Annotated in this window: 51 protein-coding genes and 1 other RNA gene (2 of these 52 only partly in view); 31 read left to right on the plus strand and 21 right to left on the minus strand. The window is 50.6% G+C overall.

The genetic code is table 11. The features are described from left to right. Positions 1-1,184 carry the 5' portion of an NADP-dependent oxaloacetate-decarboxylating malate dehydrogenase gene (maeB, locus tag QWJ20_RS06715; RefSeq protein WP_095701696.1) on the minus strand. The gene continues 1,096 nt to the left of window position 1, outside the view, so only the first 1,184 of its 2,280 coding nucleotides appear in the window; it begins with the start codon at positions 1,182-1,184; its stop codon lies beyond the left edge, outside the window. 504 nt (positions 1,185-1,688) lie between these two features. Between maeB and QWJ20_RS06720 the strand changes: the two genes are divergently transcribed. The 7 genes from QWJ20_RS06720 (at position 1,689) to QWJ20_RS06750 (ending at position 10,343) form a co-directional block, all read left to right on the plus strand. Beyond that, positions 1,689-3,593: a beta-glucoside-specific PTS transporter subunit IIABC gene (locus tag QWJ20_RS06720; RefSeq protein ID WP_433992139.1), complete on the plus strand. Its 1,905-nt coding sequence runs from the start codon at positions 1,689-1,691 to the stop codon at positions 3,591-3,593. 58 nt (positions 3,594-3,651) lie between these two features. Continuing rightward, entirely contained in the window at positions 3,652-5,079 is a 1,428-nt protein-coding gene (locus QWJ20_RS06725; RefSeq protein WP_433992140.1) for a glycoside hydrolase family 1 protein, read from the plus strand. A 150-nt stretch (positions 5,080-5,229) separates the two neighbouring features. Then, positions 5,230-6,078 carry a BglG family transcription antiterminator LicT gene (gene licT / locus QWJ20_RS06730; RefSeq protein ID WP_249683114.1) on the plus strand — a complete coding sequence of 283 codons (849 nt, stop codon included), beginning with the start codon at positions 5,230-5,232 and terminating at the stop codon, positions 6,076-6,078. Positions 6,079-6,482: 404 nt separating this feature from the next. After that, complete coding sequence (locus tag QWJ20_RS06735; protein ID WP_095701693.1) at positions 6,483-7,379, plus strand: ABC transporter substrate-binding protein; 897 nt, start codon at positions 6,483-6,485, stop codon at positions 7,377-7,379. Then, the gene (locus tag QWJ20_RS06740; RefSeq protein ID WP_433992141.1) at positions 7,376-8,320 is read left to right on the plus strand and encodes an amino acid ABC transporter permease; all 945 of its coding nucleotides are present in this window, start codon (positions 7,376-7,378) and stop codon (positions 8,318-8,320) included. The genes QWJ20_RS06735 and QWJ20_RS06740 overlap by 4 nt, the downstream gene beginning before the upstream one ends. 74 nt (positions 8,321-8,394) lie before the next feature. Then, complete coding sequence (locus QWJ20_RS06745; RefSeq protein ID WP_433992142.1) at positions 8,395-9,156, plus strand: amino acid ABC transporter ATP-binding protein; 762 nt, start codon at positions 8,395-8,397, stop codon at positions 9,154-9,156. Between the two features lie 149 nt (positions 9,157-9,305). Further along, positions 9,306-10,343 (plus strand): LacI family DNA-binding transcriptional regulator, encoded by a 1,038-nt coding sequence (locus QWJ20_RS06750; RefSeq protein ID WP_433992143.1) that lies wholly within the window; start codon positions 9,306-9,308, stop codon positions 10,341-10,343. A 195-nt stretch (positions 10,344-10,538) separates the two neighbouring features. Here QWJ20_RS06750 and QWJ20_RS06755 read toward each other — a convergent pair whose 3' ends face one another. The 6 genes from QWJ20_RS06755 to nudK form a co-directional block, all read right to left on the minus strand. Continuing rightward, on the minus strand, positions 10,539-12,062 hold the full coding sequence (locus tag QWJ20_RS06755; RefSeq protein ID WP_249715497.1) for a glycosyl hydrolase 53 family protein: 1,524 nt from the start codon (positions 12,060-12,062) through the stop codon (positions 10,539-10,541). Between the two features lie 196 nt (positions 12,063-12,258). Beyond that, a complete protein-coding gene (locus QWJ20_RS06760) occupies positions 12,259-13,344 on the minus strand; it encodes an ABC transporter ATP-binding protein (protein ID WP_277512993.1) in 1,086 nt (361 codons plus the stop codon). Between the two features lie 36 nt (positions 13,345-13,380). Next, positions 13,381-14,193 (minus strand): carbohydrate ABC transporter permease, encoded by an 813-nt coding sequence (locus tag QWJ20_RS06765; protein ID WP_039274968.1) that lies wholly within the window; start codon positions 14,191-14,193, stop codon positions 13,381-13,383. A gap of 1 nt (position 14,194) precedes the next feature. Further along, on the minus strand, positions 14,195-15,076 hold the full coding sequence (locus QWJ20_RS06770) for a carbohydrate ABC transporter permease (protein ID WP_039485057.1): 882 nt from the start codon (positions 15,074-15,076) through the stop codon (positions 14,195-14,197). Between the two features lie 63 nt (positions 15,077-15,139). Beyond that, complete coding sequence (locus tag QWJ20_RS06775; RefSeq protein ID WP_433992144.1) at positions 15,140-16,405, minus strand: ABC transporter substrate-binding protein; 1,266 nt, start codon at positions 16,403-16,405, stop codon at positions 15,140-15,142. Between the two features lie 381 nt (positions 16,406-16,786). After that, positions 16,787-17,368 (minus strand): GDP-mannose pyrophosphatase NudK, encoded by a 582-nt coding sequence (gene nudK / locus QWJ20_RS06780; protein WP_095701687.1) that lies wholly within the window; start codon positions 17,366-17,368, stop codon positions 16,787-16,789. 400 nt (positions 17,369-17,768) lie between these two features. Here nudK and QWJ20_RS06785 point away from each other — a divergent pair, with 400 nt between their 5' ends. The 3 genes from QWJ20_RS06785 to QWJ20_RS06795 all read left to right on the plus strand — a co-directional run bounded on the left by QWJ20_RS06785 (position 17,769) and on the right by QWJ20_RS06795 (position 20,452). Further along, entirely contained in the window at positions 17,769-18,866 is a 1,098-nt protein-coding gene (locus QWJ20_RS06785; RefSeq protein ID WP_109410808.1) for a glycerol dehydrogenase, read from the plus strand. 202 nt (positions 18,867-19,068) lie between these two features. Further along, positions 19,069-20,235 (plus strand): MFS transporter, encoded by a 1,167-nt coding sequence (locus QWJ20_RS06790; protein ID WP_433992145.1) that lies wholly within the window; start codon positions 19,069-19,071, stop codon positions 20,233-20,235. A gap of 13 nt (positions 20,236-20,248) precedes the next feature. Then, positions 20,249-20,452: a 2-hydroxymuconate tautomerase family protein gene (locus QWJ20_RS06795; protein WP_010282462.1), complete on the plus strand. Its 204-nt coding sequence runs from the start codon at positions 20,249-20,251 to the stop codon at positions 20,450-20,452. Positions 20,453-20,518: 66 nt separating this feature from the next. On the opposite strand, the gene QWJ20_RS06800 is transcribed toward QWJ20_RS06795, so the two are convergent. After that, entirely contained in the window at positions 20,519-21,757 is a 1,239-nt protein-coding gene (locus tag QWJ20_RS06800) for an Nramp family divalent metal transporter (RefSeq protein WP_433992146.1), read from the minus strand. 261 nt (positions 21,758-22,018) lie between these two features. Continuing rightward, the gene (grpE, locus tag QWJ20_RS06805; RefSeq protein ID WP_095993741.1) at positions 22,019-22,606 is read right to left on the minus strand and encodes a nucleotide exchange factor GrpE; all 588 of its coding nucleotides are present in this window, start codon (positions 22,604-22,606) and stop codon (positions 22,019-22,021) included. Between the two features lie 150 nt (positions 22,607-22,756). Here grpE and nadK point away from each other — a divergent pair, with 150 nt between their 5' ends. From nadK to bamE, 3 genes are all read left to right on the plus strand, one after another. Further along, a complete protein-coding gene (nadK, locus tag QWJ20_RS06810) occupies positions 22,757-23,635 on the plus strand; it encodes an NAD(+) kinase (RefSeq protein ID WP_010282445.1) in 879 nt (292 codons plus the stop codon). A gap of 80 nt (positions 23,636-23,715) precedes the next feature. Beyond that, complete coding sequence (gene recN / locus QWJ20_RS06815; RefSeq protein WP_433992147.1) at positions 23,716-25,377, plus strand: DNA repair protein RecN; 1,662 nt, start codon at positions 23,716-23,718, stop codon at positions 25,375-25,377. Positions 25,378-25,530: 153 nt separating this feature from the next. Beyond that, complete coding sequence (gene bamE / locus QWJ20_RS06820) at positions 25,531-25,866, plus strand: outer membrane protein assembly factor BamE (RefSeq protein ID WP_039355545.1); 336 nt, start codon at positions 25,531-25,533, stop codon at positions 25,864-25,866. A 238-nt stretch (positions 25,867-26,104) separates the two neighbouring features. Here the strand turns inward: bamE and QWJ20_RS06825 are convergent, their stop codons facing one another. Next, complete coding sequence (locus QWJ20_RS06825) at positions 26,105-26,386, minus strand: RnfH family protein (RefSeq protein ID WP_264084350.1); 282 nt, start codon at positions 26,384-26,386, stop codon at positions 26,105-26,107. Next, positions 26,376-26,822, minus strand: a complete 447-nt coding sequence (locus QWJ20_RS06830; protein WP_433992148.1) for a type II toxin-antitoxin system RatA family toxin — start codon at positions 26,820-26,822, stop codon at positions 26,376-26,378. The genes QWJ20_RS06825 and QWJ20_RS06830 overlap by 11 nt, the downstream gene beginning before the upstream one ends. Positions 26,823-26,977: 155 nt before the next feature. On the opposite strand from QWJ20_RS06830, the gene smpB reads away from it, so the two are divergent. The 4 genes from smpB to QWJ20_RS06850 all read left to right on the plus strand — a co-directional run bounded on the left by smpB (position 26,978) and on the right by QWJ20_RS06850 (position 28,867). Continuing rightward, positions 26,978-27,460 carry an SsrA-binding protein SmpB gene (smpB, locus tag QWJ20_RS06835; protein ID WP_095701677.1) on the plus strand — a complete coding sequence of 161 codons (483 nt, stop codon included), beginning with the start codon at positions 26,978-26,980 and terminating at the stop codon, positions 27,458-27,460. 50 nt (positions 27,461-27,510) lie between these two features. Then, positions 27,511-27,873: a transfer-messenger RNA gene (ssrA, locus tag QWJ20_RS06840) on the plus strand. A gap of 209 nt (positions 27,874-28,082) precedes the next feature. After that, a complete protein-coding gene (locus QWJ20_RS06845) occupies positions 28,083-28,349 on the plus strand; it encodes a DUF1778 domain-containing protein (protein WP_109410799.1) in 267 nt (88 codons plus the stop codon). A gap of 2 nt (positions 28,350-28,351) precedes the next feature. Continuing rightward, a complete protein-coding gene (locus QWJ20_RS06850; protein ID WP_433992149.1) occupies positions 28,352-28,867 on the plus strand; it encodes a GNAT family N-acetyltransferase in 516 nt (171 codons plus the stop codon). Positions 28,868-28,969: 102 nt separating this feature from the next. Here QWJ20_RS06850 and QWJ20_RS06855 read toward each other — a convergent pair whose 3' ends face one another. Then, entirely contained in the window at positions 28,970-29,416 is a 447-nt protein-coding gene (locus QWJ20_RS06855; protein WP_095701672.1) for a hypothetical protein, read from the minus strand. Between the two features lie 205 nt (positions 29,417-29,621). Between QWJ20_RS06855 and QWJ20_RS06860 the strand changes: the two genes are divergently transcribed. From QWJ20_RS06860 to QWJ20_RS06875, 4 genes are all read left to right on the plus strand, one after another. Next, complete coding sequence (locus tag QWJ20_RS06860; RefSeq protein ID WP_219680597.1) at positions 29,622-30,200, plus strand: hypothetical protein; 579 nt, start codon at positions 29,622-29,624, stop codon at positions 30,198-30,200. A gap of 368 nt (positions 30,201-30,568) precedes the next feature. Further along, a complete protein-coding gene (locus QWJ20_RS06865; RefSeq protein ID WP_120358268.1) occupies positions 30,569-31,351 on the plus strand; it encodes a transporter substrate-binding domain-containing protein in 783 nt (260 codons plus the stop codon). Between the two features lie 213 nt (positions 31,352-31,564). Then, entirely contained in the window at positions 31,565-32,053 is a 489-nt protein-coding gene (locus QWJ20_RS06870; RefSeq protein ID WP_226300528.1) for a hypothetical protein, read from the plus strand. 229 nt (positions 32,054-32,282) lie between these two features. After that, positions 32,283-32,909, plus strand: a complete 627-nt coding sequence (locus QWJ20_RS06875) for a LysE family translocator (RefSeq protein WP_219680603.1) — start codon at positions 32,283-32,285, stop codon at positions 32,907-32,909. Positions 32,910-32,952: 43 nt separating this feature from the next. Here the strand turns inward: QWJ20_RS06875 and QWJ20_RS06880 are convergent, their stop codons facing one another. Next, positions 32,953-33,435, minus strand: coding sequence for an N-acetyltransferase family protein (locus QWJ20_RS06880; protein ID WP_433992150.1), 483 nt, complete (start codon positions 33,433-33,435; stop codon positions 32,953-32,955). Positions 33,436-33,587: 152 nt separating this feature from the next. On the opposite strand from QWJ20_RS06880, the gene QWJ20_RS06885 reads away from it, so the two are divergent. Further along, positions 33,588-34,526 carry a LysR substrate-binding domain-containing protein gene (locus QWJ20_RS06885; RefSeq protein ID WP_433992397.1) on the plus strand — a complete coding sequence of 313 codons (939 nt, stop codon included), beginning with the start codon at positions 33,588-33,590 and terminating at the stop codon, positions 34,524-34,526. Positions 34,527-34,607: 81 nt separating this feature from the next. Here the strand turns inward: QWJ20_RS06885 and QWJ20_RS06890 are convergent, their stop codons facing one another. Continuing rightward, entirely contained in the window at positions 34,608-35,033 is a 426-nt protein-coding gene (locus tag QWJ20_RS06890; protein ID WP_233966170.1) for a hypothetical protein, read from the minus strand. Positions 35,034-35,570: 537 nt separating this feature from the next. Between QWJ20_RS06890 and nifJ the strand changes: the two genes are divergently transcribed. The 4 genes from nifJ (at position 35,571) to QWJ20_RS06910 (ending at position 41,956) form a co-directional block, all read left to right on the plus strand. Beyond that, on the plus strand, positions 35,571-39,104 hold the full coding sequence (gene nifJ / locus QWJ20_RS06895) for a pyruvate:ferredoxin (flavodoxin) oxidoreductase (RefSeq protein WP_433992151.1): 3,534 nt from the start codon (positions 35,571-35,573) through the stop codon (positions 39,102-39,104). Between the two features lie 244 nt (positions 39,105-39,348). Next, positions 39,349-39,885, plus strand: coding sequence for a cytochrome b561 (gene cybB / locus QWJ20_RS06900; protein WP_433992152.1), 537 nt, complete (start codon positions 39,349-39,351; stop codon positions 39,883-39,885). Positions 39,886-39,906: 21 nt separating this feature from the next. Next, on the plus strand, positions 39,907-40,704 hold the full coding sequence (locus QWJ20_RS06905; RefSeq protein WP_433992153.1) for a deaminated glutathione amidase: 798 nt from the start codon (positions 39,907-39,909) through the stop codon (positions 40,702-40,704). Between the two features lie 184 nt (positions 40,705-40,888). Then, on the plus strand, positions 40,889-41,956 hold the full coding sequence (locus QWJ20_RS06910; protein ID WP_095701665.1) for a L,D-transpeptidase family protein: 1,068 nt from the start codon (positions 40,889-40,891) through the stop codon (positions 41,954-41,956). 63 nt (positions 41,957-42,019) lie between these two features. Here QWJ20_RS06910 and QWJ20_RS06915 read toward each other — a convergent pair whose 3' ends face one another. After that, positions 42,020-43,300, minus strand: coding sequence for an O-acetylhomoserine aminocarboxypropyltransferase/cysteine synthase family protein (locus tag QWJ20_RS06915; protein WP_010295775.1), 1,281 nt, complete (start codon positions 43,298-43,300; stop codon positions 42,020-42,022). Positions 43,301-43,621: 321 nt separating this feature from the next. On the opposite strand from QWJ20_RS06915, the gene QWJ20_RS06920 reads away from it, so the two are divergent. Beyond that, positions 43,622-45,109 carry a mannitol dehydrogenase family protein gene (locus QWJ20_RS06920; RefSeq protein WP_174868628.1) on the plus strand — a complete coding sequence of 496 codons (1,488 nt, stop codon included), beginning with the start codon at positions 43,622-43,624 and terminating at the stop codon, positions 45,107-45,109. On the opposite strand, the gene QWJ20_RS06925 is transcribed toward QWJ20_RS06920, so the two are convergent. After that, positions 45,102-45,476, minus strand: coding sequence for a hypothetical protein (locus QWJ20_RS06925; protein ID WP_433992154.1), 375 nt, complete (start codon positions 45,474-45,476; stop codon positions 45,102-45,104). The two genes, QWJ20_RS06920 and QWJ20_RS06925, sit on opposite strands and share 8 nt — an antisense overlap. 383 nt (positions 45,477-45,859) lie before the next feature. Here QWJ20_RS06925 and QWJ20_RS06930 point away from each other — a divergent pair, with 383 nt between their 5' ends. Next, a complete protein-coding gene (locus tag QWJ20_RS06930) occupies positions 45,860-47,386 on the plus strand; it encodes an MFS transporter (RefSeq protein WP_095993720.1) in 1,527 nt (508 codons plus the stop codon). 168 nt (positions 47,387-47,554) lie between these two features. Here QWJ20_RS06930 and QWJ20_RS06935 read toward each other — a convergent pair whose 3' ends face one another. The 5 genes from QWJ20_RS06935 to QWJ20_RS06955 all read right to left on the minus strand — a co-directional run bounded on the left by QWJ20_RS06935 (position 47,555) and on the right by QWJ20_RS06955 (position 53,793). Beyond that, positions 47,555-48,565: an AI-2E family transporter gene (locus QWJ20_RS06935; RefSeq protein WP_127157784.1), complete on the minus strand. Its 1,011-nt coding sequence runs from the start codon at positions 48,563-48,565 to the stop codon at positions 47,555-47,557. 170 nt (positions 48,566-48,735) lie between these two features. After that, a complete protein-coding gene (locus QWJ20_RS06940) occupies positions 48,736-49,683 on the minus strand; it encodes a FecR domain-containing protein (protein WP_095701660.1) in 948 nt (315 codons plus the stop codon). Continuing rightward, the gene (locus tag QWJ20_RS06945; protein WP_249687319.1) at positions 49,680-50,204 is read right to left on the minus strand and encodes a sigma-70 family RNA polymerase sigma factor; all 525 of its coding nucleotides are present in this window, start codon (positions 50,202-50,204) and stop codon (positions 49,680-49,682) included. Before QWJ20_RS06945 ends, QWJ20_RS06940 begins: the two co-directional genes overlap by 4 nt. Before the next feature lie 172 nt (positions 50,205-50,376). Then, positions 50,377-52,770 carry a TonB-dependent siderophore receptor gene (locus QWJ20_RS06950; protein WP_433992155.1) on the minus strand — a complete coding sequence of 798 codons (2,394 nt, stop codon included), beginning with the start codon at positions 52,768-52,770 and terminating at the stop codon, positions 50,377-50,379. 630 nt (positions 52,771-53,400) lie between these two features. Continuing rightward, positions 53,401-53,793, minus strand: a complete 393-nt coding sequence (locus QWJ20_RS06955; protein WP_010282300.1) for a hypothetical protein — start codon at positions 53,791-53,793, stop codon at positions 53,401-53,403. Positions 53,794-54,694: 901 nt separating this feature from the next. Between QWJ20_RS06955 and acs the strand changes: the two genes are divergently transcribed. From acs to actP, 3 genes are all read left to right on the plus strand, one after another. Further along, complete coding sequence (gene acs / locus QWJ20_RS06960) at positions 54,695-56,656, plus strand: acetate--CoA ligase (protein WP_433992156.1); 1,962 nt, start codon at positions 54,695-54,697, stop codon at positions 56,654-56,656. A gap of 125 nt (positions 56,657-56,781) precedes the next feature. Beyond that, positions 56,782-57,093 (plus strand): DUF485 domain-containing protein, encoded by a 312-nt coding sequence (locus tag QWJ20_RS06965; protein ID WP_039487792.1) that lies wholly within the window; start codon positions 56,782-56,784, stop codon positions 57,091-57,093. Next, positions 57,090-57,671 carry the 5' end (the start) of a cation/acetate symporter ActP gene (gene actP / locus QWJ20_RS06970; RefSeq protein WP_095701656.1) on the plus strand. 1,077 nt of this gene lie beyond the right edge of the window, so the window shows 582 of its 1,659 coding nt (coding positions 1-582); it begins with the start codon at positions 57,090-57,092; its stop codon lies beyond the right edge, outside the window. Before QWJ20_RS06965 ends, actP begins: the two co-directional genes overlap by 4 nt.

The raw sequence follows: 57,671 nt of genomic DNA on the forward strand, positions 1-57,671 counted from the left end.
GCCGGTGCGATCTTGATGATCAGGCGCGGATCGAACGGTTTTGGAATCAGATAGTCGGGGCCGAATGACAGCTCCTGATCGCCGTAGGCAGATGCCACCACTTCACTCTGCTCCGCCAGCGCCAGATCGGCAATCGCGTGCACGCAAGCCAGCTTCATCTCTTCGTTAATCGTGGTCGCGCCCACATCCAGCGCACCACGGAAGATGAATGGGAAGCACAGTACGTTGTTCACCTGATTCGGGTAGTCAGAACGGCCGGTACAGATAATCGCATCCGGGCGCACTTCCTTCGCCAGCGGCGGCAGAATTTCTGGTTCCGGGTTTGCCAACGCCATGATCAGCGGACGCGGTGCCATGGTTTTCACCATTTCCGGCGTCAACACGCCAGGACCAGAACAGCCGAGGAAGATGTCCGCATCAGGAATGACGTCTGCCAGCTTGCGAGCGCCATTATCGTCAATGGCGTAAGCGGCTTTGGTCTCTTCCATATTTTCGTCACGGCCATGGAAAATCACGCCGCGCGAATCACACACCACGATGTTGTGCTTCTGGAGACCCAGCGCCACCAGCAGGTTCAGACAGGCGATAGACGCCGCGCCCGCACCGGACACCACCAGACGCACATCAGAGATATTTTTTTCTACTACGCGCAGGCCGTTCAGAACCGCAGCAGTACAGATAATCGCCGTGCCGTGCTGATCGTCATGGAAGACGGGAATCTTCATGCGCTCACGCAGTTTCTTCTCGATGTAGAAGCACTCCGGTGCCTTGATGTCTTCCAGATTGATACCGCCGAACGTCGGCTCCAGCGCGGCGATCACATCGATCAGCTTGTCTGGATCCAGCTCGTCGACTTCGATATCGAAAACATCAATGCCAGAGAATTTTTTGAACAGAACGCCTTTGCCTTCCATCACCGGTTTACCGGCCAGTGCGCCGATATTACCGAGGCCCAGAACGGCCGTTCCGTTAGAGATCACGGCGACCAGATTGCCGCGCGCGGTGTATTTGTAGGCAGCCAGCGGATCTGCCGCAATTTCCAGACAGGGGGCCGCAACGCCGGGAGAATACGCCAGCGCCAGATCGCGCTGCGTTGCCAGCGGCTTAGTCGGGGAAACCTGAATTTTGCCTGGAATCGGATACTGGTGGAAATCAAGGGCGCTTTGCTTTAGCTGTTCATCCATCTTATGTACCTTTTCGGTTTTGTTGTGTTGTGTCTGTAGGGTCAAGAGTACCCAGTATAGTGTTTGCGTATGGCTAAACTACCGAGGATGGCAAAAACTGAGGGGGAATGCTGGTTAATATAGTTATTTTATTTGACGGTTTTTCGTTCAGCAGCCGGATACGCTATAGCGGGAAATCGCGCGGTGCTGGCGCGGTTGAAGGCCTATTATCTGCGAGCGAAACAGCGATATCGTGCGTAAAAGGATCGCAAGCAGCCATATTGTTTGTGATCCAGATCAATTAATTCATCTGACCACATTGCATGACTCCAGCGCCGCATGCTGATATTGCGGCGCAACACCATAAGTTGCACCAGCCTATTTTTATCGCGGCGTGCTACTGCTACGGCAGGCAAGACCAAAGTAAAAATGCATTTCCTCTTTTTTAGAGGTGCATTTTTATTTTGGTCTTTTTTTTTGGCCTAATTGGCGTCAACACAGGGTAAAACTATGGATTATCAAAAAATGAATTATCAAAAACTTGGAGTCGACATCCTCGCGTTGAGCGGCGGCAAGCAGAACGTCAGCAAACTGACCCACTGCGCCACCCGCTTACGCTTTGAGTTTAACGACAGCGATGCTGTACAGGCAGAGGCGATTGCCAAACTCCCCGGCGTCATCAGCGTGGTGGATCGCGGCGGCCAGTTTCAGGTGGTCATCGGCAACGATGTCCAGATCGCCTATCGCGCGATTTTGAACGAGATTGGCGAGATGAACAGCCAGCGCACTACCAGCGGTAAGGAACAACAGAAAAAAGGCGGCATTTTCACGCAAATCATCAGCGTCATCTCCACCACTTTCACTCCCGTTATCCCAGCGATTACCGGCGCAGGGATGATTAAAGCCCTGCTGGCGATCCTCAAGCTGACAGGGCTAATTTCCGCTGACAGCACGACCTACCGCCTGCTGGACACCATCTCCGATGCGGCCTTCTTCTTCCTGCCCGTCCTGCTGGCTTACGGTGCCTCCATCAAGTTCGCCTGTAACCCGATTCTGGCAATGACCATTGCTGGCGCACTGCTGCACCCGAATCTGGCTCAGCTACTAGCCTCCGGCGGCCCCATCAGCTTTATCGGTATTCCGGTACGGCTGGCAGACTATGCCGGATCGGTATTGCCGATCATTCTCACCGTGTGGATCATGTCCTACATTGAGCGATTCGCTGAAAAAATCTCGCCATCGATGATCACCTTCTTCACCAAACCGATGATCGTGCTGCTGTTTACCGCACCGCTCGCGCTGGTAGTGATTGGGCCTTTCGGGATTTTCCTCAACGATCTGGTCGCCAGTGGGGCGGCTGTCATCGACGGAAAAGCGAGCTGGCTCATTCCGATGTTGATGGGCGGTCTGCAACCGTTTCTGGTGATCACCGGCACCGCCTGGGCGATGACGCCGATTGCCACCTCGCAGCTCACCCGCAACGGCTTCGAGATGATCAACGGGCCCGGCATGCTGGCCTCCAACATCGCGCAGGGTGCTGCCACGCTGTGCGTGGCGTTTAAAACCAAGAACAAGAATCTGAAACAGCTGGCTTCTTCGGCTGGCTTCACCGCTCTGCTGGGTATCACCGAGCCTTCCCTGTACGGGGTGACGCTGAAACTGAAGAAACCGCTGATTGCCGCCATGATCGGCGGGGGCTGTGCGGGGATCTATGCTGGGCTGGCCGGGCTGGTTCGCTACGCTTTCGTCTCACCGGGTCTGGCGGCGCTGCCTGCCTTCATTGGTGAAAACCCGATGAACATCGTCCATGCGCTAATCACCTGCGCCATCGCGATTGTCGTCACGTTTGCGCTCACTTGGATCATGGGATTCGACGATCCGGTGGATGAAACCGACGCAGTACCAACTACCAATAGCCAGTCGACACCGGAAAAAGAGACCGCCAAAAAGCCGCAGGCGGCGGAAGGCAACACTGAACAGCAAGCGATTCTGAGCCCCCTGTCCGGCAAGCTGGTCGCGCTGAATGACATCAACGATGACGTATTCTCACAGGGATTACTGGGACAAGGCGTGGCGATTATTCCTGACAAGGGCGAAGTGGTCGCGCCAGTGAGTGGCGAAATCATCACGTTCCTTGAGTCTAAACATGCTGTCGGTATCCGGACAGATAACGGTCTGGAATTACTGATTCATGTCGGCCTTGATACGGTGAATCTCAACGGCAAGCACTTTACCGGCCATATCAAACCGGGTGACCGGATTAGTGCGGGCGACAGGCTAATTAGCTTCGATCTGCATGAAATCACGCGTCTGGGTTACGACCCGATTACGCCAGTGGTGATCATCAACAGTGATGACTACGCCAGCGTCGTCTGTACCGCACCACAGCCGATCGCACCACTGGATACGATCATTAAAGTGAACGCCTAATCCCCATAAAGGCATTGGGTGCCCTGCCCGATGCCTCTTCCCGGATATGAGAGAAAATATGTATTACCAACAGCAAAAACACTTCCCTGCGGGCTTTCTGTGGGGAGCCTCGACCTCGGCTTATCAGGTTGAAGGGGGCTGGCAGGCCGATGGAAAAAGTCCGTCAATCATTGATAAGTATCTGCACCCAGAAAACACCGCCGACTTCACTGTCGCCAGCGACCACTACCACCGCTTTAAAGAAGACGTGCAGCTGTTTGCTGAACTGGGATTAAAGGCCTATCGCTTCTCTATCGCCTGGACACGCATTCTTCCCGACGGCACGGGTGCCATCAATCCGCTGGGCATCGCGTTTTACAACAGCCTGATTGATGAACTGAACGCGCACAATATCGAACCGGTCGTCACGCTCTACCATTTCGATTTGCCTTATTGTCTGGAAGCACAGGGCGGCTGGCAGAACCGCGCCACGATTGATGCCTTTGTTCACTACGCCCGCACGCTGTTTACCCATTTCGGCGACAAGGTGAAATACTGGCTGACGATTAATGAGCAGAACACTATGATTCTGCATCCCGGCGCGATTGGCCTGCCGGAAGGTGGCGTTTTGCCATCCAAAAAGGTGCTGTACCAGCAGAACCATCACATGATGCTAGCCCAGGCGCAGGTCATGGCGCTGTGCCACGAACTCGCCCCCAACGGCCTGATTGGCCCGGCGATCAATACCACCTCTATGTATCAGGCCACCAGCAAGCCGGAAGATGCCATCGCCGCGCACAACTGGGAAACGCTGCGCTGCTGGAGCTTTCTGGATGTTGCGGTGCACGGCCGCTACAACGCGCTGGCCTGGCGTTATCTGGAAGATCGCGGTCTCGCACCGGAGACATTGCCCGGCGATGACGACATCCTGCAATCAGGCAAACCCGACTACGTGGCGATTAACTACTACTCCACCGCGACCATTGCCGCCAGTAAAGGTGATGCATCGGATGTCAGCGCCCGCGCGGGCGATCAGCAAATCATGCTAGGCGAACCCGGCGTCTATCGCGCAGCAGAAAATCCGCACGTGGATAAAACGCCTTATGGCTGGGTGATCGATCCCATTGGTTTGCGCTTAACGCTGCGTAAAACCTACGAGCGCTATCATCTGCCAATCCTGATTACGGAAAACGGCATGGGTGCGCCGGATACGCTTGAGGCCGACGGTACGATCGACGATCAATATCGCATCGATTTTATTGCCCGCCACATTGAACAGATGCAGCTCGCTATCAGCGATGGCGTTGATCTTATTGGCTATTGTCCGTGGTCGGCGATCGATGTGGTCAGCACCCATCAAGGCTACGGTAAACGCTACGGATTTATCTATGTGAACCGCGATGAATTCGATCTGAAAGATCTGCGACGCATCAAAAAGAAAAGTTTTTACTGGTATCAAGGTGTCATAGAATCAAATGGAGCGCGCTTATTTCCCCGCGCCCCGTGATACTGCCGATACCCGGTACACCGTGTTAAAACGGGGATAAGCACGACGCCGGATGTGTCACGTTGCAGGAAGCGAATTTCCCGCAACGTGACAACTTATGGGCAGGCTTATCTCACTGACTTTCCTACCGAATCACTCAAGAAACGCATGATGGCTGAACCGATAAAAGCAATAAAAATACTGAACAATAGCCTGGTGTTATCTTCTGATGCAGATAACAACGAAATCATTGTTATGGGGAAAGGGATCGGCTTTAACAGCAAAACCGGCGATATTCTCGATCCGACTAAAATTGAGAAGACCTTTATTCTCAAGGATGGCACATCGCCACGCGAATTTGCTCGTCTGATTGAGCACGTCGGGGAGGAATATGTTCACATCGTGAATAAGATTATCGATGATGCGAACCGACAGCTTCATGGTCGCCTGAGCGAACAGGTCTTTTTTACGCTAATCGATCATATCAGCTTTGCGATTGAGCGCTATCGCAAAGGTATCAGCATACAAAACCGTCTGCTTTATGAAGTAAAACGGTTTTATCCGCAGGAGTTTGCGATTGCCTCGCGGGCGCTCAGCGACATTAACCAGCAAATGAATCTGGAATTACCCGAAGAGGAAGCCGGCAATATCGCGTTCCATTTGGTCAATGCCCAAACCGACGTCCAGAATATGGAGAACACGCTCCAGTCGGTTAAGATGCTGAAAGATATCTTTAATATTATTCAGTACAACTTTCATATCGTGATTGATAAAGAGTCGATTAACTACTCTCGTTTCCTGACGCATATGCAATTCTTTATTCAGCGTCTGTTGGAAAATAGCCTGATTCATTCAAATGATGACTTTATTTTTGAGCAGGTCACCAAAGAATATCCTGATGCGTATAAATGCAGCCGACTGATCAAAGACTATATTCACAACCTGCTCAACATCGACATTTCTAACGATGAAATGCTGTACCTGATTATTCATATCGTCCGTATCACTCCGGAACAATAAAGTACTCCTAATAGGCGTGCGCAATACCGCTATTGGGTTGGATTCCCGCTCAGCAGGATCATGGGTATATCGTCTAATTGCCTTTGCTTTGCAATATTTATCCTTTAGCCTTCTCGCGAGTAGCATGAATAACAAAATGGACGCTATCACATTGTTTATCATAATAAAAAACACATCACTTTGTTCCTGTCAGCAATAACTAAAGTAACAAAACAGCCCGCTTATAACTTATAACCTTTTTTTATTTGTCTTGTTTTACCCTGACGATTAAAAGAGAAAAGGTGTCAAAAAATGCCGTTTGGCAAATCACATACCGCACAAGCCCCTTTCTTTTAATAAGAAAAACGCATTTATTTTTCCATGTCTGATGAAGAAAGGCATGTTAGCTAACCTGGGTAAAGACAATGAAAAAACATCGGTTTGCCTTTCCATTACTTATGCTTGGCGTATTGCCGCCGGCCTTTTCTGCCGATCAAAATGTCCCGACCACTCGCACCTTTCAGGTTCAGTCCGATGCGGCCTTAAAAGCCAAAGTGCCAGAGGCTGTGCTGCAAAAAGGATTTATCGTGGCGGGAACCAACCCCAATACGCCACCAACCACCTTTTATCAGGAAGATAATAAAACGCTGGCGGGCCGAGAAATCGATGTCATGAATGCAATTGGTGACCGGCTGGGCGTACCGGTGAACTGGCACGATACCGGAGGGTTCGACAACATCATCCCTGGTCTCAAATCAGGCCGTTACGATGTTGCACTATCGAATATCAATGCAACGCCTAAGCGTCTTGAACAGATCGATTTCATCGGCTATTTCAACGCGTCAAAATTGGCCATCATTTCCCTTAAAGATGCTAACGTCGCTCCCTTTACTTCCCTCAGCGTGCTATGCGGTAAAGAAGTTGGCGCGGGAGCGGGTACCACTCAGCTACTGCGCTTGCAGGAAGCCGACAAGCAGTGTGTAGCAGAACAGAAAGACGCAATCAAAATCGCAATCTTCCCGGATCGCCCGTCTGGCGTACAGGCGGTAATCAGCGGACGCGTACCGCTATTCTTCGGCCCTTATGAAGGATTACGCTATCAGGTGAGTCAGGTGAAACGGCTAGCTATTAGTGGTGATATCGCCGTCAATGATGCGCCCGTCTCCATTGCGTTTCCTAAAGATTCCGCTCTGGAAGAAGCCGTTCAGGCCGCATTGAACTCACTGATTAAAGATGGCACATACCAGAAAATTTTAGATAAGTGGGATATCGGCTACGGCGCCGTCCCTGAGGCGAAACGTAACGCAGAGATCTTCGGATGAGTACGCCCTCGCCGCAGCAGGAACTACACATTGTTGCCAACCGACACTACGGGCGCTGGATCAGCGCCCTGCTGGTTCTGCTGCTGTTAGGCGCTATCGCCCATTCCGTACTGAACAACCCACGCTTTGAATGGCGGGTCGTTGTGGACAGTTTTACGGAAGACTCTATTCTTCAGGGCGTCATCATGACGCTGAAACTGACCGCCATTTCGGTAGTATTCGGCTTTGCAGGCGGCACAATACTGGCGCTGATGCGATTATCCAGCAACCCCGTGCTGGTCGCGGTCAGTTGGGGTTACACCTGGTTTTTCCGTGGCGTCCCGACGCTGGTGCAGCTGTTTCTCTGGTATAACATCGCAGCACTTTACCCGACGATTTCGCTCTCGCTGCCGTTTGTCGGCGAGCTTTTCAGCGTTTCTGGTAATACGCTCATCAGCCCGTTTAATGCTGCCGTACTGGCGCTGGTGATGCACCAGTCTGCTTATGCGGCGGAAATCGTTCGCGCAGGCATTCAAAGCGTCAATCCCGGTCAGTTAGAAGCAGCCCGAGCGCTGGGATATCGTAAACCGCAGATATTCTTCTACACCGTTCTGCCACAGGCGATGCGCGCCATCCTGCCTCCGGCGGGCAATGAGGTCATCGGTCAACTGAAAACCACAGCGGTGGTTTCCGTCATTTCGCTTCAGGATGTGCTGTATTCAGCACAGATTATTTATCAGCGAACCTATGAAGTCATCCCGCTGCTGCTGGTTGCCACCATCTGGTATCTGCTGCTGACTTCCGTGCTATCTGTCGGCCAATACTATGTTGAGCGCTATTTCAGCCGTTCCACGCTCAAACGCAACAAGCTAGGTAAAAGCCGTAAACCGCGCGCCGCAAGGTTTACCCAGCGTGCTCAGCCAGCGAACAGACCACAGCCCAGCGAATCGCCCAGCACCTGAATCGACAGATAATGACACATCGGCGGCTGACGAGCGGTGCAGCGATCTCAATGAATCATGAAGGAAATATCACTATGGGCGAAGCCATCACACTGCGGAACGTGCGTAAATCCCTGTCGGGAAACCTGATTTTAGATGATATCGATTTGCAGATGGATCCCGGATCGGTCACCGCGATTCTGGGGCCGTCCGGCGCGGGTAAATCAACGCTGCTGCGCTGTATTAACCATCTGGAAAAACTCGATGGCGGCACCATTTGTGTTGGCGACACGCTGGTCGGGTATCGGCAGAAAGGCCAGCGACTCTATGAATTAAGTGATAAACAAATCGCTGCCCAGCGCAGCAAAATGGGGATGGTATTTCAGCACTTTAACCTGTTCCCTCACCGCACTGTGCTGCAAAACGTGAGTGATGCCCCGCTGCGCGTCAAAAAACGCCCTCGGCAGGAGGTGCTCGATCAGGCATATTCGCTGCTGCGACAGGTTGGGCTGGTGGAAAAAGCCGAAGATTGGCCACATCAGCTTTCCGGCGGCCAACAGCAGCGCGTGGCAATTGCCCGCGCCCTCGCCATGAACCCGCAGGTGATGCTCTTTGATGAACCCACTTCCGCGCTAGACCCTGAGCTGGTGGGAGAAGTACTTCAGGTGATCAAAAAGTTGGCACATTCCGGTATCACGATGGTCATCGTCACACACGAAATCGGCTTCGCTCGTGAGATCGCCGATAACATCGTATTTATGGAAAACGGCAGAATTATCGAAACCGGCCCAGCCAGACAGGTTCTGGACGCGCCGCAAAACCGCCGCACGCAGGCCTTTTTCTCAACGGTGTTGTGATCGAGCGTAGGTGCCGTCAGTTATATCGCGTCTGGTTAGTGAACCCGTCGCATTTCTGAAGGCTTCATCGTATTTTTGAATAGTGTGTATTTTAAATGAATTAATCATTAGCTAATATCAGTCTCATAGAAAAGTTTTGGAAAATTTTTGTGGCAACGATTACAGATATCGCTCAAAAAGCTGGGGTGGCGGCCTCAACCGTTTCTCGCGTACTTAATAACGACCCCAGTCTGTCCATAACCAAAGAAAAGCGCCAACTCATCAAGAAAATTGCCCATGAGCTGGAATATTTATCGCCGACACAACGTAAGCAGCAGAAAAAAAGGTTAGAGAACTCGCTCGTTGTCCGCTCTCATTTCAAAATGGATAATGACAATTTATTAAATCTCGCCGTCGTCCACTTTCTTACGCCTTCAGAAGAACTCAACGACCCTTATTTCACCGCAATGCGTATTGGCATTGAAAACCGCTGCCACTATTTTAATATTTCGTTACGCAATCTATTCACCACAAATTTATCATCCAATAGCCATACGTTATCTCAGGCGCAGGCGATCATTTGCGTAGGTCACTTTAGCGATAACGATATCGCCTTAATTTATTCATTAAATAAAAACCTGATTTTTATCGACTCTGCCCCCCTCGATAAACAATGTGACGCCGTGCTTTTTGATCGGGAAGCGGCTGCACGCGAAGTATTACATTACATTGTGAATAGCGGCGCTCAGCGCCCCGCATTTATAGGGAACAATGAGAGTCGGCTGCATGTCTTTCAGGAGATAACGCAAAAACACGGTATCTACGACGAATCACGATGCAAGGTCAGTCAGTTATTCTGTATTGAGTCCGGCTATCAGGCGATGAATGAGTTGCTGCAACAAAAAGAGTGGCCTGATGTCGTGTTCGCGGCGACAGACATTATCGCTATTGGCGTGTACCGGGCGATTCAAGAGAAAGGTATTTCCATTCCTAGGCAAATAAAAGTGATTGGAATGAATGACATCCCCACAGCACAACACCTCAATCCCAGTTTGACCACAATGCGACTCTACCCCACTGAAATGGGCGAAGCCGCCGTCGATCTGTTTTTAGAGCTGGTGGCAGGACGCTATTATAAGAAACACGTACAGATTGGTTATGAGATGGTGTGGCGCGAAAGTTTCACACTCAACGATGCCCTTTTATAATACGTTCCCTTATCTTTCCTACCCTTACAAATATACCCTAAATAATTCGAGTTGCGTGAAGGCGGCAACCGAGCGAATCCCCAGGAGCTTACACAAGTAAGTGACTGGGGTGAGTAAGGGCAGCAAACGCACAAGCAGCTTGAAGTATGACGGGTATAAAGCGGCCACGTAAGCAAGCTACGCGGCCAGAGAGCATCAATTAGCGGTTATTTTCCACAGCTGATTCCATCCCCCATTATCATGCCATTGAATACCGGATGCCCCGTTCTCTGTTGAACGGCTGTTAACATCCAAAAGCTTCCCACTATTCCTATTCATGATTTTATAATAGCCATCGCCAGCATCCAAAATCAGCCATTGCTGGCTAAAATGGCCGGTGTTATACATTTGGAGAATTTGCGCACCATCCTCATTGGCACTGAAATTAACATCAATGTACTTTCCGCTATTCACATTCACCAGATTGAAGTAACCATTGCCAATCGCGTTAAAATAAAAACGCTGGCTGTCCCAGTTACTGTCACTGTATTGTTCAACCCATGCGCCATCTTCGCGCGAGCCGCTCACGACATTAAGCGATTTACCACTCTGTCGATTAGCGATCTTATAGCGGGTTCCGTTGATAAAATTGATTTGTGATTCGGCAAACGCGTCCAGTGCTCGGGTAAATTGCAATACATTGGTTGAAACTTGCGTCGTCGCGCCTAACGCGTAGCCATCCGGCAACACCTTTGCATTACCCGCAGGTTCCCAATAAAAAACCCCGATCCCTTTATTTCCCGGCACCGCTTTAACAAGATTAATCGTATCCCTAATCGTCCAGTAACTGTCTGTCGGGTTAGTTTCCAAGCCACCGACTTCAACGACCATGACTTCCTTACCATACCGGCTCGCCATATCGTTGAGGTTGCTCGCCAGTGCGCCAGTGAGCTCCCAATAATTTTTTCCTTCCCAGTAGGGATAGAATGAAAAGCCAATCACATCGGTTTTCCCACCGTGCGTGGTGAGGAAATTGTCAAAAAACCAGCGAGCGTTTGAATTATTATTCCCATGCGCCAGATGGCTGATCACCTTAGAAGAAGGGCTGACCGCTTTAACCGCATCATAGCCCGCATTCAGTAGCTGCGTTAAATTGGCAAACCGGCTTGTACTGCCTTCCGGGAGTAAAATTCCCGGGTTCATTTCGTTACCAACCTGCACCCATTCCGGCGTCACGCCTGCGGATATCAACGCAGTCATCACCTCATGAGTGTGATTATAAACGGCCGTCGTTAATTGACTCAGATTGTAGTTAGCCCACGCGGCTGGCTTTATTTGATGACCCGGATCTGCAAAGACATCACTGTAGTGGAAATCCACCATGACGCGCATTCCCATCGCTTTGGCGCGCTGCGCGGCATCCACCACGCGGGTTTTATCCGTATAGCCAAGCATCGTCCAGGTCGTATTATCTTTATGCCATAGCGCACTGGGGTCGGGATTAACGAAAATGCGTAACCGTACAGCGTTTATGCCGTGATCGCGCAATATCTGTAATACATCGCGCGGTGTTCCTGCATCATCACGCCAGGTTACCCCTCGATCTTCCAATTGCTTTACCCAGCCAATATCCGCGCCATAAGCAAACGGCTGCGCCGCTTTCGCCAGATTGGCTGACATGAACCCTATAAACAGCATTAACAATACAGAGATGATTCCTGAATAATTATTCTTTTTCATTCATTTCTCCTTGAGGCGATGCTCTTAAATGGTATTTATCACGTAACGATCTGGGACAGAATAAAAACACAAGGCTATATATTTATAAAAAAAAGGCACTATTTATAAAAGTGAATGTCATTTAATAGAATAAGCAGCCAACATGAATATGACAGGCTGCTCAATTAACTCGCTGACTTTTGCTATTTATTCGTGGTTAATTAATCCGTTTTCCATTTTCATCAAAAAAGTGTAGATGTTCACTACGGCACGTCAGCGGAATCGTTGAGTAAGGCACAATACTATTGTCCCCCGACAAATGGACCTTGAAATTATTAACGCCAGAATACGCACCAAAGATATAGGTCGCATTACCCAACCTTTCAGTGACCTCACTATTGATCGACAAGCTGACGTCCCCGCCATTCGGGTCAATACTCAGGTGTTCAGGGCGAATACCCACGGTAATTTTCTGATCGGCGCACAATCCGTGGTTAGCAAGATTAACGGAAAGTGTATTGAGCTTATTGATCAGGATACTCACGTTATTCCCTTCAACCTGTAGCACTTCGCCAGGTAGAAAGTTCATATTCGGCGAACCGATAAAACCAGCGACAAAAAGATTTTCTGGCTTATGGTAGAGCGCCATCGGTGTCCCAACCTGTTCAATATATCCCTTGTTTAACACCACAATTTTATCCGCCAGCGTCATCGCCTCCACTTGATCGTGCGTCACATAAACCATGGTGTTACGCATTTCCTGATGAAGCCGGGCGATCTGTAAACGCATTTCCACGCGTAATTCGGCGTCGAGGTTCGATAAGGGCTCATCGAATAAGAACACTTTAGGATCGCGCACAATTGCCCGCCCAATCGCAACGCGCTGACGCTGACCGCCAGACAGTTGTTTCGGTGTGCGGTCTAACAAGGCTTCTAGCTGGAGCGTCATCGCGGCCTTGCGCACCATTTTTTCGACTTCAGCTTTGGGGTGCCCGTTCATTCTCAGCCCAAATCCCATATTTTCAGCAACCGTCATATGTGGGTACAGCGCATAAGACTGGAACACCATCGCAATCCCCCGCTCTGCGGGATCGAAATGGTTAACTAAACGGTTATCAATATGAATTTCGCCATCCGTGATCTCTTCCAGTCCAGCGATCATTCTCAGCAATGTCGATTTACCACACCCCGACGGGCCGACGAATACCACAAATTCGCCTGAATTAATCTCAAGATTAATACGATGGATTGTTTCAGTCTTATCGTAACGCTTCACTATATTTTTTAGTAAAATATCAGCCATGTTGAACCTCAAACTTAATTTGCCATTGCACGCGCATTACTTCACTGCGCCCGTCATACTTGCGATAAATTGCTTTTGCATGGCGAAGAAGATAAGTAAGCTAGGAAGAGTAGAGATGACTGTTCCTACCATAATAAGCCCGAAGTCTGGAGAATAGGCAGAAGCAAAGCTGGATAACACCAGATTAATCGTCTTTAATTCATTAGACTGGAGGACAATAAGCGGCCAGAGAAAGGCATTCCATGACGTCATAAACACAATGATAAACGCAGCGGAATAACTGGCTCGCATAATCGGTACGTAGACATACAGAAAAATTTTCCACTCCGCGACGCTTTCCACGCGTGCAGCGTCGATCAACTCTCTCGGAAACGTTTTCGTACATTGCCTAAAGTAGAAAATAATAAATGCGCCTGCCACCGTCGGCATGACGACGGCAAAATGCGTATCCAGTAAGCCAGCCTTACCAAACATGGTGAAAAGCGGGATCATTAATGCCGCAAACGGGATCATCATCGTCGTTAATAGCGCAACATAGACACGCTCACGATTCTTACTGGAATAAATCTCAAAGGCATAACCCGCGATAGAGCACACCACCAGCGTCGATACCGTGCTGATCAACGCAATTTTTGAGGTATTCCAAAATACCAATGCCAGATCCACCTGACTCGTCAGATTGGTAAAGTTGACCAATAGCTGATCGCCAAACGTGAATTTACCCATATTGATTTGGCTGGTGCTATTCGTGCTCGATACCACCATCCAATAGAATGGGAAAAGCGAGAAAATGCTCATCAGCACAAGAAAAATATGCATCAGCATGCTGTTAATTTTACTTTTTCTCATATTATCCCTTCCGTGCTGCTTTAAACTGAATCAGCGCAAGTATTGCTGAAAAAACAACAATCACGTATGAAACCGTTGCCGCATAGCCAAAGTTCGGCACAAACTTGAATGACAAATTATAAATATAAAGCGATAACGTCAGCGTCGCATTGGCCGGACCACCATTCGTGATATTCATGACTTCATCAAACAGCTGTAATGTGCCAATAGTTGATGTCACACTGGTAAAAAGAATAACCGGTTTTAATAAGGGGATGGTGATGAAAAAAAACTGCTTAATTGGGCTGACACCATCAACTCTAGCCGCCTCATAAATTGACTTATCAATATTTTGCATAGCAGAAAGATAAAATATCATGTTATATCCCGTCCAACGCCAGGTGATTGCGATAATAACCGTCACCTTGGCCCAGAAAGGATCGGATAGCCACGGAATGGGATCGTCAATGACATGAATAAACAGCAAGAATGAGTTAATGACACCATCCAGTTCAAACATACTCTTAAAGAGAATAGAGTAGGCCACCAGCGATGTCACACAAGGCAAAAAGATGGCAATTCTGAACCATTGGCGATATTTAAGCTGAGATGAATTCAGGCAAGAAGAAATCGCTAATGATAGAAAAATCATAATAGGCACCTGGATAACCAAAAAGGTTAATGTGTTCCAAAGCGCCGTTTTGAACATAGGATCGCTGAATAAACGAATGATATTTCCCAGGCCAACAAATTGTGTCACCACACCACGGCCAGACTGAAAAGAGAGCCAAAGTGATTTGAAAATAGGGTATATCGTCATTAAGGCAATCAACCCAACAGCCGTCGCGACAAAAGCCCAGCCGTTGATGTTATAAAGCCTATTCATTTTAGGTTTATACATCATTATCACACCATCGATTTCTTGAGAGAAATACTTGAGGGCTTGCCGCCCCCAAGCTCACACTCGCTACTGCATAATCTGATTTTTTAATGTGGCTTCGGCGCGTTTTAAAACGTCATCAACAGAATCGCCTTTCAGTAATGCAGGTATTTCAGCAGCAATGGCGTTATCAACTTCCTGGGTATACATACCGTAGGAAACCTGTGGAATTTCAGTCACCCATTTAGAGAAATCAGCAAACACGGGCTGACCACCAAAGAACGGATCCTTTACTGCATAAGCAGGGCCGGACGTGGCGGGAAGGAAGGTGGCAAGCGCACCGCGATCAACCAAAAGGGTCTGATACATATTGCTATCTGCCGCAAAGGTTTTCTGCAAAAACTCAATCGCCTGTTTAGTATTTTTGCCACCTTTTAAGACATACCAGCTCGATCCCCCCTGATTGGAAGCATGTACTGCTTTGTCGAGATTTAACCGTGGGATCGGCGCAACACGCCATTTTCCTTTCTGATCTTCGGCACTTTTAATGGAGCCAATCACCCATACGCCGGAAACCACACTCGCTGATTTCCCAGCGTTAAAACTCCCCACAAAACTCGACCAGCCAGAGATAGGTCGCACAATTTTCGCATCGTTAATCGCTTTAATCGTTTTTAACGTTTCTTTCAGTGCATCGTTTTTGGTGAGATTAAGTTGTCCTTGATTATCGAAGAACCATTCTCCACCAGACTGCATCATAATATGGGGAAGAACCACATCGTTCATATCGTAGGTCAGCATATCAACACCGGTTTTCGCTTTTACCTGCTTGCCGATCTCAATATATTTATCCCAGGTAATATTCACCACATCGCTCTCTTTATATCCGGCAGCTTCCAGATAATCGAGTCGATAGAACATTCCTGCCACGCCGGAATCAAAAGGAACACCGTATACCTTATCCCCTACCGTCATCACTTTCGTTTTATAAGGTGCAAACTGGCTATAATCGATGGCGTCTTGTAACGGGATAAACGAATCAGGATAAGCCTGAAGATATTTCTGAGCGTTATAATCCTCAATAAGCACAATATCAGGAAGCGAGTTTTTAACCCCTGAAGCCAACATAGTATTTAATTTCTGCTCAATATCTTCTTTACCTGAGTCGATCACTTTCAGACTAAAACTTGGATCGGCTTTTTTATATATCGACGATGCCTCATGCATTGCCGCGACATTGAAGTTAGGATCCCAGGCCCACACGGTGACTTCAGCAGCCAGGCTGTGACTCGATAAGCCCAGCGTGAGGAATGAAACTGCAAATAGGGTAGATACTTTATTCTTGATCTTCATCAGAGCAGTCCTTCTTTACTTTTTGTAAAGAGAGAATATGAGTTACTGCATAATGAAGCAACGAGTTACACCGCTTACATTCTTTCATCCGGTGATACGGGTCACACAACAGGGAGAAAAATGACGAAATATTCGATCTAAATACAAAAAATTTAGGAAAAATTTCCCCCCATAAAGTCCATGCAAGCCCATAAAAATGATAAAAACAAAACCCAAAACCATCATAACTCATTGAAAATAAAACAAAAAATAACAGAATAAAAAGGTTAATCAGCTCATATTAACCATAATCACACCGTCACCGTGGAATTACGCAAAAATGAAAGCGTTACCACACAAAATCAAGCGGCACATGGGATACCCGTGTGCCGCAAAACATGTCTATGCCTTGGCAAACCAGCCGCGGATGATTGCGTGCTGTAGCAGCATAATGGTCTTACCGTCTTTAATCCGGCCATCGTTCATCATCGCAACGGCTTCGCTGAACGGTAGCTCCAACACCTCGATATCTTCATCGTCCACACCGCCGCCCTCATTATCCCGCAGCGACTCATCGTATTCAGCGGCGAAGAAGTGCACGCGTTCCGTCACGCTGCCCGGCGACATGTAGGCATAGAACAGCTTTTCCACATCGCCGATCGCATAGCCAGTTTCTTCGATTGCTTCGTTACGGATACACTCTTCGGGCGAATGGTCGTCCAGCAAACCCGCGCAGGTTTCCAGCAGCATGCCGCTTTCGTTGCCGTTGACGTAGGTGGGAATACGGAATTGTCGTGTCAGAATCACCGTGCCTTTCGCCCGGTTGTACAGCAGAATCGTCGCGCCATCACCACGGTCATAAACCTCACGAACCTGGCGAACGACGCCGCCATTATTTCTTTTTAAATCAAATGTATATTTGTTCAGAATATACCAATTATCGGATAGCAGCTTCTTTTCGACGATATCAATGGGAGACGACATGCAAACACCTCGATGCTCGATGACTGAAGGGATTTTTCGGTGATAACGCTTCGTTACAATCGTTTTCATTATAACGGTGCAGATTCATCATATCCCCTTTTAGCCCCTGCATAAACGGGCAGTGCAACGTAAGCCAAACGGAAACATCTCGTTCAATAAACGCTAACCGCATGATTTATATAATGTGAAATCCTCGGTAATCCGACCTCCCCTTCCATCCGGTATGCGTGCATCGTCTATACTGAATCTTCAGTAACTCACGTTCCGGGAAGTCGCTGCGTTTTCGTCGCCCTATAACCACCGTCAATTCGTCATAACGCGCTTATCGCAACCGCCTTCCATGATTCACGCGGATTCAATACCGCATCACTTCTCCAACAACATCATCGAGGTAGATAACATGAGCCATTTCATTTTCTCTTCACCTAGAAAATATGTTCAGGGTCGCGGCGTGCTGGATGAGCTAGGCGAGCAACTTAAGCCGCTGGGGACGAAAGCGTTTCTGATGGCGGACAGCACGGTGTGGGACATCATCGGCCAGCGCGTCGATGCCTCACTCAAACAGGCGAGCATCGGCCATCATTACGAGCGCTTCAACGGTGAGGCTTCCAGCAACGAAATTACCCGTCTTGCCAAGCTGGCGCGTGATGCGGGCACAAACATCGTTGTCGGATTAGGGGGAGGCAAAACGCTGGATACGGCAAAAGCCGTCGCCGATGAGCTAAAACACAACGTCGCTATCGTCCCGACCGTGGCCTCAACGGATGCACCGTGCAGCGCGCTGTCCGTCATCTATACCGATGACGGCGTATTTGAATCCTACCGCTTTTACAATAAGAACCCCGATCTGGTGCTGGTCGATACCGCCGTGTGTGCGCAGGCACCCGCGCGTCTGTTCGCCTCCGGCATTGCCGATGGCCTGGCCACGTTTGTCGAAGCACAGGCCGTTCAGCGCACTCACGCCCTCTCCATGGTGGGCGGTAAACCCACGCTGGCGGGCATGGCCATTGCCGAAACCTGCGAAACAACGCTGCTAACCTACGGCTACAGCGCCTATAAAGCCGTGGAAAAAGGCGTGGTCACACCGGCGGTAGAATCCGTGGTTGAGGCCAACACGCTGCTTTCCGGTCTGGGATTTGAGAACGGCGGTCTGGCGGGCGCTCACGCCATCCACAACGGCTTTACCGCGATCAAAGGCGATATCCACCACCTCACGCACGGAGAAAAAGTTGCCTACGGCACGTTAACGCATATGGTGCTGGAACAGCGGCCTGATGAGGAAATCGCCCACTACATCCGCTTCTACCGCGCCATCAACATGCCGACCCTGCTAAAAGATCTGCATCTGGAAAATGAGCCGTTCGAGAATCTGATCAAAGTGGGTGAGCTGGCGTGCAGCGACGCCGATACGTTGAAAAATCTGGACAGTAAGTTAACGGCCGAAGACGTCGCCCACGCGATCGTTGCCGTCGACGCGTTCAGTAAAACCATCGCTTAACCGCAGCCGCGGTAAAAGAGCTCGACTCCCGCAAGATCGGTCCAGTGGAGTCGGGTTCGATATATCCGATGCGCGCTTCTCCCCGTCGCTGTCCTGCCAAAAGCGTTCTCTCTGCGTCACCAACCTACTCATTACTATTCACTTTCATTTGACGAGAAAACGGGCAGGATAACGACATATTCTCTCAACTCTGAGCCATCGAATGACGGAACGTCCTCGCCATATCGCCCTATCGGATACGCTGATTCTTGCTCTTTTCGGGACGATGGTACTGGCGTTAGGAATGGGGCTTGGGCGCTTTTTGTATACGCCGATGCTGCCTGTGATGCTGGAGGAAGGTCGCTTCACCTTCGGCCAACTGTCCTATATTGCCAGCGCGAACTACGCCGGTTATCTGTTCGGTAGCCTGTTTTTCTCTTTCAGCCGTCGCGCTTCAACCACTCAACCGGTGTTCCTGCTGTTTAGCGCTGCTGCCGCAACCGGTGTTTTGCTCTTCGCAATGGCTCTGACCACCGATACGACGCTGGTCATGATCGTTCGCTTCCTTGCCGGGATCGCCAGTGCGGCGATGATGATCTTCGGCTCTTTGACTATTTTGCACCACACAAGGCATTCTCGCGTTATCGCCTCGCTCTATGCTGGGGTTGGCGTGGGGATCGTGTTGGGCAATGAATACATCATCATCGGACGGCATTACGCCCTCACCGCCGAGCCATTGTGGTGGGGTGCGGCTTTGATCGCCGTATTACTTCTGCTCGCCTTACTCATTCTTTCACCGCATAAATCCACCGTTGCACAGCAGCCGATGGTCAATGCTGATGAACCGCCTCAGCTTGGCTGGCGACGGCTCGTGCTGCTGTACGGCCTCGCGGGCTTCGGGTATATCATCATCGCCACTTATCTGCCGTTGATGGTGACCACACTGGACATGCCGCGTTTATCCCTGCATTTATGGTCGCTGGTTGGGCTGGCGGTGATTCCTGGCTGTTTTTTCTGGCTATCGGCCGCCAGCCGCTGGGGAACGTTACCCTGCCTGACGGCGAACCTGCTCATTCAGGGAAGCTGCGTCCTGCTGACGCTGCTCAGCCACTCTCCCGTGGCATTGATATTCAGCTGTATCGGCTTTGGTGCTACTTTTATGGGAACGACCTCGCTGGTGATGCCGTTAGCCAAGCGGCTACGCGCACCGCACGGTATCAACCTGCTTGGGCTGGTGACGCTCACTTACGGCATCGGTCAGATTCTTGGCCCACTGCTCACCAGCATCCTGACGAATACCAACGCTGTTGCGCCAGCGATCCTGTGTAGCGCAGCAGCACTTTTCATCGCGGCAGGGCTCTGTTTTCCCTACCGTCGGCTACAATCCTAATCTCGGAGAACCCATGCCATACGTCAACATCAAAATCACCAATGAAGGCGTCACCGCTGAACAAAAACGTCAATTGATTGAGGGCGTGACCCAGCTACTGGTCGATGTGCTAAACAAAAACCCCAAAACCACCGTAGTGGTGATTGATGAGGTCGAAACGGACAACTGGGGAATCGGCGGCGTGCCAGTGACAGAGTTGAGGAAGGCCAGCAAGTAAGAAAGCGAGTGATAAAGAGTGGAAAGGTGCCACGCTATTCTGACGTAATAATCGGTGGCACCCGTTTTATATCCCCAACATCGTATCAATCAGCAGATACATATTGAGAGAAACTACCAGCACGACAATCAGTTGCCCGATGCGCTGTACCCATTTGCCATTGACCATCGTCCCCATCAGGTCACGGTTTCCGGTGAAGGACAGCAAGGGAACCAGCGCCAGCGCAATGCCGAAGCTCAGCACCACCTGACTCAGCACCAGCACCCGCGTCGGATCCATACCGGACAGGATCACGATAAACGACGGCAGCATCGTCACGGTGCGGCGCACCCAAAGTGGGATATGAAAGCGCACGAATCCCTGCATCACCACCTGACCCGCCAGCGTGCCAACGACGGTAGAGGACAGGCCAGCAGCTACCAGGCTCAGACCGAAAATGACCGCAGCGGCTTTACCTAATAACGGCTCCAGCGTGAGGTAGGCTTTATCCAGATCGGCAATATCCTGATTACCACTGAAATGGAACGCCGCCGCTGCCGTCGCCATCATGGCCAGATTGACGAACCCAGCGATGGTCATCGCAATCGCGACATCGACTTTCGTCGCCGAATAACGCTCGGCACGGGTATGGCTACCTTCATGCTGTGTCAGGGAAGAGTGCAGGTAAATCACATGCGGCATAATGGTCGCCCCCAACACGCCTGCGGCCAGCAGCACGGCATCGGACGTTGGCAGACTCGGAATCGCCATACCTTTGGCTAACGCGGACAGCTCAGGCTGAGAGAAGACCAATTCAACAATATACGCCGCCGCAACAAACAGCAGCAGACCGCCGATGACCATCTCCAGCGGCTTCTGCCCGCGCTGTTGCAGCATTAAAATCAGGAAGGTTGCAATAGCAGTGAGGATCGCGCCTTCCAACAGCGACACGCCCAAGAGCAGTTTGAAACCAATCGCCGCACCGATAAATTCGGCCAGATCGGTCGCCATCGCAATAATTTCGGCCTGCACCCAATACGCCCAAACGGCCGGACGCGGAAAGCGATCGCGAATATGTTCCGCCAGGTTCTTACCCGTTGCGATCCCCAATTTGGCGGACAGCAATTGAATCAGCATCGCCATCAGGTTCGCCCACACCACTACCCACAGCAGCGTATAGCCATAGGCCGCGCCGGACTGGATGTTAGTGGCAAAGTTACCCGGATCGATATAACCAATCGCCGCGATAAACGCCGGCCCCATCAGAGAAAGTTTGACCTTCCTTGATGTGCGGCTTGTTGACTCAATAGCACGGCTACCCGGCATAGTATGACCCTTCTAACACTGGTGTTATATTACTCTCACAAAAACGATAATGATTATCAAGTGCATTTAGAGTGGTAATACCAATTCTTTTGATAGCTAATGATGATGAGTCATTCAAAACCTAAAAAACATCTTTTTTATCAAACAAATCTTAACAAGATATAAACAAAAAACCCCATGCGGTAGGCACGGGGTTTGGAATGAAGATACGTTGCAAATGATGGTGCGTAGAAAGCAAATAGCACGTAAAAGCAGAAAGAATCAGTCTTGTGCTTTTGATACCGCGACCATCGCCGGACGTAGCAAACGACCGTTCAGCGTATAGCCTTTTTGCATGACCATCATGACATGGTTCGGCTGGTGATCGGCCGAAGGTAGCATCGTCATTGCCTGATGCACTTCTGGGTTAAACGGTACGCCTACATCACCCACAACCTCGATGCCAAACTTGCGTACAGCATCCAGCAACGATTTCAGCGTCAGTTCAACACCTTCAATCATCGCGGCCAGTGATTCGTTGGATTTATCCGCCGTATCCAGCGCACGTTCCAGGTTATCGATAACTGGCAGCATTTCGCTGGCAAATTTCTCTACCGCAAATTTATGCGCTTTCTCGACATCCATTTCCGCACGGCGGCGAATGTTATCGGCTTCAGCACGGACGCGAAGCATATTGTCACGTTCACGCTGTTGCAGTTCGCTCAACTGGGCTTCCAGCTCGGCGATGCGCGCATCACGCGGGTCAGCTACGTCTGCCGTCTCTGGCGCGGCATCCGCTTGCTGCCCTTTTGCTGCTTCCTTTTGATCCAGGACTTGCTCGTCAGGCGTTTTCTGTTCTTTACTACTCATGAAATTCTCCGCGGTTTAGCATTAATCTCGCTAGTTGCTTATTATGGGGATCAAAATCGGGGATTCAAGGGAACCAGTCATATATTGGTTCCAGCCGCTGCCGATACACCACGCTGAGGACAAAAAACAGCAATGAACACACCGCTTACAATGAACAGGCCGTTTAATTGTATTGGCATTGTCGGCCATCCGCGCCACCCAACGGCGCTAGCCACGCATGAGATGCTTTATCACTGGCTCACCGACAAAGGTTACTCGGTTCTGATCGAGCAACAGATCGCCCGCGAACTGAATCTGAAAGACGCACCGACAGCGAGCCTTGCCGACATCGGCCAGCAGGCAGATTTAGCTGTTGTTGTTGGCGGTGACGGCAACATGCTCGGCGCGGCGCGCGTGCTGTCGCGCTATGACATCAAGGTGATCGGTGTGAACCGTGGCAACCTCGGTTTTCTGACCGATCTCGACCCTGATCAGGCGCAGCAGCAGCTTTCTGACGTTCTCGACGGCCATTATTTGAGCGAACAGCGTTTCATGTTGGAAGCGCACGTTTGCCGCGCAAACCAGCAGGACAGCATCAGTACCGCCATTAACGAAGTGGTGCTTCACCCCGGAAAAGTCGCACATATGATTGAATTTGAAGTCTATATTGACGACAAATTCGCCTTTTCCCAGCGTTCAGACGGCCTGATTATCGCCACGCCTACCGGCTCGACCGCCTATTCCCTTTCCGCTGGCGGCCCAATTCTGACACCGTCGCTGGATGCGATTGCGCTGGTGCCCATGTTCCCACACACGCTGTCTGCCCGCCCGCTGGTCATCAACAGCAGCAGCACGATTCGGCTGAAATTTTCCTGCATTACCAACGATCTGGAAATCAGCTGCGACAGCCAGATTGCACTACCGGTACAGGAAGGCGAAGAAGTCCTCATTCGCCGCAGCGAACATTACCTGAATCTAATTCACCCCAAAAATTACAGCTATTTCAATACACTAAGTTCAAAACTCGGCTGGTCAAAAAAATTATTCTAAAATTTCGCCAGCTACTTTACTGTATATAAAATCAGTTTATACTGTATGTAATCACATGTGATTACATACAGAGGTTTATCATGCTGGCGCAACTCACTATCAGTAACTTCGCCATCGTGCGCGAGTTAGAAATCGATTTTCAGTCAGGAATGAGCGTAATTACCGGGGAAACCGGTGCGGGGAAATCCATTGCGATTGATGCTCTCGGTTTATGTCTGGGAAATCGTTCTGACGCCAGCATGGTCAGACCGGGCGCTGCCCGCGCCGACATTTGTGCCCGCTTTGCGCTGGCGGATACCCCGACGGCACGTCAGTGGCTGGAAGAAAACCAGTTGGATGACAGCAACGAGTGTCTGCTACGCCGCGTCATTAGCGCTGATGGTCGTTCACGCGGCTTTATTAACGGCACCGCCGTGCCGCTGTCTCAACTGCGTGAACTCGGCCAACACCTGATTCAGGTACATGGTCAGCATGCTCATCAGCTCCTGCTGCGCCCCGATCATCAAAAACACCTGCTGGATGCCTATGCTGATGAACCGAAACTGCTGGTTGCTATGCAGCAGGTTTGGCATCAGTGGCACCAAAGCTGCCGTGCGCTGGCGCAGCTGCAACAGGCGGCCATTGAGCGCGAGGCTCGCCGGGAACTGCTGCAATACCAATTAAAAGAGCTGAATGAATTCGCCCCACAGCCCGGCGAATACGAACAGATTGACGTTGAATATAAGCGTCTGGCGAATAGCGGCCAGCTACTGACAATGAGCCAACAGGCTATGCAACTGCTGAGTGAAGATGAAGAGCAGAACATCATCAGTATGCTGCACAGCGTAAAGCATCAGCTTGGCGAACTCATCAGCATGGATGACAAACTGTCTGGCGTGCTGTCCATGCTCGAAGAAGCAGGTATTCAACTTAGCGAAGCCAGCGATGAACTGCGCCACTACAGCGAACAAATGGATCTCGACCCGATTCGACTGTATGAACTGGAACAACGCCTGTCGCGTCAGCTCGCGATGGCACGCAAGCATCATGTTGCTCCAGAAGCGCTCCCAGCGTTCCATCAGCAGCTATTGGAAGAACAGCAACAGCTGGAGCAGCAGGAAAGCGATCATGACGCGCTTAGCGCTTCCGTCGGCGAATATCATCAGCAGGCGTTGCATATTGCAGAACAGCTGCACGTGCGCCGTCAGCACCATGCCAGCGAACTGGCTCAGCTCATCACCACCAATATGCGTGAACTGGCAATGCCACACGGCCACTTCACCATTGATGTGAAATTTACGCCAGACAACCTGACAGCCACCGGTGCCGACAGTATCGAATTCCGCGTGACCACGAACCCGGGCCAGCCGCATCAGACGCTGGCAAAAGTGGCCTCGGGCGGTGAGCTATCACGTATCGCACTGATTATTCAGGTGATCACTGCACAGAAAATGGATACGCCAGCGATGATCTTCGATGAGGTCGATGTGGGTATTAGCGGACCAACCGCCGCCATCGTCGGCAGAATGCTGCGCCAGCTCGGCGAATCTACGCAGGTGATGTGCGTGACGCACCTGCCGCAGGTCGCGGGCTGCGGTCACCAGCACTTCTTCGTGAGCAAACAAACGGACGGTGCAGAAACGGAAACGCTGATGCAGCCGTTGGATAAACGTGCTCGGCTACAAGAATTGGCACGTCTCTTGGGCGGCAGCGCCGTCACCAAAAATACGCTGGCAAATGCCAAAGAACTGCTGGCCGCCTAAAATCCACAGCCGACAAGGGCGAGAAAGGTGCATCACGGGTAAAAAAGCTCAACTTTTTTACCTTCCTGAGGTCATACAATCGCCTTGCAGGTTTCCAAGTCCTGCAAGGTCTATTATCATCGGCAACCTATGCCCTTAAGGAATGTAATCACTATGCGCTGTAAAACGCTGACTGTCGTCGCCGCGGTGGTTGTTATGCTGACTGCCGGTTGTTCCACACTGGAAAAGGTGGTCTATCGGCCGGACATCAATCAGGGAAACTATCTGGCACCGGCTGACGTTGCGAAAATTCACACCGGCATGACCAAACAACAGGTCGCTTATACGCTGGGTACTCCTATGATGCAGGATCCGTTTGGCAGCGATACCTGGTTTTACGTCTTCCGCCAGCAGCCTGGCCATGAATCGGTAAAACAGCAGACATTGACGCTGACCTTCAGCGGCAGTGGCGTGTTAACCAACATCAACAACAAACCTGCGCTGAATTAATGCTTTCAATGCCGTTCGGCTGAATCAGGATGAACGATTCTGGCAGCCAGAGGCGGCACGTTAAGACGAAGCCCGCAATGGGCAGAGTACTTGAAGGAAGCCAACGCACACGCGGCTTGATGTATGACGGGTATAACAGCAGGCAAATCTGAACACTTCAGGTTTGCCTGTGTTTTTTTGTAAGGGCATTTCGATAAGGATGCTCAGGAAAACGTCATGTGCCGCTCAATAACATCGATCAGGATTTGCTCTTAGCACGCTCTGCGCGCTGACGACGTAGTTCTTTCGGATCGGCAATCAGCGGACGATAAATTTCCACACGGTCACCATCCTGCAACACATCGGCTAGCTTCGCTGCACGGCTGTAAATACCGACTTTATTCACCTGCAAATCGATATCATGGCGCAGTTCCAGCAGGCCCGATGCCACAATCGCCTGCTCAACCGTACTGCCCTCTTCCAGCTTCACCGTGCGTAGATACTGGCGTTCCGGCAACGCGTAGACCACATCAACCTGCATTGCGGACACTGTAGACCTCTTTTGCTCGCTGCGTGAAAGCCTGCACCATATTTCCTGCCAGCTCCTTGAATACTTTGCCAAAAGCGAGTTCAATCAAGGCATTGGTGAATTCAAATTCCAGATGCAGCTCGACTTTACAGGCATCAGCGCTCAGCGGCGTAAAATGCCAGTCGCCACCCAGTTGACGGAACGGGCCATCGACCAGTTGCATATTGATGTTCTGGTTGTGTATCAGCGTATTACGCGTGGTAAAGGTCTTGCTGATGCCGGCTTTGGAAACATCTACGGCGGCGGTCATCTCCCCTTCTGAGGAAGAGAGCACGCGGCTCCCCGTACAGCCCGGTAAAAACGCGGAGTAGGAAGCGACATCATTCACCAGCTTGTACATCTGTTCAGCGCTGAACGGCACCAGTGCGGAACGACTTATCTTTGGCATACTATTTTCCGTGATTCATAAAACGCGCAAAATAATAGCACTGATAGCCCGACAGACAAAAATTCTGCGAAGCTTATCGCACGATATCATTAACCACGACACGGACGCACAGCGGGGATTTCATTCCCAATGACATCCAGTATAATGGCGGCACTATGACAAAGAAAAAAGCATACAAACCCGGTTCCGCCACCATTGCGCAGAACAAGCGCGCCCGTCACGAATACTCCATTGAGGAAGAATTTGAGGCTGGCCTTGCGCTGCAAGGATGGGAAGTCAAATCACTGCGCGCAGGCAAAGCAAACCTCAGCGACAGCTATGTCACCTTCATGAACGGTGAAGCTTACCTGTTTGGCGCAACGATCACGCCACTTAATGTGGCTTCATCACACGTCGTGTGCGATCCCATACGCACGCGCAAACTCCTGCTCAACAAACGCGAGCTAGATTCACTGTTCGGCCGCGTCAGTCGTGAAGGCTACACGGTCGTCGCGCTGTCCATGTATTGGAAAAATGCCTGGAGCAAAGTCAAAATCGGCGTGGCGAAAGGTAAAAAAGATCACGACAAACGTGATGACATCAAAGAACGTGAATGGAAGTTAGACAAAGCCCGTATCATGAAGAACGCCAATCGTTAAGCCACTGGCTTAACAACGGTAAGTTCTGGTATACTGGCGATAGTTTCTTGGGGGCTGATTCTGGATTCGACGGGATTTGCAAAGCCCAAGGTGCATGCCGAGGGGCGGTTTGCCTCGTAAAAAGCCGCAAAAAAATAGTCGCAAACGACGAAAACTACGCTTTAGCAGCTTAATAACCTGCTTATAGCCCTCTCTCCCTAGCCTCCGCTCTTAGGACGGGGATCAAGAGAGGTCAAACCCAAAAGAGATCGTGTGGATGCCTTGCCTGGGGTTGAAGCACTAAATCTAATCAGGCTAGTTTGTTAGTGGCGTGTCTATTCGCAGCTGGCAAGCGAATGTAAAGATAGACTAAGCATGTAGTACCGACGGTAGAGTAGTTCCGGACGGGGGTTCAAATCCCCCCAGCTCCACCAATTTAGATTCCGGTTATTACCAGATAAGGCCGGAAACGTGAAAAAGCCGCTAACCGCAAGGTTCAGCGGCTTTTTTATGTCTGGCGTTTATCTGTTTATTTTGGTTTCACACTCTCTTTTGTTTATGAGTATTCAGCCTATCTTTTAAGTTGTATCTTTTATATACTAATCGTACGGCAATTTGCCGGAATTATGTATGTGAGGTAACGATGCCTACAACCGCAAGACTGGAAGCGCGCATCCCTTCGGAACTCCACGCATTGATCAAACATGCCGCCGAGTTACAGGGCCGCACAATGACGGATTTTATTATCACAGCAACGCAGGAAGCTGCGAAAAGAGCCGTGGAAGAAACCGCTCTCCTGAAACTGGCAATAGAAGACCAAAAGCAATTTGCTGACTCGCTACTGTCTGAATCGCCAGTTTCCCCCGCATTATTAGGCGCAATGAAAAGGCGTAAAGCGCTGGGAAAATAAAAATGAGTTTATTGACCTACACGCTACTTGCCAAAAGCCATAACAAGAAAGACTTTAATTGCGGCGTTCCTGAGTTAAATACTTATCTACAAAAATATGCTGGGCAGGACAGCCGGGAGCGCTTTACTAAATGTTATGTTGCCATTGATGAAAACAATAACGTAGCAGGCTTTTATACGCTGTCTTCCAGTGCAATCGATATCAGTGGCCTACCCGACACGATTACCAAAAAACTCCCACGCTATCCCTCTGTTCCTGCTGCATTACTTGGCCGCCTTGCCGTTGATTCTCAATTTGCGGGAAAAGGCATAGGTGGTTCATTACTCGTTGATGCGATCCTCAATGTATCGCGCTCGACGACGGGAATATGGGCTTTGCATGTCGATGCCAAAGATCAGGCAGCGAAAAGTTTTTATCTGAAGTATGGGTTTGTTGCCTTTCAACGTAAGCCTAATTCGCTCTATCTTCCCATCACTAATACCCTGTTAAAAGAATTAGCCACATTTGAACTGTCCTGATAAGCACTTAATTTGAAAATGACATAAACAGAGATGCAGGGACTACTGAATATCATATGGCCATAACGAACCGAATGACATTCGGTTCGCTACCTCAGGCGATTAGTCCTGCCATTTCTCAATAATGATGTTCACTGTTCCGGAATTATCCGTACGTTGCCAATCCTGAAGATATAAGCCAAATCCTCCGGTTTGCGGAAACGCATGAATAATCGCAGGGGCTTTCAGTCCATCATCATTTAAACCGTAATAGCTCACCGCCGCCGTCTTGTCAGCAGTGCTGGTGCGATCGTATACCATCAATGCAGCTGACTTTGAACGTGTATTTCCGGCCTGCCCTGCGGCATAATCAATACCAACAGAATCCGGATCAATACGAAAACGATAGACACCCGATGCCACCGTGGTTTCGGTGAAAACTCTCCCGCCAGGGATAGTATTGAGATGCCCTTCCAATGTTACAGTTTTATAGGGTTTCCAGTCGGCCATCGCCGAGCAGGATGCCATCAGGGAAGCCGTGACCATCAAAACCTTCGTGATCTTTTTCATAATTCAATATCCTTCTGAATAAATTAATTAGCTCTATATTGTTGCGTTACCACTCTATTATCATAAGCAATTGAATACAATAGTTTATTTACTAATAAATTGCGCATAGGCCAATAAGCCATAACAAGTAACCGAATTGATTCTTTAAGCCATCAAGTCATGTAAAATACCAACAAAACACGCTGTTGATGCAGGTCATGGATAGATGCACCGTCTTTATAAAAAAGCGATAACTTATTTATTGTCGAAGGGTTTTCTCGTTACTCTCCTCGTCTTATCCATCATGCTATCTATTTTCTGGTACATGCTTTGGGCCTCGCAGCTGTCGCGTCGCACGATACTGATCGAGACACTCCCTGACTTTACTATCTACCTTACCTTTGGGATCGTTCTGGGGCTTATCTTTGCTGGCCGTGCGCTCTACTCTCGATCGGTAAAGAAGAAACTCAAGCACACGCTCGAAATGTTCCTGTATGGCTTTGTGTTAGGATTTCTTTCCATCGTGAATATTTTTGACGTGTACGTTTATCTGTTCCCCGATAACGTGATTAATTACACATCCGATTATGAGATTGTTTTTCCTGGGCCATCCACAGGTAAAAGTAGTCGTTGCGAAGCTGGCATATGGGTTAAAGATGTCCATACTGGGCAATTTAAACAGTTATGTACCAACAGAGAAATGCTGTTTAAAAAAAGAAGGCAAGGAATGGATGCGTTATGGATCACCGCGCGAGTCAATGAACTCGGTACGTATATTGTCGATTATCGGTTTACCTACAAGTAGCGCTCACCTTCAAGGTCGCCAATTCCAGCGTATTATTGGCACATTTAGTAAGGTTAATAGATTAAAATACCGGAAACTCGCTCAGGTCGGTTTTCGGTATGCAATGAACATCAGCACCCCGCCAAAATGAAATCATCCACTGGAATGTATTTCCTGTTTACACGTTTAGACATCACCGATAGCGCAATTTTACATCACGAAAGCAAATAATAACAATTTGTTATAATTTCAAGTGTAAATTAACGTCAGTTTTTCAAACGTGGGCTGGATGATGATTCGCGATCCAATTTACGTCCTATCACTGGTGATAATACGAATACCGGAATGTTGATATTCATTTTATACGACTAAAAAGAGGTGTTACTGCTATGTTCAGAAAATTATCTCTCCTGAAGATCGTTGTCATTTTTGCTATTTCTCCCTTTGCATTTGCCAAATCGGACATACTGCGTATCGGCGTCGATTTAACGTATCCCCCTTTTCAGAGCATGGATAAAAATGGTAATCCATCGGGGTTTGAAATCGAGGTAACTGATGCTATCTGTAAATCGGTAAATGCAAAGTGTGATTATATCGTGAACACGTTCGATTCCCAGATTCCCGCCCTTCTCGCAAAAAAAATAGACGTCATTGCGCCGCTTGGCGTGACACGTAAGCGAAAGGAATCGATAGATTTCAGTGACTATGTTTTCCACGTTCCCACCAAGCTGGTCGCAAGGAAAGACACCAACCTTCTTCCCCAAGCTGAGCTGCTGCGCGGGAAAAATATCGCGGTACAGCAAGGCACCATTCAGGAAGCCTACGCCAATAAATATTGGCTACCCGCCGGGGTGATGGTTAAAAACTATCCCGATCAGGAAGCCATTTATGAGGATTTACAGTCAGGAAGAGTGGAAGGCGCACTGTGTCCGTCGGTTGCCGTCGCGTTTGGATTTTTAAAAACACCACAGGGTAAAGATTTTGAGCTAAAAGGCCCGGAAGTGACCGATGCGGATTTATTTAGCCTCGGTTCTGCATACGGTATACGCAAAGACGATACGGAAACAAAACAGCTCATCAATCAGGGGCTGAAAGATATCGTTCAAAAAGGCATATATGCGAAAATACAGAAACGCTATTTTGGCGATATCGATTTAAGCGTGAAGGAATAATATCAGGCACGGTTTACTGATTATTTTCATGCTCAACAGTTCTCCCTGACCAATCAGAAGGCCGGGGAGATTTCACCGAAACGTGAGTTTACGGGTGAAAGATAAGCATGCTAAGGTCAATTTAGATAAGCTACATACCCTGAAATATAACGGTATTAAGATGGAAATCGCTCGCCTGTAACTACAAGCGAACACATTAACCAGGGCCGGAAAATGCAGACTATACCAGTAACCGTTTTTTCAATTAGCACCTGTATTTGTGATCTCGTCACTTACCCAAATGATGACGATATTGCTGTTCCCAATGCAATCATACAGGCCGTTTTAAGCCAGTTAGATATTGATGTGGATCTGTGCAAACTATACGATCACTACGTTTATGATGTAGCCTGCGGTCAGGGAGACATTTGGGTATACCGTTCAAATTCGCTCTCCGACACCTATTTCGTTATCGATCTCAATGTTGGAATGACGGAACAATTAGACATCTCGTCTTTCTATCTACAAAGCCCCCATCAATTTGCCACCGCGAAAATCAGGCCATTGCTGCGAGATTTCTTTGACCAGTTGCAATATCAAGTCAGCTATCAAGAAAGCTGTGGGTTGACACAAGTGAGCACGATGCTAAGCACTCCGTCAGGCAATACGTACCAAGTGATAGAAGAAAACGGCTATGAGCAAAAGGTTCTGTTTAAGAACTAATGCTTCAGATGGCGTAACCGTGGATTCCCCACCGCTCGATTCCCTTATCCAACCGGCTGTGCTTCGCACCAACGTCAGCAATAGAACCTTGATAAAGAGGGCGAGCGCTATCGGCCCCTTTTCTGTTACTATCGCGCGTTGGAAAATAGCGATAGGTATGTGAATATATATCGCTTCACATCACCGCTCTCAATGTCGCTTTTACAGTGAATTACACGCAGGAGAAACCATGAGCCTTCACCTCTGGCTGGCTTATACAGGCATCATCATCGCCCTGATTGCCATTCCGGGCCCATCCGCCTTAATCAGCATGTCGCACGGTTTACGCTACGGCGCTTCACGCGCAACCGCAACCGTACTCGGCGGCGTCAGCGCGGCAATGATATTGATGTCCTGTTCAGCATTAGGGTTAGGTGCCATCCTCGCGGCGTCAACCACCGCGTTTATCGTATTAAAAATTATTGGTGCGGTTTATCTCATCTGGTTGGGCATCGCATCATGGCGTTCCAAGGATATGAGCACCACAGAGCAGGATGTGCAAGACGCCTCGGCTCCGGGCTGGTTCCCACTATTCCGTAAAGGCTTTCTGGTCGGGATCAGTAATCCGAAAGATCTGCTGTTTTTCGCCGCGCTCTTCCCCAATTTTATCGATACCAGCGCCCCGCACGCCTTGCAGCTCATCATTCTGGCTGTGACTTGGGCGGTCTTCGATTTCAGCATCATGTTCATCTATGCTTGCACCGGCCGTCGTTTATCGGGCCTTTTCTCCAACCCGCGCCGCATCAAGCTGTTTAACCGCTCGACGGGCGGGATCTTTATTCTCGCAGGCACCACGTTGGCGGCGTCAACGCGTTAATTGACTGGCTCCTGCTGCCTTCAGGCTGGCAGGAGCAACACCGTTACGATGCCGTGACAAAATCAGCGATGCCCTTCTCGTCCATCCGATAGCGAACCCACTCATCCTGCGGCTTCGCACCAATGCTCTTATAGAAATCGATCGCGGGTTGGTTCCAGTCCAGCACGCTCCATTCCAGCCGTCCGCACTGTCTTTCCTGTGCAAGGCGCGCAACCTGTTTCAGCAGCACTTTGCCCGCGCCCGCTTGACGATACGCCTGCGCAATGTAGAGATCTTCCAGATAGATGCCATATTTCCCCAGCCAGGTTGAGTAGCTCATGAAGAAAATCGCATAGCCGACGGGCTTGCCATCAATCTCGCAAATCAGCGTTTCAGCCGTCGCACCCTCGCCAAATAACGAGCGCTCAATATCCTCAAGCGAAGCCAGCACTTCGTGACGCGCTTTCTCGTACACGGCAAGCTCGATAATTAAATCCAGAATCACGCTCGCATCTGATTTCTGCGCGGGGCGGATGGCTATGTTCATAACGGCTGGGTTCATAACAGCTGGGTCCATAAGGGCTGGCTTCATAACGTCTCTCTTCTCCGGTGCTAATTTTTCCAATGCTAACCATGACCAAGGCTTGCCATGCTACCGGATTAAAAATACTGTATGAACTGCATTCTCTACAGCGACTGATGAATATCATGCATCTCGATTTGCGGCGCATCGATTTAAATTTACTGGTGGTATTTAACAGCGTGTACCAGCATCGATCCGTCGCCGCAGCAGCAAAAGAGCTGGCGATGAGCGCATCGGCGGTCAGCCACGCGCTGACGCGTTTGCGCAATACGTTTGCCGACGAGCTATTTTTTCGGGTTGGCAACACCATGCATCCGACCGTAGTGGCGGACGATATTGCAGAGCCGATCGCGGAAAGTCTGGCACTGCTGACGCAAGGTCTGACGCCGCGTCCACGCTTTAACCCCGCCCGCAGCACGGAAAGCTTCACCTTTTCCATCACCGATTACACCGCGTTTTCGGTGTTTCCAACCCTGATGGCGCACATGGAAAAGCTGGCACCCCATATCAAATTCAATCTGGTTTATTCACCGCAGAAGGTCGCGATTACGGATTTGCTGGCAGGGAAAATCGACTTTGCTTTAGGGTTCACCGATATGACGCAATCGGAGAACAGGGAAATTGAGGAGATAGACTGGATTGAAGATAGCTATGTCATCATCACCGCCGCTGATTATCCGTCAGGCGAGGCGCTTACGCTGGATGATTACCTCGCCGCCCGACATCTTGTGGTGACGCCCTGGAATGAGTCACGTGGGGTGATTGACTACGCGCTAGATAAGCTCAACAAGAAGCGCCATATCGCACTAAAAACGCCCTCCATGATGAGTGCGCCGTTTATCATCGCCGATTCAACGCTGATCATGGCATTACCACGCAACGTCGCGACAATTTTTGCGCAATTCCTGCCGCTACGGATTCACGCCTTGCCTTTCAGCGTGCCACCCTATCGCGTGAAGATATACAGCCATCGCCGCAATAGCCGTTCGGAAGCCAGCCAGTGGATTAAAAACCTGTTACACAGGCTGGTGACACATCCCATAACGAACGGATAGTGGCGATAGGAAAATCACAAGCCTAGCTGGCTGATTGTCGGTTCTGTTCCGGTAGCAATCCGGTAGCAAAGTGTTCTGATATTAAATGCCGAGAGCGTCAGCAACCTGCTCACTTTCCGCTTTGGAAAAAGTGGCGTAGGTCAGCGCATCAAGCAATGCGGCACGATCGATCGTCGGATAAATCTCCGGACTCTGCAAAAGCTGGCCGATTTCATAGGCGGTGAGTTGGGGATAAATGGCGTGTAATGCAGTGGCAATGTCACGGGCGGCGTAACACAATTTGCGTAAAATAACCGCAATCTGCTGGTGTGTGATCGTCTCCTGATACACGGTATAAAGCACATCGGCAATTAATGTCGACGTCAAAATCGAAATACGGGACACCTCATTAGCTCGTCCACCCAATGCCTGAAGGATGTGCTCGACAGCCTGTTCTGGCGTTTTTCCCTGCGCCTGTTGTGAAGCCAGTACGGAAACCAATTTATTTTTTATTTCATCATTTGCCATCGTTCGGTTCCTTCATACATTGATTACAGATGTTATTTTAGTATAAGCACGCTACCTGTCATGGCAGTAATGAGCAAATAAAATCATGCGGCGATACCCTTCAATGGGTACAAAAAGACATCAATCCGCACTGAGGTGTATGATATGCCCAACTTTAGGAAACGCGGACATACTAAAGCCAGAGCTGCACGTAGATATAGATAGAATAGAAAGCCAACGCACGTGCGGCTTGAAGTATGGCGGGGTATTCCCCTAAATAATTCGAGTTGCAGGCAGGCGGCGACGCAGTGAATCCTCAGGAGCTTACATCAGTAAGTGACTGAGGTGAGCGAGGAAAGCCAACGCACATGCGGCTTGAAGTATGACGGGGATAAAACACAGTTTGATACAACTCCGCTTACATCGTTCCACCCTCTTTTTTCCTGAAATGCGATAATCCTCCGATAAAAATCGTATTTTCGTTTATGCCCAATCATTTTCATCGCCCGAAAAGACCATGTAAAATGAAAGGCTTAGTGAGCAAGAAGGCTATAAGTCATGATCACCACCGACGGTAATAACGCAGTCGCCTCTGTGGCCTGGCGAACCAATGAAGTCATCGCCATTTATCCCATCACACCCAGTTCCAGCATGGCTGAACACGCGGCTGCCTGGTCGAGCGACGGCGGGCTGAATATATGGGGAGATACGCCCCGCGTTGTTGAAATGCAATCGGAAGGCGGCGCGATCGCTACCGTCCACGGCGCATTGCAGACGGGCACACTCGCCACCACGTTCACTTCATCGCAGGGTCTGTTGCTGATGATCCCCACGCTGTATAAGCTGGCTGGTGAGCTAACCCCGTTTGTCCTGCACGTCGCTGCCCGTACGGTTGCGACGCATGCGCTTTCTATCTTTTGCGATCACTCAGATGTCATGGCCGTGCGCCAAACCGGTTGTGCCATGCTGTGCGCCAGCAATGTGCAGGAAGCGCAGGACTTTGCGCTGATTTCGCAAATCGCCAGCCTGAACAGCCGTCTGCCGTTTATCCATTTCTTCGACGGTTTCCGTACCTCACACGAAATCAATAAGATTGAGCCGCTGAGCGATGACGTAATCCGCCAGCTTCTGCCGCAGCAATCCATTGATGCACACCGTGAGCGAGCACTCACACCGGAACGTCCGGTGATTCGTGGTACTGCCTCTAACCCGGATACCTTCTTCCAGGCGCGCGAAGCAACCAATCGCTGGTATGACGCGGCTTATGAACACGTTGAGCAGGCGATGAACGATTTCGCCGCTGCGACAGGACGCCAGTATCAGCCGTTTGAATACTACGGCCACCCGGAAGCGACCAAAATCGTCGTCCTGATGGGCTCTGGCGTTGGCACTTGCGAAGAAGTGATCGATACGCTGCTGACACGCGGCGAGAAAGTCGGCGTGGTGAAAATCCGCCTGTATCGTCCGTTCTCCGCCAAACACCTGCTGGCCGTCATTCCACAAACGGCGAAGAGCATTGCAGTGCTGGACCGCACGAAAGAGCCGGGTGCGCTGGCAGAACCGCTGTATCTCGATGTGATGACCGCGCTGGCCGAGGCGTTCTCCGTAGGTGAGCGTTCACTCATGCCGCGCGTGATTGGTGGACGTTATGGGCTGTCTTCCAAAGAATTTACCCCGCAGTGCATACAGGCGATCTTTAATGAGTTAGCGCTTGCTAACCCACGACCGCGTTTCACTGTTGGAATTTATGACGACGTTACCAATCTGTCTTTGCCACTGCCGGAACAGCATTTTCCAAGCAGCGCATCGCTCGAAGCCCTGTTCTACGGCTTGGGCAGTGACGGCACCGTTTCTGCGACCAAGAACGCCATCAAAATCGTCGGTGAAACCACGCCGATGTTTGTACAGGGCTACTTTGTCTATGACTCGAAGAAAGCCGGTAGCCTGACCGTTTCCCACATGCGCGTGGGCCCACACCCGATCAACTCAGCCTACCTGATCGATCAGGCCGATTTCGTCGCCTGTCATCAGTGGCAGTTTATCGACAAGTACAGCATGGTTGAACGGCTGAAGCCCGGCGGCGTTTTCCTGATCAACTCGCCGTATACCAGCGACGATCTGTGGCACCGTTTGCCGCAGGAAGTGCAGGCCGGGCTGAATCAGCGCAATGCCCGCGTGTACTGCATCAACGCTGCCAAGATTGCCCGCGAGTGTCATCTGGGCGCGCGCATCAACACCGTCATGCAGATGGCGTTCTTCCACCTGTCACAGATTCTGCCAGCCGACGTGGCGGTGGAAAAACTGCGTACCGCCATCGCCAAGAGCTACGGCAGTAAAGGTCAGGAGCTAGTTGAACGTAACTGGCAGGCGCTGAGCGCCACATTGGAAGCGCTGGCAGAAGTGCCGCGGGAAGCCGTCAACCCAGACAGCCCGCAGCGCCCACCGGTGGTTTCCGACGCCGCACCCGATTTCGTCAAGACCGTCACGGCCGCGATGCTGGCGGGTCTGGGCGATACGCTGCCCGTGTCTGCCCTGCCGCCCGATGGCACCTGGCCGACCGGTACCACCAAGTGGGAAAAACGCAATATCGCAGAAGAGATTCCGCTGTGGCAGCCACAGCTTTGTACACAGTGTAACCACTGCGTCGCCGCCTGCCCGCACTCGGCTATTCGTGCCAAAGTCGTTCAGCCTGATGCGATGGAAAATGCCCCCGCTTCACTGCAATCGCTGGATGTGAAAGCCCGCGACATGCGCGGCCAGAAATACGTGTTGCAGGTCGCCCCGGAAGACTGCACTGGCTGTAACCTGTGCGTGGAAGTGTGCCCGGCCAAAGACCGTCAGAACCCAGAAATCAAAGCCATTAATATGGAATCCCGTCTGGATAATCTGACGGCGGAGAAAGAGAACTACGATTTCTTCCTGCAATTGCCGGAAATCGACAAATCTACGCTGGAACGTATCGATATCCGTACTTCTCAGCTGATTTCGCCGCTGTTCGAGTACTCTGGTGCCTGCTCTGGCTGTGGCGAAACGCCGTACATCAAGCTGCTGACGCAGCTCTATGGCGATCGTCTGCTGGTCGCGAACGCGACAGGCTGTTCATCTATTTATGGCGGTAACCTGCCCACCACGCCGTGGACGACTGATGCCAACGGTCGCGGTCCGGCCTGGGCTAACTCGCTGTTCGAGGATAACGCCGAATTCGGCCTGGGCTTCCGTCTGAGCGTCGATCAGCACCGTCAGCGAGCCGTCCGCCTGCTCAACAAACTAGCACCACAACTGCCGCCGGATCTGGTTAACGCGTTGCAGGAAGAGTCCATTGTGCCTGACCTGCGCCGTCAGCAGATTGAACAGCTACGCGGGTTGCTGGCAGCCATCAATGATAACGACGCCAAGGTGCTGGCGAGCGAAGCCGACCACTTTGTCGATAAATCTATCTGGCTTATCGGCGGTGACGGCTGGGCATACGATATCGGCTACGGCGGGCTGGATCACGTCATGAGCCTGAGCGAAAACGTCAATGTGCTGGTGCTGGATACGCAATGCTACTCCAACACCGGTGGACAGCAGTCCAAAGCAACACCGCTGGGCGCAGTGACCAAATTTGGTGAGAAAGGCAAACGCAAAGCGCGTAAAGATCTCGGCATCAACGTCATGATGTACGGTCACGTGTATGTCGCGCAGATCTCACTGGGCGCACAGCTGAACCAGACGGTGAAAGCGATTCAGGAAGCCGAAGCCTGGCCGGGCCCATCGCTGATTATCGCGTACAGCCCTTGTGAAGAGCACGGCTACGATCTGGCATTCAGCCACGATCAGATGCGTCAATTGACGGCAACGGGCTTCTGGCCGCTCTACCGCTTCGATCCACGTCGCGCCGAGGAAGGTAAACCTGCACTGGTGACGGATTCTCGTCCGCCATCCAGCAGCCTGAGTGAAACGCTGCTGAAAGAGCAACGCTTCCGCCGACTGAATAACATGATGCCGGAAGAAACCGCGCAGCTCTATGAAGAAGCGGAACTGGATCTGCGCCGCCGCTTTGACTTCCTGACGATGATGGCAGGCAAGGCGGAGAAAAACCCGCAGGAATAATCGTTCCTCTCCAAACCGGCTTCGGCCGGTTTTTTTATGGCGTGCCATCCCTGGCCGCCACCCTTACGGGCCGTTGCATTTTCCCTTACCCCAACGAGGTTGAATACCGAAGAATCCAGCGCCGATAGTCCAGTTTGTCAGGCACGGTAAAGAGGGGCTGACAAGACGCAAGTTACCTTATACTTTATGAGATTATTCGCTCGTTACGGTGTCAAACCGCTCTCAACGTCGCAGAGGACGAAACATGAAAGGAAAGTTCGCACCATCGCAGATTGCATTGCACTGGCTGGTTTTTCTGTTGCTCGTTGTGACTTATGCCACCATCGAGCTGCGCGGATTTGCTGAACGCGGTTCGCTGCTGCGCACCGTGATGATGGTGACGCACTTTAGCTGCGGCGTAGCCATATTAGTTCTCATGCTGGCTCGCCTGTTCTTACGCCATCGGCATACCTCGCCCGCCATTACGCCACAGCCCCCTCGCTGGCAAAGTGCGCTGGGTTCGCTCACCCACGCCATTATTTACCTGCTGTTTATTACGCTGCCAATACTGGGCGTTGCCTCGCGCTATTACAGCGGTCGGGACTGGATGCTTTTTGGTATCGGCATGCCAACAGCCGCGACGCCGAATTTCGACCTGGCTGAAATGCTGATTGGCTGGCATGAAACGCTGGCACCATTAGGCTACTGGCTCATTGCCGCGCATACCGCCGCCGCCCTGTTCCATCACTATGTTATGAAAGACAACACGCTGCTGCGCATGATGCCAGCCAAGCGCGATTAATCGGGCAACGAAGGAGCAAGCATGAAAGTCGCACTGGGACAGTTTGCCGTTGACCGCGAGTGGCAGCAAAACGCCACGACCATCACTGAGTTTATGTTGTCAGCACAGAAAAACGGTGCCGACCTGCTGGTGCTGCCCGAAGGCGTGCTGGCTCGCGATATCACCAATCCCAACATGGTGCTCACCGCTGCTCAACCGCTTGATGGCCCGTTTATCTCGCATCTGCTGGAGGCCAGCAAAGGCAGCGACCTGACGACCATGCTGTGTGTACATATCCCGAATGGTGAAGGGAAAGTCTGGAACACGCTGCTGGCGCTGCGCAACGGCGAGCTCGTTGCTCAATACCGGAAGCTGCATCTGTACGATGCGTTTTCCGTACAAGAATCGGAAAACGTACTGGCAGGCGAAGAGGTTCCGCCGCTGTTAACCATCGCCGGGTTGAACGTCGGGCTGATGACCTGTTATGACATCCGCTTCCCTGAGCTTGCACGCCGTTTGGTGCTGGACGGCGCTGACGTGCTCGTTCTCCCTTCTGCCTGGATTAAGGGGCCGCTGAAAGAAGCGCATTGGGAATTATTGGTGCGCGCCAGGGCACTGGAAAACACCACTTATCTCGTCGCCGTTGGCGAGTGCGGCGTCAAGAATATCGGCAACAGCATGGTGGTCGATCCTTTAGGCGTTGTCGTGGTTCAGGCACCGGAAACACCGGCTCTTATCTATGCCGACATTGACCCAGAACGGCTGGCGTATGCCCGTCAGATTCTCCCGGTACTGACGAATCGCCGCTTTAGCACACCCACGTTGGAAGAGGAAAACTGAGTCGCGGTTCACCCTAAGAGGTTTTCTTTCCCACTCGTGCGCCAAAAAGTGTGATTAGTTACACATGTTGTTTCCCTCTGAGGCCGTTCTGCACATATAATGCGCATCCGGTCGTCATGGCGACCCTAGCAGACCAGCCTCCTGATTCGGGGGGTGCATTCACCACTCAAATAAAGAAATGAAAATGAGTATTCGCGCGATCTTGACTTTAGTTCTTGCAGCAGCCGCATTCAGCCAGGCCGCTTTTGCCGTTGTTTATCCTCTGCCTGCGGCTAACAGCCGACTGATAGGCGAGAATATCGACATCACCGTACCGGAAGACAGCACACAGCCGTTGGAACATTTTGCAGCACAGTTCCAAATGGGTCTGAGCAACCTGATGGAAGCCAACCCAGATGCAGACGTTTACCTGCCTATTCCCGGCAGCAAAATGGTGATTCCTCATCAGTTGATTCTGCCGGATGCACCACGTGAAGGCATTGTCATCAACAGCGCAGAAATGCGTCTGTACTACTACCCGAAAGGCTCCAAGACTGTGGTCGTTCTGCCAATCGGCATTGGTGAGTTAGGTAAAGATACGCCGATTAACTGGACAACGTCTGTTCAGCGCAAGAAAGCGGGCCCAACCTGGACACCAACTGCGAAGATGCATGCAGAATATGCGGCACGCGGTGAAACCCTGCAAAAAGTTTTCCCAGCTGGCCCAGATAACCCAATGGGGCTTTATGCGCTGTACATCGGGAACCTGTACGCGATCCACGGTACCAACGCCAACTTCGGTATTGGTCTGCGCGTCAGCCACGGCTGCGTCCGTCTGCGTGCTGATGATATCAAGTATCTGTTCAACAACGTTCCGGTCGGTACTCGCGTTCAGTTCATCAATGAGCCAGTGAAAGCCACCGTGGAACCAGATGGTTCACGCTATGTTGAAGTTCACAATCCGCTGTCTCGCACGGTAGAAGAATTCCATTCTGATTCTCCTGCACCGATCAGCATGACGCCAAAAGTGAGCAAAGTTCTGGCCGACGCCAGCGTGAACACCAGCGAAGTCGATCAGGCAATCCAGAGACGTTCTGGTATGCCGACCAAAATCAATGGTCTGATCGAACAAGCCACGCCAGCCATTCCGGTTGAATCTGTTGCTGCACCTGTCGCACCAGAAGCACAGCCGCAAGATAGCCTCAATGCCGTGCAAAATACCGCACCCGTTGAAGCACAGACAACGACCGCAGCTGACGCTAACCGTTCGTAATCGTCTATGACGCGTTGGAAACCGATTCAGGTTTCCAACGCGTTTCTCTAATATCCCTACCGTTTACTTTTTCTGTGAAGCTTCCAGCGCCTGCGCCACATCAGCGATGATGTCGTCAATGTGCTCAATGCCGACCGAAATTCTGACCAGATCCTCACTCACTCCCGCTTTCGCCAGCTCTTCCGCATTCAACTGCCGATGCGTGGTACTTGCAGGATGGCACGCAAGCGATTTGGCATCGCCAATATTCACCAGTCGTAAAATCATCTTCAGCGCATCAATAAAATGCCCCCCTGATGCTTTCCCACCTTTAATGCCAAAGCTGATAATCCCGGACGCCTTACCCGAGGTAATTTTGTCGCAGTTTGCTTTATAGGGGCTATCCGGCAACGCGCCATAGTTCACCCAGGTCACCAACGGGTGCTGATTCAGGTAGCCAGCCAGCGCTTCCGCATTGCTGCAATGGCGTTCGATGCGCAGACTGAGAGTTTCCAGCCCCTGCAACAGCAAGAACGTACTGTGCGGAGAAAGCGCCGCACCGGTATTGCGCAGCGGTACCACGCGGCAGCGCCCGATATAGGCTGCCGGACCGAAAGCGTCGGTATACACCACGCCGTGGTAAGACGGATCGGGCTCATTCAGTAACGGGAAACGCGCTTTATTCGCGACCCAGTCAAACTTACCGGAATCGATAATCGCACCGCCGATCGTGGTGCCATGACCGCCGATATATTTGGTCAGTGAATGGACGACGATATCTGCGCCGTGCTCAAAAGGCCGGCACAGTACGGGCGTCGCCACCGTGTTATCAACAATCACCGGGACGCCGTGGCGATGCGCAATCTCCGCGATTTTGGCAATATCGACGATATTTCCCGCCGGATTCCCGATAGATTCACAAAAAACGGCGCGAGTGCGTTCATCAATCAGCGATTCCAGCGTCGTAAAATCATCGAAAGAGGCCATCCGCACTTCGACACCCTGACGCGGCAGAGTGTGGGCAAACAGGTTATAGGTGCCGCCATACAGCTGGCTGGTGCTGACGATATTGTCCCCAACCTGCGTGAGCGCCTGAAGCGAATACGTAATTGCCGCCATACCGGAGGAAAGCACCAACGCGCCGATACCGCCCTCAATGGCCGCCAGCCGCTGTTCCAGCACCGCATTCGTCGGGTTCATGATGCGGCTATAGATATTGCCCGCCACCTTCAGATCAAACAGATCGGCACCGTGCTGCGTGTCGTCAAATGTGTAAGAGGTCGTCTGGTAAATCGGCACGGCTGCGGACTTCGTTGTCGCTTCAGATTCATAACCATGATGTAGCGCGAGGGATTCAAGTTTCATCTTACGGGCCTTTTTGTTGATCGTTAGAGTGAGGAAAATATCCAGACAAAATAGCAGACAGCGATCGGGAAAAGCACTTGATGATGTAGAAGAAATGGAGATAAGTTAGTAAAAACAAGACTAAATTTCAGCGTTACATTATTACACTGAAGCGCCTTCACAAAACCGTGATCCTCCACGGAAACGAATCTGAAAAAACGCTAAAATTTGCGCAGAGAAAAAAACGTGCGCACCGTAACCTATCTGCGCGTCACGTATTGCACCGCCTGCAAATCACAGCTACTTTTAACGTTATAAATCCCCCCACCCGAAGCGCAATAAATGACTGATACAATAAAAAATATCGCTACTTGCGAACTGCCTGCCAGCGTCCAATTCCCCCATTACGATCGTAAGGCGCTGAAGCCGCGCATCGTCCATATCGGTTTTGGTGCTTTTCATCGCGCTCATCAGGCACTGCTCACCGATCGCGTGCTGAATATGGTGGGAGGAGACTGGGGAATTTGTGAAGTCGTTCTGTTCAGCGACGACACTATGATCACTGCGCTGCGCCAGCAGGATCATCTGTTTACCGTGTTGGAAAAAGCGGCGACTGAAAATCAGCCAATTGTGGTTGGTGCCGTGTGTGAATCGTTACATGCCAAAATAGAAGGCATTAGTGCCATTATTGAGAAACTCGCCGCACCAGAGACCGCCATCGTTTCCCTGACGATTACCGAAAAAGGCTATTGCATGGATGGGACGAGCGGCAAGCTGGATCGGACCAATAAGCTGATTCAGCAGGATCTCAGCGATCCTCGTCATCCTGCTTCGGTACCGGGATTGCTGGCGGAAGCGCTACGCTTACGTCACGAACGCGGGATTGCGCCATTCACCATCCTCTCATGTGATAACGTGCCGGAAAATGGCAAAACAGCCAAAGCTGCCGTGCTCGAATCTGCGGGGCTTAACGATCAGAGTCTGATCGATTGGATCGAGGCTAAGGTTTCTTTCCCGAATACGATGGTGGATCGCATTGTCCCTGCCGCGACGCCGGAAGCGTTGCAGGAAATTGCCGATCACCTCGGCGTCGCCGATCCCTGTGCGATAGCCTGTGAGCCCTTTATTCAATGGGTGATCGAAGATCATTTCACTGCCGGACGCCCTGAGTGGGAAAAAGCGGGCGTGCAATTGGTGCATGACGTCCTGCCGTTTGAAGAAATGAAACTGCGCATGCTGAACGGCAGCCACTCGTTTTTAGCCTATCTGGGCTATCTCGCCGGTTACGATCACGTCAGCGACTGTATGAACGACGAGAACTATCGCCGAGCGGTGTCTCATCTCATGCTGCTGGAGCAAGCTCCGACGCTCAGCGTGGTGGATATCGACCTGAAAGACTATGCCGTTCAGCTGCTTACCCGTTTTTCCAACCCAGCGCTCAAGCATCGAACCTGGCAAATTGCGATGGATGGTTCACAAAAGCTGCCCCAGCGTATGCTGGAATCGCTACGCTGGCATGTGCGTAATGGCGGAGACTATCGCTGTCTGGCATTAGGGGTCGCTGGCTGGATGCGTTATGTCAGCGGAAAAGATGATGCAGGCAACCCTATCGAGATCCGCGATCCGCTGGCTGACAAACTCAGACAGGTCGTTGCGGAAACGTCAGATAACGCCGAGCGGGTCAGTGCGTTTCTCAATATTCGTTCTATTTTTGGCGAGGATCTGTCAGCAAACCACGATGTGTTCAACGCTATCGCACAGGCTTATCTGAAGCTGCGCGATCACGGCGCAAAGAACACCGTGGCCGCACTGGTACAAGACTTTAAATAACGATAAACCCAAGCAGCGCAAGGTATAACGCACTTTGGACACTCAGTGACAGAGTGCGACTTTTCCCCTTTGTTTCATCCAGCCACGGCAGCGATGACCAACTCACTCCCCCACCGATGACCGCGATCAACAACATCGCCGCAGCAACCAGCCAGACGAATTTATCCAGCAGCGAATTGGGAAACAAAATTTGCAGTGCGGAAACGACGAGAAACAGCGTCACGCAGCGCAATACCCCGACCAAAATACCTGCACGATCTCTCAACCCACGCGGTGCGGAAGACGGCAACCAGGCCTGAAAAGCAAACAACCCAATCACAGCAATAAAAATCACATAAATAATGGCATAGACCAGCAAATGACCCACGTTACGGCTCCTGATGAGGGAATACGATAAAGTAAACTGGGCGGGATGATGACGACATTTCCTCTCTGCGGTCAATGCGTTATTTCATATCATGCTATCGATTTGTGGGGCAGCGCCCACTATCGCCTCGCCGTCAATCTGCACGTATAATGCTTTCCCGTAATAAATTTACATACTTTGTAAGTTAAGAACACAAAGACACGATCAAAGAATTATAAAAAGCAAATTAAAATATCTTATTTCATGATCTGTCTGACAGATCGTCATTAAAAGCCCCCTAAAGCGTGATCGTCAGTTTACTTTCTTTTCAATAGGGCAAATGATAAAGAAATGATAGTTCAATAGAACTGAAATATTGTTTCATCTTTGTAATTAGGCTGATCATGAATAAACCAATCTCTTTTAAACATACGTTCTGCTACGGCAGCGCAAACCTGCTTGGCAGTGGTGCGCTTGCTATCAGCGGCGCATGGCTGATGTACTTCTACACCACATTCTGTGGGTTAACATTGGTTCAGGCTGCTGCTATCTTCTCCGTTGCCAGCATCATCGATGCGATCAGTAACCCCATCATGGGTTACATCAGCGATAACTTCTACAACACCCGAGTTGGCCGCCGATTTGGTCGCCGCCGCTTCTTTATTTTGCTGGGTGTCCCGCTGGTTCTGGTCTACCCCATGCTATGGGTTGAAGGCTTTGGCTTCTGGTACTATCTGGCGACGTACGTGCTGTTCGAGCTGATTTACACCTCGATCATGGTGCCGTATGAGACGCTGGCTACCGAAATGACCTCTGACTTTAAACTGCGCTCTAAGCTGACAGGTTCTAAAGCCATTTTCGGTAAAATTGCCAACTTCCTGGCGGCATTCATTCCTGGGCAGTTTATTGCCATCTACGGTAAAGATTCCGCAACGCCATTCTTCTACACCGGCCTGGTCTACGGTGCCATTATGTGTGGGGCGATGATCGCGCTGTACATGACATCCTGGGAACGCCCGGTCAACGAAATCGTCCGTGAAAGCACCTCCAGCCTGTGGCAAGCGATGAAAAAGCTGAGCGTGGATATGGTTTCTACCTTCCGTCTGCGTATTTTCCGTAAGCATCTGGGGATGTACCTGTTTGGCTTCGGCGCTGAGTGGCTCTTCGCTTCCGCGTTCACCTACTTCATCGTCTTTGGTCTGAAGCAGAACACCGCGCTGGTATCACACCTCAATAGCTTCAGCTCGATTATGCAGCTCATTTCTACCGCGGCCTTCATCGGTATCTGCGTCAAAATGGGCTTTGCACGACCGTTCCGTCTGGCACTGATGGTGGTGATTGTCAGCGTGATAGCCTATGCCGCGCTCTATTTCGCTAACTGGTCAGAAGACATGACCATCTTTGTCCTGTTCGCCATTACGGCCGTATTTGGCCTGAGCACGGGCGGTATCTACTACATTCCGTGGACGGTTTATACCTTCCTGGCCGATGTGGATGAAGTCCTGACCGGGCGTCGTCGTGAAGGGATTTACGCCGGTGCGATGACGTTTGCCGGTAAAATGGTTCGCTCTGTGATTGTCTTCGCGATGGGCTGGACGCTGAGCCAATTCGGCTTTGTCTCCGGGCAGTCAGTGCAGCCAGAGTCTGCCGTACAGGCGATTGTTGGCGTGTTCTCGCTAGGTGTTATCGGTCTTGCGCTGATTGCGATTTACTACACCACGCAGATGAAGCTGGATCGTAAAAACCACGCCATTCTGCTGGAAGAAATTGCACGTATCAAAGCGGGCGGTGCCATTGCCGATGTACCAGCTCATGCTCGTGCTGTCGCAGAAGAGCTGACGGGCTGGGAATATGAGAAGTGCTGGGGCAACAACCCGTTAGGCGTTCAGTCAGAAGAGTCTAAACCGCAGGTTGCTACTGCGCAGCATTAATTGAAGACGTTCGTTTATTGAAAACAGGCATCAATTAAAAGCTGTCATCAACGAAAAAAATCAGCCCAATCTCGTATTGGGCTGATTCATTTAGGCCTGCGTTTGCTGATTAACAGAACAGGTAGGATATGGCAGGCGATCGCATCAATCGCCTGCCAACATGCAGGATTAAATCAACGAGGCTTCTTTCAATTCGCTTTTCAGGTAAGCGTAATATATCGGGGCAGCAATCACACCGGACAAGCCAAACGCTGCTTCAAACACCAACATCGCCAGCAGAATTTCCCACGCGTGCGCTTTGATCCTCGTCCCAACGATTTGTGCATTCAGGAAATACTCAAACTTGTGAATCAGCATCAAATACACCAGCGCGACCAGCGCAATCGGCAACGAAAGCGATAAACCAGACAGGAAAACGATCGAATTGGAGATCAGGTTACCAATCACCGGCAGCAGGCCGAAAACGAAGGTAAGCACCACCAGCGTTTTGGCAAACGGCAGATGGATACCACACAGCGGCAGAGCGCCAAGAATAAAAATGGCAGACAGCACCGTATTAACCGCAGAGATTTTCACCTGAGCAAAAACGATGTTGCGGAACGAGGCAGACAGCAGCGAAACCCGACGCAGTAACTCCGCTTTCAGTAATGGTTTTTCCGTGTCTTTATCGACGTTATAAAGCGAGACAATCGCGCCAAGCACCATACCGATTAGCATCGTCACAAAGCCATGCAGAAAACTTTTCCCCATGTTCTGCAACATCACAATATGCGCCTGAACCCATTGCAACAGCTCGTGCTGGAGCTCTTCAATACTGACCGGCAGATACCCCGGTAAGTAGTGGATAATCTGCTGCTGGATGTCATTGAGGATGTAGCCAATACGCACATTAAACGCGGCGGTATCCTTCATTTCCTGCATCAACAGCCCAACCAGGCTGCCAAACAATAGACTCAGCAGGCTGACGACCAGCGTGCTGATCACCGCGACCACAATCCAGCGAGCACGCTTACCGCTGATGACCCGTTGAAAATAGGGCGTCAGTAAATTCACAATTTCATACACCAAAAAACCAGCAATAAAGCAGGTCAGCAGGCGTAAAGGCAGCAATATAAGCAGGCCACCCATAATAAAGAAAAAGCTCAACAGGCGAGCTTGTTTCAGATTCAGTAACTGCATGATGACATCCCGTATGAAGAGGCAACGCTGAGGGTACTCTTTGTGGAGTATGTTACGCCTTTTTCGGTACCAACAGATTGATATATATGCGCCAGATTTACGTCTATTCTGCGAGTGATAACAAACGAGGGATATTTTTGGTGTTTTACCCGCGAAATACCAGCCGTGTTTTAGCTCGGACGGATATCCACCCACCAGGCAAAACGCCGAGTCACCTTCACTGGCAGCGTCCGTGCAACGGCGTCCAGCAGGCGATCGGTTTCATGTAGCGGAAAAACGCCCGAAATCCGTAGCATCGTCACTGCGGAATCAACATGAAAATAACCATTGTGATAGCGGGCAATTTCAGTAACGAACTGACCTAGCGGCATGTTATCCGCGACCAGCTGTCCTTTGCGCCAGCTCTGGCGAAAATTCTCAACGGGCGCAGGTTCACTGCTCCTGTCACGGGTAAAGATCACCTGTTGCCCTGCCGTCACGCGCTGCGCGGCGGGTACTGCCGTTTGTAGCAAGACCTCACCGCTAAAAACGGAGAGGACGCTGTGGGCGGACGTATAGCGCAGCGCTAATTGGCAGGAATGCGCAGAAGCCGCGAGATCGCCATGGGGCGTGGTCAACCGGGCAGCGTGAGCCGTTCGGTTATCCAACATCAATTCACCTTTGAGCAATTGAAACGTTAGCGGCTGAGCCAACGCGGGATCGCCCTGCTGATTTAATGCCGAATCCGTATTGAGCCAGACGGTCATCCCCGTTTCGATGTTGAGCTCACGCGTTTCACCCGTTCCCGTGTGGTAATCGGCCGCATAGCTTTCCCACGGCAGGCTAAAGCCTACGCCTCCGGTAAGGCTGGCAATCGCCAACAGTTTGAGCATGCGCCGACGTTCCCCACCCCGCTTGCTCAGCACCGAAGAGGCTAATTGGCTGTCTACCGCATGGAAGCGGGCATGAATCTGTTCAACCTGCTGCCAGGCAAGCCGATGGGTGTCATCCTGATGTAACCATCGCTGCCATGCCTGACGCTCGTGTTCGGAGCAGTCTTCGTCATACAGCGTGGCATACCACTCAGAGGCGGCATGAAGAACATCTTTCGGAATAGAAGAAGTAATAGAGGAAATCATAAGTCCTGACACAATAGACAATTCAGCATTGCCTGTGCCATATATTTTTTCACCATCCGCTCGGAAACGGCTAATTGTTCAGCAACCTGCCGATAGGTCAGGCCATCGAGATGCACGAGCAAGAATGCCTGACGAACTTTGCCCGGCAGCGTCGCCAGCATTTGGTCGATGGCCATCAGCGCATCAACCACCATCGCCTGCTGTTCCAGCGAGGGAGAAAAAGTAAACTCCTGCTCTGTCAGCACCTGAAGATAGGCATTCTCGATGTCTTTACGTCGCCAGTGATTGACCACCAGACCGTGGGCAACTGTCGTCAGCCAGGCACGCGGTTCACGGATGCGATCGGCCTGATGCTGGCAAATCAAACGCAGAAACGTATCTTGCGCCAGATCCGCAGCCTGCTGTGAACATCCCAAACGCCGACGCAGCCATGTCTGTAACCAGGCATGATGGTCATGATAAATCTGCTGAACGTTTAAGGTTTCAGGCTGGTGGAGGCAGACAGCAGCGGGACTCTTCACGGTATTCGCTCAATGTGACAGCAATGAAATGATTTTCATTATCATTAAAAGCAAAGTCAACGACTATTCACGTTTATCATGCCGATTACGCGAAAAAGGAGGGCGTTGTAGGGATTGCATGCAAAAAGAAAGAAGCCCGAAGGCTTCTTTCTGTGAGAGTCGAGAAGGAGAATTACCAGCGATAGCTGACATTCGCGCTAACGTTACGGCCTTCACCGTAGTAGCACCAGAAATCACACGCGCTAACATATTCACGGTTTGTCAGGTTGGTTGCATTAACCTGCAACCGCCAGTCTTTGCTGAAATCATAGGCAATCATCGCATCCCATAACGTGTAGGCAGGGACTTTCAAATTCCGGCTTTCAACTTTATCACCGAATGAACTCCCAACGTAACGTACGCCGCTGCCCACCGTCAGCCCCTCAAGTGAGCCAGAGAAAGCATAGGTTGCCCATGCGAAAGCGCTATGTAGCGGCAAACCTGCCAGACGTTTTCCAACTTCCTCAACAGTGCCGGACTTCGTTGTTTCGACTTTGTTGTACGTGTAATTGGCTGTCACTGAAAGGCCGGAATACACCTCGCCGCTCAATTCTAGCTCAACACCACGAGAACGCGCTTCACCCGCTTGCACCCGACGAATAGGGTTATTGATATCTGTAGTCAGGATATTGTCCTGATTCAGATTGAAAACGGCAGCCGATGCATAGCCATTAAACCCACTCGGTGTGTACTTAACGCCCACCTCGGTTTGCTTGCCCATAGTCGGTTTATATTGCCGTCCTGATGCATCGTAATCGGCGATAGGCAGGAAAGACTCTGCATAGCTGATATAAGGAGAAACCCCGTTATCAAACAGATATATCACACCCGCAGACTTCGTAAACTTGGAATCATCCGTGCGGGAATCAATCCCCATGATTTCATTTTGCGTACGTGATTTTGACTGGTCGTAACGTCCACCCAGTAAGAAGATCAAACGATCATCATATTTGATCTGGTTCTGGATATAGTAACCATTCTGATGGCGACCTGAGCGATGGTAAGAGAGTTGATCGTCATTCAGCGTATAGTTGCCATAGACTGGGTTGAAAATATCAATCGGGCTATTGATAAACTGATATTGTGTTGAATTATAAGGGGATAAGTCAGCATCATGGCTTTGTGTATTGGCGCGACGATAGTCGAACCCGAGCAGCAACGTGTTTTCAATGTCTTCCCACTGCCATTCCCCCACTAAACGGTTGTCCGTGGCCCAGTTTTGCGCAAAACCATCGCGGTAGGTCAACCCACGGGTGGCATGGCGGTCATCCTCCATCCTTATCGCATAAGCATTGCGCAGATCCAAATTCAGATAGGTGTAGTTCAGATTCTGGTGGAACGTCCAGGTGTCGTTCAGATGATGCGTGAACTCATAGCCCAGGTTGAACTGCCGGGTATCATGCCGGTTCAACCCCGGTTCGCCCAGCGACGTTTTATAGCCGACTTTGCCAAACTGCGTGCCATGTAGTGTACCGTACGGCAGCTTAAAGCCGTTGGTCGTGTCGGATTTCGTATCCATGTAGCTGGCTAATACGGTCAGTTCCGTGTCTTCTCCGAGGAACGTGACGCTCGGTGCCAGATAAAGGCGCTTACTCTTCGAGAAATCCATCTCGCCCGAGGTATCACGCGCCAGCGCAACAACCCGATACAGCACCGAACCGTCATCATTTAACGGACCTGCGCTATCGACAGCCAGATGGCGATAATCGTTAGAGCCATATTCCAGCTCGACTTTCCCCTGCGGCAAACGCGTCGGCCGTTTGGTGATAACGTTAACCAGACCGCCCGGCGGGTTTTGCCCGTACAGAACAGAGGCTGGGCCTTTCAGGACTTCGATACGCTCGACGCCGAACGGCTCAATTTGCTGGCCGTAGAATCCATCTTCATTCAGCGTCGCCAGGCCATTTTGGAACCGGGACTGATCGCTAAATCCACGAATAGTCACCCATTCGGCTTTATTGTCCGGCCCGTATGGCGTCGCCAGAATACCGCTGCTATAGCGCAGCGCCTGATCGATCTTTTGCGCGCCGCGCTCTTCGATCTGCTTCTCCGTCACAACCGCAACGGCACGTGGCGTCTCTGAAATCGGCACATCCAGCTTCATTGCCGTATTCGGTGGAGCGGTGACGACGATCCGATCGTTTTTAGCGGTAACAGGTGCAGAAACGGGAACGGGCTCACTCGCCGTGCGCTGCACTAGCGTCACGCTGCCATCGGCACTGTATTGTGCGCTTAGACCGCTGTTGCTGAGAATCTGCTGGAAACCCTGCTCAACGCTATAGTTCCCCTGCAACCCCGCACCGCGCTTACCCGCCACGGCTGCCGGATCGTAAGACAGTAGTACACCTGCCTGTTGGGCAAATTGATTAAGCACCTGATTGAGCGGGCCAGACGACACCGCGTATTGCTGGACAGGTGCCGCTGACGCGGCATAAACCGCCGCCATTGGCAGCACTGAGGCAAACGATGCCCCAAGTACCCCGGCACGTAAAGTACGCGCCAATAGGTGGGTACGGAATTTAACCATGACTTATCCCCTATCGCATAAGAAAGACTTGTTTTCAGAAGCTATGCCAATTGAGAGAGTAAAAAGGGGAACCAGAAATCGAAAAATAATTAAAGTAATCGTTATCAATCAGAAATATTAGGGAAAATACGTTGCCGCTATTGTAAACCGATACGGTGACTAATAAAAAACTGACGTCATCTTTATCAAAACGTGCTATATGGCGATAAACGCTATATAGGCTCAACCATATCCATAATTAGACGACAGTCTACTTATTTATTCGTCATCCTTTCGGATTCAACACGCTAAAAATAAAGAAAATTTACAGAGCTTATTGCCAGCGTTTAATAAACCATGATGTTTAAAAGGAGTAATTTACGAGCAGGAAGAGGAAAGTGATGAATAGGCAAGAGGCAGGGCTGGATAAGAGCGAAACGTTTCGCTGATTATTTTAAACAAGCATAATATATGCAATAAAATAGTTAACCGTCTATTTTTATTAATTTTTCACATCATTGCGGTTAATAAAGAACGCTTTTTATTCTCCATCCACAAAAGCTACGTGTTGCTTTATCGTTCTGCTGGCCGTCAGCGGATATCAATACACACCTCGAGTCTTCCGGCCAGATAATCTCCGATGATTCAAGCTTACGATGCCAGATTTGTCGAAGGCTCAACCGCATCCTGGTTTAGGATCAGCAGAGAAAGCACTCGATTTTCAACGTTTAGCTTCGAAAAAGACAGCGTACTTAGCTGCTTTTTGGTAAAGCCATCAGACAACAAATCCGAGACCACGCGCGTACTCAACATGTTGGAGTTCGTCATAAAATCGTGATAGGCAAACTTCACGTTGATAGGGAGTACATCATCAATTGAGACGGGCGTATTCATTTCAGCACGCAATCCAAAATGGGCGTTGAAGGCAGAATTCGCACAGACGACCTTACATTTCTCGTCAATCACCGCCACTGCACGTCTATCATTCTGAACTGGTTGAGAAAGCATGCCTAAAATCTCATTCCGGCCAAATATCAGACTCATTGTTTCCTCTGCATCATGCTATGTAAAAAGATATCTCACAGCGCGCCATGACGCCACGGCGCACCATTGATAAGCAATCAACCTACCGGAATTTAAAAGGTTTCCGGACTAATAGTGTTCTTCCCCACCCCAGAAAATCACCTAGTGAAAATAGTGAATTTCGCTAACCGGAACCGTTTACACGTTCTCATGCTACCGGGGCTCAAACATCTGCCGCCTTACTCAGCGTCAGTGATGTTGGGTATATCTCTGTTATTTATTTTTGGAAACCGGATATTTCTGAATCAGACACAAAAAATAACACTTAATTTTTCTTTTTTTAGCGGCTAGCACACGACACCTTTACGCTTTTTAAGAAAGCTCACATCTGTGCTGTGGAACCCACCTAAAGTGTAGATTATTCACACTTATCTGCCCGTTGATAATCAGATAAATCTATTTCATTAATAGCCTACATATAATTAACAACTGGAACAAAATTTCAACACATAAACCATAGTTGAACGCGCTAAATAGCTGGCCTACGTAGGAATATACTCTGAACAGGATTTTTACTATCGGCTGAATAAGCGGGATCTTTATGCCTTTTGATCGTAAAGGGCGATCAAAAACTTGATAACAATAGATATAATCTATTGAAAACAATGAATTGATCGTTTATGACATTATAACAGCCCTGATAATTCTGCTGGCAGTCATATTGTGACATACATCACTTACTGCATTTTGGCTACCACGAAAAACTTGCCTGTTTTCTGAGCCGAAAGACTATCTTTTAAGTAATGCCCCACTGCTTTTCCTGCATTGCGTGATCAATCGCGCAAAAAAGAAACAAAGATAACTGGTTAACTAGAATTAACCATTATTTGACATAGCATTAACATGTTTAAGGAGAAGCGCTATGACACAACATAATAAACACGCTATTCCCGCTTCAATTGCGGAAAATGCACTGATAAATGCCCAGCAATACAAAAATATGTATCAGCTGTCCGTTGACGACCCCGCCGCCTTTTGGGGCGAGCAAGGAAAGATCGTCGATTGGATCAAACCCTATGAAACGATCAAGAACACCTCATTCGATCCCGGCCACATCCGCATTCGCTGGTTTGAAGACGGTACATTAAATGTGGCAGCAAACTGCCTGGATCGCCATCTGGCCGAGCGTGGCGATCAAACCGCCATTATCTGGGAAGGGGATGACGCGACAGAAAGTAAAAAAGTCACCTACCGCGAACTGCATCAGTCCGTGTGCCGCTTCGCCAATGTGCTGAAGTCGCAGGGCGTCAAAAAAGGCGATGTTGTTGCCATTTATATGCCGATGGTGCCGGAAGCGGCTGTGGCAATGCTGGCCTGCGCCAGAATCGGGGCGATTCATTCGGTGATCTTCGGGGGCTTCTCTCCCGAAGCGATTTCCGGGCGTATCATCGATTCCAATGCCAAGCTGGTCATCACTGCCGATGAAGGCGTACGCGCCGGACGCGTGATTCCGCTGAAGAAGAATATTGATGAAGCGTTAAAGAACCCGAACGTCACCACCATTTCCAGCGTTATCGTTTTCCGTCGTACGGGTAAGATCAATGAATGGCAGGACGGACGCGATCTGTGGTGGCACGATCTGGTTGAAAAAGCAGACGACCATTGCCCGCCAGAAGAGATGAACGCGGAAGACCCGCTCTTTATCCTTTATACGTCAGGCTCTACCGGTAAGCCCAAAGGCGTACTGCACACCACTGGCGGCTATCTGGTTTATGCCGCGCTGACCTTCAAATATGTCTTCGACTACCATCCTGGCGACATTTACTGGTGTACGGCGGACGTTGGCTGGGTCACGGGGCACAGTTACCTGCTTTATGGCCCGCTGGCATGCGGTGCGATTACGCTGATGTTCGAAGGTGTACCAACCTGGCCGGACGCCAGTCGCATGGCGCAAGTAGTCGATAAGCATAAGGTCAACATCCTCTATACCGCTCCGACTGCGATACGCGCACTGATGGCGGAAGGTGATAAAGCGATCGAAGGTACATCGCGTGAATCCCTCAGGATCATGGGTTCCGTCGGTGAGCCGATCAACCCAGAAGCCTGGGAGTGGTATTTCAAAAAAATCGGCAATAGTAAATGCCCTATCGTCGATACCTGGTGGCAAACAGAGACAGGCGGCTTCATGATCACCCCGCTGCCGGGCGCGATTGAGCCGAAAGCCGGTTCCGCGACGCGCCCGTTCTTCGGAGTACAGCCTGCGCTCGTCGATAACCTCGGCAACCCGCAGGAAGGCACTGCTGAAGGCAATCTGGTTATCGTGGATTCCTGGCCGGGTCAGGCAAGAACCCTGTTTGGCGATCACGATCGCTTCGAGCAAACCTATTTCTCTACCTTTAAAGGCATGTACTTCAGCGGTGATGGCGCGCGCCGTGACGAAGATGGCTATTACTGGATCACCGGCCGCGTTGACGACGTGCTGAACGTTTCCGGACACCGTCTGGGGACGGCGGAAATCGAATCAGCGCTCGTTGCACACCCCAAGATTGCTGAAGCCGCCGTGGTCGGCATCCCGCACCATATGAAAGGGCAGGCTATTTACGCCTACATCACGCTGAACCACGGCGAAGAGCCGTCCAGCGAGCTGTATACGGAAGTCCGCAACTGGGTGCGTAAGGAAATCGGTCCGATTGCTACACCGGACATCCTGCACTGGACTGACTCTTTACCAAAAACGCGGTCCGGCAAAATCATGCGTCGTATTTTGCGTAAGATCGCCGCCGGTGACACCAGCAATCTGGGGGATACCTCAACGCTGGCCGATCCTGGCGTCGTCGAAAAACTGCTCGAAGAAAAGCAGGCTATGAGTACCGCCTCTCAATAACCCCCTGACCCACCACTCTCTTCATTCCCGTAAGCCATGATGTGGCTTGCGGGAATGTGGGTGGCGATAAATCAGAGGGTGACGTGGCGGTAGCACTCAACCCTACAGATTACTGGAGACTTACGATGAATGATGCCATTTATCAACGGATTGAAAGTCACCCCTTATTCAGAGAACTGGTCAACAAGCGACAGCGTTTTGCCGCTTTTCTTTCACTCATCATGCTGGTGCTTTACGTCGGCTTTATTCTGCTGATCGCCTTTGCACCCAGTTGGCTGGGAACGCCGATCGCTCCGGGCTCCAGCATTACCCGCGGCATTCCGATTGGTGTGGGATTGATTGCGATTTCCTTCATTCTGACCGGCGTTTATGTGTATCGCGCTAACGGTGAATTTGATCGTCTGACCAAGCAGTTATTGGATGAGGTAAAGCAATGAAAATACGCTTTATGATGCTGTTCGGGCTTTTGACGCTGCCCGTGCTTGCGTGGGCAGCGGATGCCCTCACAGGGGATGTCCAACGCCAGCCGTTGAATATTCAGGCCATCGTGATGTTTCTGCTGTTCGTCGGCGGCACGCTGTATATCACCTACTGGGCGTCGAAGAAAACTCGCTCACGTAGTGATTACTATACGGCGGGCGGCAACATTACCGGCTTCCAGAACGGGCTGGCGATTGCAGGTGACTACATGTCCGCTGCATCCTTCCTCGGTATTTCTGCGCTGGTCTATACCTCCGGCTACGACGGATTGATTTACTCACTCGGCTTTTTGGTCGGCTGGCCCATTATTCTATTTCTGATCGCAGAACGACTACGTAACCTCGGGCGTTATACCTTTGCTGACGTCGCATCATACCGTTTGCAACAGCGCCCGATCCGTAGCCTTTCCGCCTGTGGTTCGCTGGTGGTTGTGGCGCTGTACCTCATCGCCCAGATGGTGGGCGCGGGGAAACTCATCGAACTGCTGTTCGGCCTCAACTACCATGTTGCGGTGGTGCTGGTCGGCATTCTGATG

This window comes from Pectobacterium sp. S5, assembly GCF_051707265.1.
Lineage (GTDB): Bacteria > Pseudomonadota > Gammaproteobacteria > Enterobacterales > Enterobacteriaceae > Pectobacterium > Pectobacterium polare.

Excerpts from the sequence above, each read along its gene's own strand:
- QWJ20_RS06720 (WP_433992139.1), top strand. The coding sequence starts at position 1,689 with ATGAATTATCAAAAACTTGGAGTCGACATCCTCGCGTTGAGCGGCGGC.
- QWJ20_RS06725 (WP_433992140.1), top strand. The coding sequence starts at position 3,652 with ATGTATTACCAACAGCAAAAACACTTCCCTGCGGGCTTTCTGTGGGGA.
- licT (WP_249683114.1), top strand. The coding sequence starts at position 5,230 with ATGGCTGAACCGATAAAAGCAATAAAAATACTGAACAATAGCCTGGTG.
- QWJ20_RS06735 (WP_095701693.1), top strand. The coding sequence starts at position 6,483 with ATGAAAAAACATCGGTTTGCCTTTCCATTACTTATGCTTGGCGTATTG.
- QWJ20_RS06740 (WP_433992141.1), top strand. The coding sequence starts at position 7,376 with ATGAGTACGCCCTCGCCGCAGCAGGAACTACACATTGTTGCCAACCGA.
- QWJ20_RS06745 (WP_433992142.1), top strand. The coding sequence starts at position 8,395 with ATGGGCGAAGCCATCACACTGCGGAACGTGCGTAAATCCCTGTCGGGA.
- QWJ20_RS06755 (WP_249715497.1), bottom strand. The coding sequence starts at position 12,062 with ATGAAAAAGAATAATTATTCAGGAATCATCTCTGTATTGTTAATGCTG.
- QWJ20_RS06760 (WP_277512993.1), bottom strand. The coding sequence starts at position 13,344 with ATGGCTGATATTTTACTAAAAAATATAGTGAAGCGTTACGATAAGACT.
- QWJ20_RS06765 (WP_039274968.1), bottom strand. The coding sequence starts at position 14,193 with ATGAGAAAAAGTAAAATTAACAGCATGCTGATGCATATTTTTCTTGTG.
- QWJ20_RS06770 (WP_039485057.1), bottom strand. The coding sequence starts at position 15,076 with ATGATGTATAAACCTAAAATGAATAGGCTTTATAACATCAACGGCTGG.
- QWJ20_RS06775 (WP_433992144.1), bottom strand. The coding sequence starts at position 16,405 with ATGAAGATCAAGAATAAAGTATCTACCCTATTTGCAGTTTCATTCCTC.
- nudK (WP_095701687.1), bottom strand. The coding sequence starts at position 17,368 with ATGTCGTCTCCCATTGATATCGTCGAAAAGAAGCTGCTATCCGATAAT.
- QWJ20_RS06785 (WP_109410808.1), top strand. The coding sequence starts at position 17,769 with ATGAGCCATTTCATTTTCTCTTCACCTAGAAAATATGTTCAGGGTCGC.
- QWJ20_RS06790 (WP_433992145.1), top strand. The coding sequence starts at position 19,069 with ATGACGGAACGTCCTCGCCATATCGCCCTATCGGATACGCTGATTCTT.
- QWJ20_RS06795 (WP_010282462.1), top strand. The coding sequence starts at position 20,249 with ATGCCATACGTCAACATCAAAATCACCAATGAAGGCGTCACCGCTGAA.
- QWJ20_RS06800 (WP_433992146.1), bottom strand. The coding sequence starts at position 21,757 with ATGCCGGGTAGCCGTGCTATTGAGTCAACAAGCCGCACATCAAGGAAG.
- grpE (WP_095993741.1), bottom strand. The coding sequence starts at position 22,606 with ATGAGTAGTAAAGAACAGAAAACGCCTGACGAGCAAGTCCTGGATCAA.
- nadK (WP_010282445.1), top strand. The coding sequence starts at position 22,757 with ATGAACAGGCCGTTTAATTGTATTGGCATTGTCGGCCATCCGCGCCAC.
- recN (WP_433992147.1), top strand. The coding sequence starts at position 23,716 with ATGCTGGCGCAACTCACTATCAGTAACTTCGCCATCGTGCGCGAGTTA.
- bamE (WP_039355545.1), top strand. The coding sequence starts at position 25,531 with ATGCGCTGTAAAACGCTGACTGTCGTCGCCGCGGTGGTTGTTATGCTG.
- QWJ20_RS06825 (WP_264084350.1), bottom strand. The coding sequence starts at position 26,386 with ATGCAGGTTGATGTGGTCTACGCGTTGCCGGAACGCCAGTATCTACGC.
- QWJ20_RS06830 (WP_433992148.1), bottom strand. The coding sequence starts at position 26,822 with ATGCCAAAGATAAGTCGTTCCGCACTGGTGCCGTTCAGCGCTGAACAG.
- smpB (WP_095701677.1), top strand. The coding sequence starts at position 26,978 with ATGACAAAGAAAAAAGCATACAAACCCGGTTCCGCCACCATTGCGCAG.
- QWJ20_RS06845 (WP_109410799.1), top strand. The coding sequence starts at position 28,083 with ATGCCTACAACCGCAAGACTGGAAGCGCGCATCCCTTCGGAACTCCAC.
- QWJ20_RS06850 (WP_433992149.1), top strand. The coding sequence starts at position 28,352 with ATGAGTTTATTGACCTACACGCTACTTGCCAAAAGCCATAACAAGAAA.
- QWJ20_RS06855 (WP_095701672.1), bottom strand. The coding sequence starts at position 29,416 with ATGAAAAAGATCACGAAGGTTTTGATGGTCACGGCTTCCCTGATGGCA.
- QWJ20_RS06860 (WP_219680597.1), top strand. The coding sequence starts at position 29,622 with ATGCACCGTCTTTATAAAAAAGCGATAACTTATTTATTGTCGAAGGGT.
- QWJ20_RS06865 (WP_120358268.1), top strand. The coding sequence starts at position 30,569 with ATGTTCAGAAAATTATCTCTCCTGAAGATCGTTGTCATTTTTGCTATT.
- QWJ20_RS06870 (WP_226300528.1), top strand. The coding sequence starts at position 31,565 with ATGCAGACTATACCAGTAACCGTTTTTTCAATTAGCACCTGTATTTGT.
- QWJ20_RS06875 (WP_219680603.1), top strand. The coding sequence starts at position 32,283 with ATGAGCCTTCACCTCTGGCTGGCTTATACAGGCATCATCATCGCCCTG.
- QWJ20_RS06880 (WP_433992150.1), bottom strand. The coding sequence starts at position 33,435 with ATGAACATAGCCATCCGCCCCGCGCAGAAATCAGATGCGAGCGTGATT.
- QWJ20_RS06885 (WP_433992397.1), top strand. The coding sequence starts at position 33,588 with ATGAATATCATGCATCTCGATTTGCGGCGCATCGATTTAAATTTACTG.
- QWJ20_RS06890 (WP_233966170.1), bottom strand. The coding sequence starts at position 35,033 with ATGGCAAATGATGAAATAAAAAATAAATTGGTTTCCGTACTGGCTTCA.
- nifJ (WP_433992151.1), top strand. The coding sequence starts at position 35,571 with ATGATCACCACCGACGGTAATAACGCAGTCGCCTCTGTGGCCTGGCGA.
- cybB (WP_433992152.1), top strand. The coding sequence starts at position 39,349 with ATGAAAGGAAAGTTCGCACCATCGCAGATTGCATTGCACTGGCTGGTT.
- QWJ20_RS06905 (WP_433992153.1), top strand. The coding sequence starts at position 39,907 with ATGAAAGTCGCACTGGGACAGTTTGCCGTTGACCGCGAGTGGCAGCAA.
- QWJ20_RS06910 (WP_095701665.1), top strand. The coding sequence starts at position 40,889 with ATGAGTATTCGCGCGATCTTGACTTTAGTTCTTGCAGCAGCCGCATTC.
- QWJ20_RS06915 (WP_010295775.1), bottom strand. The coding sequence starts at position 43,300 with ATGAAACTTGAATCCCTCGCGCTACATCATGGTTATGAATCTGAAGCG.
- QWJ20_RS06920 (WP_174868628.1), top strand. The coding sequence starts at position 43,622 with ATGACTGATACAATAAAAAATATCGCTACTTGCGAACTGCCTGCCAGC.
- QWJ20_RS06930 (WP_095993720.1), top strand. The coding sequence starts at position 45,860 with ATGAATAAACCAATCTCTTTTAAACATACGTTCTGCTACGGCAGCGCA.
- QWJ20_RS06935 (WP_127157784.1), bottom strand. The coding sequence starts at position 48,565 with ATGCAGTTACTGAATCTGAAACAAGCTCGCCTGTTGAGCTTTTTCTTT.
- QWJ20_RS06940 (WP_095701660.1), bottom strand. The coding sequence starts at position 49,683 with ATGATTTCCTCTATTACTTCTTCTATTCCGAAAGATGTTCTTCATGCC.
- QWJ20_RS06950 (WP_433992155.1), bottom strand. The coding sequence starts at position 52,770 with ATGGTTAAATTCCGTACCCACCTATTGGCGCGTACTTTACGTGCCGGG.
- QWJ20_RS06955 (WP_010282300.1), bottom strand. The coding sequence starts at position 53,793 with ATGAGTCTGATATTTGGCCGGAATGAGATTTTAGGCATGCTTTCTCAA.
- acs (WP_433992156.1), top strand. The coding sequence starts at position 54,695 with ATGACACAACATAATAAACACGCTATTCCCGCTTCAATTGCGGAAAAT.
- QWJ20_RS06965 (WP_039487792.1), top strand. The coding sequence starts at position 56,782 with ATGAATGATGCCATTTATCAACGGATTGAAAGTCACCCCTTATTCAGA.